The sequence below is a fragment of the Candidatus Nanopelagicales bacterium genome, from assembly GCA_030700225.1.
GTDB lineage: Bacteria > Actinomycetota > Actinomycetes > S36-B12.
In genome coordinates this window covers 1-41,235 of sequence record JAUYJT010000042.1, presented here as the reverse complement: position 1 = coordinate 41,235, position 41,235 = coordinate 1, and the positions used below count along the sequence as shown (strand labels likewise).

The following is a 41,235-nucleotide window of genomic DNA, read 5'->3' as shown; positions in this document are numbered from 1 at the left end:
GGCGAGATCGGACTCATCCCGCCCGCCGAGTTCGAGGCCAAACACTGGGCGTCACAACCCGTCGAGCACTACCGTCAGAACCCGGTCCTCACTGAGGCTGGATCCAACTAACCGAGCCTCCACGAAACCCGGGGCGATTCATCACCGGGTGGGTTGATGGGGTTGGACAGTAGTGCGTCTAGGGCTTCGGCGGGGGTGTCCCAGCCGAGTCTCTTGCGGGGTCGGTTGTTCATCTCGTGGGCGACTTGGTCGAGGAAGCCGGGGCCCCAGAAGGACAGGTTGGTGCCTTTGGGGAAGTACTGGCGTAGGAGTCCGTTGGTGTTCTCGTTGGAGCCGCGTTGCCACGGTGAGGCGGGGTCGGCGAAGTAGATGTCCAGGCCGGTCGCGGCGGCGATCTGGACGTGGTTGGCCATCTCGCTGCCGCGGTCCCAGGTCAGGGTCTGGCGCAGGGTTTCGGGCAGCTTGGCCATCTCGCGACACATGGCTTCTTGGACGGTTTCGGCGGTGTGGTCGCCGTCGAGGTGGAGCAGGATCAGGTAGCCGGTGGCGCGTTCGACCAGGGTTCCGATCGCGGAGGTGTTGCCGGCGCCGAGGATGAGGTCGCCTTCCCAGTGGCCGGGCACGGCACGGTCCTCGACCTCGGGTGGGCGTTGGCTGATGGAGACGATGTCGCGCAGGTTCCCGGTCCGGGCGTTGCGGGCGGCGCGTTGGGCACGGGGTTTGCGCATCGCGCGTCCGGTGCGCAGACAGTTCGCTAGCTCGCGGCGCAGCGCGCCGCGTCCTTGGACGTAGAGGGCCTGGTAGATCGTCTCGTGGGACACGTGCATCTCCGGGTCGTCGGGGAAGTCGCGGCGGAGCCGATGCGCGATCTGTTCGGGGCTCTGATTCTTGCTCAGCCGTGCCTGGACCTCGTCGTGGAGTGGGGTGCCTTCGGCGAGCTTGACCGGCCCGGGCGGGTGCGCGTCGCGGTGACGGGCATCGGCGGCCGCTTGCGCTGTCGTGGCTCGGTACCGGCCACCGGTGGTGTTGCGTCGACGTTCGCGCCAGATCGTGGTCCGGTCGAAGCCCAGCACCGTGGCGATCTCGGCATCGCTGCGCCTCTGGTGCAGCAACAAGGCGATCTCTTCGCGATCAGCCAGGCTCAACCGACGCCCCCGGGGACGCGGTGGGTCGGCCGGGTTCTCACGATCGGTCCGTCGCGGCATCACACCACCCGATGCTGCGAACCAGCGGTAGCCCACGGCCCGCGACACGCCAGCAGCTACCGCAGCATCCTCAGTCGTGAGCCCAGCAGCGACGTGCCGCCAGAACGCCTTTCGGACCTCACAAGCAATGGCAGGACGAGCCATCGAAGAACACCTCGATCAGATCAAGGGTGTTGCACTCAGGCTTGAACCCGCGCCGCAATCCTAGTCCGAATGACCTCAGCCGGGCGGGTGACAGCATCCGGCGGAGCCTAGGTTGGCGTGCTGCCGGAGTCTCAGGCGGCAAGTTAGAGGGTGACGCGGTAGCCGAGGACTCGAGCTGTGGCCGAGTCGGTCGCGGAGAAGGTCCCCACGACCCTTCGGAAGATCAGCACGAAGCGGCTACTGCCGGCCGCAGCGGGCGGCGGGCGATGAAGGCTCGGACCGCAACTTCCGGCGACTGGTCGCGGATGCGAAGCGCTCGTGGCGTCAGGGCCAGGCCCGCGCGAGTGGCCGTCGTCCCGCGGTGTGGTCGCCGGCCGAGGTGCTGGCGATCGACTGGGCCGAGCAGTTTATCGCGGGTCGGAAGGTCCAAGTGTTCTACGTGGTGCTGGCGTGGTCGCGGTGCAGGTTCGCCCAGGCGGCAGCATCGAGGCTCACCCCCGACGTCATTCGCGCGGGTGAGCCGCTGGGACTCGTGACGCACCTAGCGTCTGATGATCCCATCCCAACCGAGGAGCGAAAGTCGTGCTTCCACCGTCCGAGGGCTTTCAGACCGATCGTTCGACCGGCTCCCTAGTCGCCGAGTACGACGGGGTGATCTGCGATCTCGACGGCGTCGTCTACCGAGGAGACGCTGCCGTGCCCGGTGCGGTCGCGACCCTGCGCGACGTCCTTGCCAGCGGCGTTGGGGTCGTCTTCGCGACGAACAACGCGTCGCGTTCGCCGGAGGAGGTCTCCAGGCACTTGCGCGAAATAGGCGTGGAAGATCCCGGCTGGTCGGTGGTGACCAGCTCCCAGTCTGCTGCGGCGTATTTGGCGAAGCGGCTTCCGCCTGGCGCGTCCGTGCTGGCTGTTGGCGGACCTGGAGTCTCGGAGGCGCTCGCAGAGGCGGGGCTGGGCCCGGTCCGCGTCCCGGACGTGGCCGACACCACGGTTGTGGCGATCGTCCAGGGTCTGGGGATGGAGGTCACCTGGCGCGAGCTAGCCGCGGTCGGCAACCTTGTCCGGCGCGGTGTGCCTTGGGTAGCCACCAACCGCGACCTGACCTTCCCGACTGCGGACGGCCCGGCGCCCGGCAATGGCGCTCTTGTGGCCGCGGTCCGGACCGCCACGACAGTGGACCCACACGTCACCGGCAAGCCGGGTCCAGCGTTGTTCGACCTGGCTCGTGCCAGGCTCGATACGAGGCACGACGCCACCCTCGTGTGCGGAGACCGCCTCGATACCGACATCGCAGGGGCCAACGCTGCACGCCTCGACTCGCTGTTCGTTCTGTCCGGAGCCTCACGCCTGCAGGAACTCGCGTTCGCTCCTGACTGCCAGCGGCCGACGTACGTCGCACGCGACCTTACCGGACTGCTCAAGTCTCCCCTGCGCCTGCGCCAGACGCCGGGCGACTTGGTCGAAATCTCGCCTGACGGTTTCGTGTACGTTCGAGAAGGCGACAGCGGACGCGACCTGTTGCAGGCCGTGGTCACGACGGCCTGGGCGGCACTCGACGACGGCCACACGATCTCTTCCAACGCTGCGATGTGGCGAGGACTGGAGCGTCAGCTCGGCGTCGACAGCGCCCCCATCACTCTTGCGTGAGGCTTGGCATGTCGAAGCCTGTGCCAGGCCGGCGAGTCGCACCCGTAACCTCGTACTCCACGAATCTCGTGCGGAGAGCCGTCGACGACTGGCCGTGGAGCCACCCGCGGACCGCCTGCGCAGCCGGCCCCGTGCCTGGAGGTCGTCCAGGTCACGGAAAGTCGGGGGGAAATCGTCCGCACTCTGCCCGGACTTCCGAAGATGATGGGCACACGATCGGCTGAATTGGGGCGCTGACCTGCGCAAACGCGGTTCAGGCGTGGCGGGGTCGTGTTACTACAACAAGCCGCTTGTGTGGCGGCGCTGGGTTCAGCGCGCTCAGCCGGGTGCGGGCACGGTGAAGTCGAAGAACCGGGGCGGTTCGGGTAGGTCGAGGGCCTCGAGGATCTGCTTCTGCCTGGGCGTGGTGGTCGAGCGTTGCGCGACCTGGCCGTCGGGGGTGGCCAGGGTGACCAGGTGCATTCGGTCGAGCTCGTGGGCGATGTTGCGCCAGGTGTCGCCGGTGGTGTTCTCGACGACCCGGATCAGCAGCAGCGCGAGCCAGCACAGTTGCACGTGGGCGCGGATGCGGTCCTCGCGGTAGTGGAAGACTGGACGCAGTCCCAGGCTGGACTTCATGTCGAGCCAACCGCGCTCGACAGCAAGGAGTGATGGCAGGTCTGTTTGGACGTTCGCCTTCTCCACCGCCCAGTTAACCGAGTTCGCGAGGCGCGGGCCAGAGAGGGCCGAGCCAAGCTGGGGCCCCTAGGCTGTAGCCATGATGACCTCGCGCGGCCCGTTGCGCTTGGTCCTTGTCGACGACCACGAGATGGTCCTGCAGGGTCTCGCTGCGATGCTGACCCACTTCGAGGAGCAGGTCTTCGTTGTCGGCAGCGTGCGAACGGCGGGCGACGCTATGCGGGTGATCGCCACGGAGCGGCCCGACATCGCCGTGTGTGATGTCCGGATCGGCCGGGAGAGCGGACTCGACCTCTGCCGGCGCATCGCCGCCGAGCACCCGGGGGTCCGGGTCGTGATGCTGACCGTCTACGACGACGAGCACTATCTCTTCAAGGCCCTGCGGGCGGGGGCGTCCGGTTACCTCCTCAAGCGGATCGGCGGCCGAGAACTGGTCGACCATTTGGTTCGAGTGGCGGCGGGGGCGACAGCCATCGACGCCGCTCTCGCGGGCCGGGTCGCGCTCTCGGCGGCCAGGCTGAGCTCAGGCGAGTTCTGGCCGGGTGCCCACCTCGGGCTCACGCAGCGCGAGTCGGAGGTCCTGGAGCTCCTGGTGGCAGGCCACTCCAACCGCGGCGTGGCGAGCACCCTCGTCGTAAGCGAGGACACCGTCAAAACGCACATCCGCGGCCTCTACCGCAAGCTTGGTGTGTCCGATCGAAGCGACGCGACGGCCGTGGCCCTGCGTGAGGGGCTGTTCCGGTGACCATCAAGCAGCTGGGCCTCAGCGCCGCCGCTGTGGCCGGACAAGTCCGGATCACGCGATACTGCGGCAGCCCGGGCGCAGTTGGACAACAAGGACCTCTGGGCGAGGGTGACGTTGGCGTGTGAGCCACCCCAGATCGCGAGGACCTCGCTGACCAGTGCATGGCCGAAGGAGAACGTAACATCCCATGGCCGGCCGTTCACGGCGCGCAACGCGGCGAGGTAGGCGCAGGCGGCATCGGCCGGATGGCCGCCGGACAGGAAGGCGATGCCGGGCACCTCGCTCGGCACGGTCTCACGCAGCACGTCGAACGTCTCGGTGGCCACGGTCGTGGCCGACAACGGCTGGCTGGCGAGGCCGGGCGTGACGAAGTTGGGCTTGAGCACCACGCCCGCGAGGTCCACGCCCTGCACGGCCAGGGCATCGAAGAGTGTCGTGAGTGCCAGCCGCGTCAGCTGTCTGCACGCGTCCAGGTTGTGCGCGCCCGCGGCCAGCACCTCGGGCTCCACGATCGGCACGATGTCGGCGTCCTGGCACCATCGTGCGTACACCGCCATGCGATGTGCGTTCTCGCGGATAACCGCCCTGTCCGGGGTGGCGACATCGAAGACCGCTCGCCATTGGGCGAAGGCGGCCCCGCGGGTGGCGTAGGACTCGAGCCGAGCCTGGAGACCCTCGAGCCCCTCGGTCACCAGTGCGCCCTGGGGCACCACTGGGCTCGGAAGTGGCCCCGTGTCCATCTTGATCCCGACGAGGATGCCGCGGGCGGCAGCCGCCTCCGGGAATTGTTCGCCGGTGGTGAGCGCCTGGCCGAACGTCTCGTCGCACACGATGATGCCGCTGACCGTCGTCCGGAGACCGGGAGCTGTCAGAAGAAGTTGGCGGTAGTCGCGTCGTACGCGCGTGCTGGGCTCGATGCTCTCGTCGACGAACCGCCCGGACACGGTTGAGATCGACTCGTCGGCCGACAGGATCCCGCGGCCATCGCCCATCAGGCGTCGGGCGATGTGGGCGGTCCGGGCTGGCGCATACAGAGCGCGCGGGCGCTTCGTGCTCATGGAGATCGGCGGCTCCCTCCTTCTTCGGGCGATACCTGTTAGAGCGTGCCAATTCCCGCCATGTGCGGACTCACCCCCGTGGGCGATCAGGGGTGTGAAGTGCCGCAGCCTCCTCGACGCGCTCGTCGGCGAGGTGTCGGAGCGCCGTCAGGCCAGTGTCCCAACCAGCGCCGGGTCGAAGCGGGCGCGGATCCGGGCGGAAGCGGCCGTGGCGGCGACGATCATGTCGGCGTCGGCCACGTTGCCGGAGCGAATCTGGACCGCCCCGGAGTCGGGGCCGTCACGGTGAGCCATGATCCAGTCGAACAGCAACCAGTCGAGCGCGCCACTCGCCCGCATAGGCTCTGCCGCCGGGTCGGTCTCGGCCTCCGTGACCCGAGCAAGCGCCTCTCGGTGCTCGGTCAGGGTCGCGTCTTTGTCGACACCTGAGGCGTCGAACATCAGCATCGACAGCGTCGCGGGGAGCCGCAGACCGCCGTCGGTGACGACCAGCCAGCGGGCTCCCGGCCACGCCGCCTCGGGGGTGACCCAGTGCAGGCCCGCCCGCCCTCCTATCACGCCCAGACCGGGCTCGTCGAGCTCACCCTCGAAGGGTGGCGCGCCCATCATCGAGACGGCCTCGCGGGTCCGGATGCTCATCAACGCAGCCGTGCCGATGATCTGCCCCGCGCGCACCGATCCCGGGCGTTCGGTTGCTGCGAGGGCATCGGCGTACTCCCAGCACAGCCGGTCCAGGGTTGCGTAGACACCGACCAGGTCCTCGCGTTCGGAGGCAGTCGGGCGCCGACCGCCGCCGAGGACCTCGCCGTACGTTCCGGCGACCTCGATCAGCACGTCGTCGAGAGCCTCGAGATGGGTCGGCAGCCAGCGTTCCGGCTCGGCTCCCGGCAGGGCGATGACCTGGCGCAGCCGCAGCGCTCGTCCTTCGGGCGAGAGCCAGGTGAAACCGATGTGGTCGTCGGTGGCGTCGATCCGGGGCAGCATCAGGCCGGGACCAACGCATCCTGGAGCTGCTCATGCCAGGCCTGAAGCCCTTCGCCCGTGCGGGCACTGAGTTCGAAGACCACCGCCTTGGGGTTGACCTGGGCGAGGTTTCGCCTGAACAGGTCAAGGTCGAAGTCGAGGTGCGGGAGTAGATCGAGCTTGTTGACCAACACGATGTCGCAGGCGCGGAACATGACGGGATACTTCAGTGGCTTCTCCTCTCCCTCGGTGATGGAATAGACCATTGCGGAGGTGTGTGCGCCGACATCGAACTCGGCCGGGCAGACGAGGTTGCCGACGTTCTCGACGATGACGACGTCGAGCGCGGCCAGGTCGAGTCCGCCCACGGCCTTACGTACCATGGGTGCGTCGAGGTGGCACTCGCCGCCGAAGCCGTCCCCGGTGTTGAGGAGGACGACCTGGGCGCCGTATCCCGCCAACCGGTCGGCGTCGATCGAGGTCTCGATGTCGCCTTCGATGACCCCGGCCCGTATCCCACGCTCCTGGAGGTGGGCCAGGGTGCGCTCGAGCAGCGTGGTCTTGCCCGCGCCCGGTGATGACATCAGGTTGAGGCAGTGCACACCGTGCTCGGCGAAGGCCGCACGGTTGGCGTCGGCGGCGGCGTCGTTCTCGCTGAAGATCCGCTCCAGGACATTGATACGCTCGGCGCCGGTCTCGTAGCCGGAGTGGTCGCCGACGTCCTCGTGGGGTTGGCCCCGCGGATGCTCCTCGTGCCTATGGTCGTGCTCGGTGCCGTCGTCATGCCGGTGGAATCGGCCCATGGTCGTTCTCCTCGCTGGGTGGGCTGGTGACTCGTGCGGGCGCCAGGTCGAGGGACGTCACCATGAACTCCTCGCCGCTGATTGGGTGCGTGTCGGCCCCGCCGCAGGCGCCACAGATGAGGACCAGGGCGTGCTGCACCGTGGTCTCCACTCCGCACCTGTGGCAGGAGAGCACCACCGGGATTTGGTCGATCTGAAGTTTGGCGCCCGCCAGCGGGCCGTCGGCGGTGACCAGGTCCCAACAGTAGACGAGGGTTTCCGGGATGACCTGGCGCAACTGCCCGACCTGGAGGTGCACGGCGAGGACCTGCCGCTCCTGACGGGAGCGGTCCACGATCAGGTGGATGCTGCGGCACAGAGAGAGCTCATGCACTGCGCGCCCTCCGAAGTGTCGTCGAGGGCGATTCGCCGAACCGGTTGCGATAGAAGCCGGAGAAGCTACCCAGGTGCTGGAATCCCCATCGGGTGGCGGCATCAGTCACCGTGAGGCCCTCTCGCGGCGTCGCCGCGAGCAGGTCTCGCCGTACGGCGTCGAGTCGGCGATCGCGGATGAACGTGATCGGAGTGGTGCCGAGATCCTCACGAAACCCGGCCTGGATCGAGCGGGGGCTCATCTGGGCATAGCGGGCAATGTCGCTGAGCGAGATGGGCTCGGCTAGGTGCAGTTCGATGAACTCGATGGAGCGCGTCACGGCCGGCTTCCCCGACGCGCCTGGCCTTGCCCTGAGTGCGTGGCTGTAGTTGTTCTCATGCACAAGGAGCAGGGTGGAGATCACCAACTCCTCGAGCTGCGCGGCGCCGATGCCCTGCTGGATCAACGAGGAGGGGGACATCACCTCGTTGGAGAATATTTGCAGGGAGCCGTGCCAGCGAGCGGCCTCGTCGGTGGTCAGGTCGCCGACCGGCGTGAACGACAGTGGTTCACGGAGCTGGCGACCGAGCAGTCGGGACAGTTGCCGCTCGACGGCCTCGCGCTCGATGCGGACGATGTTCTGTGGCGAGTCCCGGTCCATGCTCAACGTATAGGTAGTGCGGGGTGAGATCGCCAGGGCAAAGAACGGCGTGAGGTGGTGATCGGTGCCGTTGATGTGGGCGGTGCCGTGCCCCGCGCTTGTCATGTGCACCGTGTAGCAGTCGCCCGACGAGGCGACCTGGACCGTGGTCGCAGCGGAGTAGTCCAAGTAGGCCATCGACACATCGAGCAACTGCACAGCATGCAGTCGGCAGTGGAAGTCAGCCAGCTGGGCCTTCACAGGGATGACCTGGCACTGTCCGAGCAGCTGGCTCGTCACGTCCTGGGCCAGGTCCCGGTCGTCGCTGTCGATGACCGGATGCTCCTGCAAAGCATTGGGCACACCCCGCGGCCGGATGCGACGGCGCACGGGTTCGCGCGTGCGGTCCACATTCATGAACCTCAGGCGTGACAGGCGCTCCATGGGATCCCTTCCGATGTGCCTACTATCGGGTGATTGCGTCATTCCATCAAGAATCATTCGCAATCCTGATAGTCCCTGCGCCTCCACGATAGTCACTCCATGTGACGGTAGTTACATTCACAGTTCCCAGAGCGCGATCGCCAGGAGGTCCTGAATGACGTTGTCACCACCACGAGAACGCGCCACGGACGCAGTCCTGGACAAGCTCCAGGAGCCACGGATCGCCGCCGCCGTGGCCAATCTGCTCGACCACGCAGACCTGGTCGCCGTGCTACTGGAGGGCCTCGACCAGTTCGTCGCACGCAGCGACACGGTCGGCGAGAGCCTCTTCGCGAGCGTCGCTGAGCTCCGCAATACCGTCAACGGCAACACCACGCTCTCGTCGACGCTGGGCGCGATCGACGTGCAGGGCATGGTCGACAGCGCCAAGCGCCTTGCAGCCTCCGACGTGGTCAGTCCGCAGGCGTTGGACTCGGTGGCCACGGTGGCGCGCGGCCTCGTGGCCGGCGGCCAGCAGTTCAAGGAATCGCCGGTCGAGGTCACCGGTCTGTTGAGCCTCGCGCGGCTGCTGAAGGATCCCGACATCCGACGCGCCCTCAGCTACGGCGCCACCGTCGCGAGGTCTATCGGCCAGGAGCTTCAGGTAGCGCCCTCGGCCCCAACCCACCGTTCAGAGGATTAGGAAGGTCATCAGATGTCGTCAGTGCTGTGGTTTCAGGCGGGCGCGTGTTCGGGCAACACGATGTCGTTTCTCAATGCCGAGGAGCCCAATGTCGTCGACCTGATCGTCGACTTCGGCCTCGAACTCTTGTGGCACCCCAGCCTCGGGATGGAGCTGGGCGAGAACGCCACGAAGATCTTCAATGACTGTGCTTCCGGTGCGCGGCCCCTCGACATCTTCGTGCTCGAGGGCACCGTCATCCAGGGCCCGGACGGTTCCGGGCGGATGGACATGTTCGCGGACCGACCCATGATCGAGTGGGTCACCGAACTGTGTGAAGCCGCCAGCATCGTCGTCGCGATCGGCGACTGCGCCTGCTGGGGTGGCGTCCCGGCGATGGAGCCCAACCCGAGCGACTCGACTGGGCTGCAGTTCCACAAGCGCGAGCGAGGCGGTTTCCTCGGGCCCGACTGGCGCAGCAAGTCCGGTCTTCCCGTGATCAACATCCCTGGTTGCCCGGCCCACCCCGACTGGATCACCCAGATCCTGGTCGCACTCGCCACTGGTCGCGCCGGCGACATCGCGCTGGACGACCTGCACCGCCCGCAGACGTTCTTCAAGACCTTCACTCAGACGGGATGCACGCGCGTCCAGTTCTTCGAGTACAAGCAGTCCACGACGAGCTTCGGGGAAGGCACCCGCACGGGCTGTCTATTCTATGAGTTCGGTTGCCGCGGCCCGATGACACACAGCCCCTGCAATCGCATCCTGTGGAATCGACAGAGCTCCAAGACACGCGCCGGCATGCCATGCCTGGGCTGTACCGAACCGGAGTTCCCCTTCTTCGACCTCGCCAAGGGAACCGTCTTCAAGACCCAGAAGGTCTCCGGCACGATTCCCAAGGAAGTCCCCGAAGGCGCCGACCACATCACCTACATGGCACACGCCGCCGCCGCCAGGATCGCCGCTCCGCAGTGGTCCAAGGAGGACATGTTCGTCGTCTGACGAACATGTCGGAACAGGAACGAGGAACCCATGACTGCAGTTGAAGTTGACAACCCGGGCGCCGGCGCCGACTCCATTGACCTCTTCGTGAGCCCGATGGGCCGTGTTGAGGGCGACCTGGACGTTCGCGTCACGATCGAGGACGGCGTGGTTACCTCCGCGTGGACCGAGGCCGCGATGTTTCGCGGCTTCGAGATCATCCTGCGCGGCAAGGACCCACAGGCCGGACTGATCGTGACGCCGCGCATCTGCGGCATCTGTGGCGGCTCCCACCTCTACAAGGCCTGCTACGCGCTTGACACGGCATGGGCAACCCACGTTCCGCAGAACGCGACGTTGATCCGCAATATCGCGCAGGCCTGCGAGACCCTCCAATCGATCCCGCGCTACTTCTACGCGCTTTTCGCGGTCGACCTGGTCAACAAGAACTACGCCAACTCGCCGCTCTACGATGAAGCCGTACGTCGCTTCGCACCTTACGTCGGGACGTCCTACCAGAAGGGTGTCGTCCTTTCCGGCAAGCCGGTCGAGGTCTATGCAATCTTCGGTGGTCAATGGCCGCACAGCTCGTTCATGGTCCCGGGCGGCGTGATGAGTGCGCCCAACCTTTCCGATGTCACGCGCGCCACCGCGATCCTCCACCACTGGAAAGACAACTGGCTTGAGAAGGAGTGGCTCGGCTGCTCGGTCGAACGCTGGATGGAGGTCAAGACCTGGGAGGACATGCAGGCCTGGGTCGAGGAGAACGAGTCGCAGTACAACTCCGATTGCGGCTTCTTCATCCGCTTTGCCCTTGACGTGGGCCTGGACAAGTACGGCGCCGGTGTCGGCAACTACATCTCCACCGGGACCTACCTCGAGCCGTCGATGTATGAGAACCCCACGATTGACGCCCGCAATGATGCCCTGAAAGGCCGTTCGGGCATCTACGCGGACGGCCGGTGGCATGACTTCGACCACCTGCGGGTCTCCGAGGACGTCACCCACGCCTTCTTCACCGGCGACCGCCCCTTGCACCCGTGGGAGGGCGAGACCAATCCCATCGACCCTCTTCAGGGCCGCAAGGACGGCAAGTACTCCTGGGCCAAGTCGCCGCGCTACGACGTTCCGGACCTCGGCCGGATCCCGCTCGAGGCCGGTCCGCTGGCTCGGAGGATCGCGGCCGGTGCCCCGAACGCGGCCGCACACCAAGATGACGACCCGTTGTTCGTGGACATGATGGAGAAGCTCGGTCCGTCGGTGTTCACCCGCCAGATGGCGCGCATGCACGAGGCCCCGAAGTACCTCAGTTGGGTGATGGAGTGGCTCAGCGAGATCGACCTGCACGGCTCATTCTACACCAAGCCCGAGGAGCGTTCCTCGGGCAAGGGCTTCGGCGCCACCGAGGCGGCTCGCGGCGCGCTGGCGGACTGGATCGTGATCGAGGACGGCAAGATCGCGAACTACCAGGTCGTCACCCCGACGGCTTGGAACATCGGGCCACGAGACTCCGAGGGGACGCTTGGACCGATCGAGGCCGCTCTGGTCGGCACGCCGGTCAAGGACATGACAGACCCCGTGGAGCTGGGTCACGTCGCCCGTTCCTTCGATTCCTGCTTGGTTTGCACTGTGCACGCCTATGACGGCAAGACCGGCAAGGAACTGAACCGGTTCGTGATCAATGGCATGGTCTGAGACGGGTCCCGGCGCCGGGAGGACCCACTCGGCGCCGGCTCCCCACACCCTCCTCGACGACGGGTTTCCGCCCGAGGCCTGCGAGCTGCTCGTCATCGGCTGCGGAAATATTCTGCGCGGGGACGATGCCGTCGGTCCGGTGCTGATTCGTACCCTCTTCACTCGGGGCGTGCCGGACGGCGTGCGTCTCGTCGACGGTGGGACGTCGGGCATGGATGTAGCGTTCGGCATGCGTGGCGCTAAGCGTGTCGTGATCGTGGACGCCGCGGCGACCGGCTCCGAGCCCGGTACCGTTTTTAAGGTGCCGGCGGCCGAGATTGAGGAGCTGCCACCGATTGACGGTCTGCACACGCACAACTTCCGGTGGGACCATGCGCTGTCGTTCTCCGAGTGGTTGCTTGGTCCTGAGCGTCCTACCGACATCACCGTCTTCCTCGTCGAGGTGGCAGAGATCGAGTTCGGCGCCACGATGACCTCGCAGGTCGAGGCGTCGATGCAGCATGTGGCGGATCTCATCGAGAGCGACTTCTACCCTGTGTCCCCGGAATCGAGCGTGGAAATCACCGAGGCGGGCTATCTGCACCTGGGGGCCGAGCTCGCCAGCCTTCGCTTCCCGGCCGACGTGTGTGTCGCGCGTTGCAGCGACGGTAGCCTCGAACTGCTGCCCCTTAACGATGCAGCCAATGGCGGGTTGGTGCTGCGCCAGCGCAACGCGGCCGGCGAGCGGACGGTGCTGATCCACGAAGTGCTCGGCTTCGAGCCGGTTGCCGGTCGTTTCCCGGCCAGTTGGGACGAGGAGGAGGGCACCTTGAAGGTCAGGTTGGTGGGTGAGTGCCCGGGCAGGGGGGGAGTTCATCATGGCAGTCGAGGTGACGGCCGAGGTCGTCGAGGAGCGGGGCCAGTGGACGGTCTACCTGCTGGTGCTCACCGACCAGGGACTCGAGCGACGAGCCGTCTCGACCCACAGATCGCCGGCCCTCGCGAAACTGGCGGCCGACGTGATTCGCCGAACAACAGCGCGGCGCCGGGCGCCGGTGGAGGACAACGATGACAGGCACGGCTGACACGGCGACGGTCTGGGGTCTGGGCGCCTTTGCCTTTCCCCAGGGCCTGCTGCTGGTCGAGGGGTACGCCGACGTGCGGGCGGACCTCGCGGCGGGAGTCCTGCCCACAGTCTGGCCCAAGGAGCTCCGAACCCACGAACTGGCACATACCGGGGAGCCGGTCGCCGCCTCGGACGTCTGTTGGGGCGACGACCCCATCAGCGCCTACAACCGCTGGGTGCTCGATCCCGAGTCGGCCGACCCGGCCGTTATCCGCGCCGGTCTTCCCCCCGAGCTGGCCCCCTTGGTCGACGTGGTCGCTTACACGACCGGTCAAGGTGAGCTGCCGGCCTTTCCGCCTGCGGTGGCCGCCGATGAGGTCAAGGCGCTCGTGTGGGCAGCTCTGGCCACTGAGCATTTGGAGGCCGGCAACGGCCGTACCGCCCTCGACCTGCTCGACCGGGCCGCACAGGCTGCTGCTCCGGCTGCGGCACTCGCGGGAGTCCTGCGCGGGCACCACGGCACGCTGCTGCGCGAGGCCGGGCACCGTGAGGAGGCCCGAGCCGCACTGACCGAGGCGACCGCGCTCCTCGACGGCAGCAGCGACCTACGCGAGTCGCGCGCCGAGCTCCTGCACCACCTCGGCAGCCTGTCCCACGAGGACGCCGCCAGCGGCCGGGGCGACCCGCGGACCCTGCTCCACGAGGCGATGCGCTGCTACTACGACGCGCTCCAGCTCGTGACCGAGGAGTCCTCCCCCCAATTGTGGGCCGGCCTGCAGCTCGACCTGGCCACCGCCCACCTGGCGACCCCGATGACCACGGCTTCGGACCAGCTGCGACTCGGTGTCGCGACCCAGGCACTGCGCGCGTGTCGTCGGGTGTTCACCTCCGATGCAGCGCCAGAGTTGTGGTCGACGGCGACCCTCAACCTCGCCAACGCGCTGGTCTACACCCCGTCCACCCACCAAGGCGACAACCTCGTCGAGGCGGTCGAGCTCTACGAGGAGATCCTGGCGAGCGGCATCCGCCAGTCGGACCCCTCGGCCCTTGCCCGGCTGCTCGCCAACCAGGGAAACGTGCTGGCTCACTTGGGCATCTTCGACCAGGCCAAGGCGAAACTGGTCGAAGCTCGCTACCTCTTTGAGACCCAGCTCGACCACGCTTCGGCGCTGGCCGTCCGCGGTGTGCTCGACGAAATCGCGAGGTCTGGGGTCGAGGACCCCGACGATTCTCTCACGGACATGGCCCGGCGGGCCGAGCAGCTCGGCCGGATGCCGCAGCCGGAGACGTTCACCTCGGGCATGGGGGTCCGCGCGCAGGCCGCGGCGCTGGGCGTCGACGCGGTGACACCGCCGAAGCCCAAGGTCACCGTGCTTCGCCCTGGTCAGGACCGGCCATGAGCACCCAGGCACAGCCGGTCCACGATGTCGCCGATCGATCGATCGAGCAGCTTGCGGCCGCGCTCGACGAGGCGATGGGCGGGCTGTCCGGCCTCGAGCCGGACTCGCGCGCCGTCATCACAGACGCCCTGGACGCGCTCAACGCCCTGCACAAGCAGGCGTTGACCACGGTCGTACGTCGGCTGCGGGACGACCCGCGCGGCAAGGAGCTGCTCTTCGAGCTGGTGGACGAGCCTGACGTCTTGATGGCCCTCACCATGCACGGGATCGTCCGACCTGACGCGATGACCCAGGCTCGCCGGGTGCTCGACTCGGTCCGCCCCGGCCTGGCGTCCCACGGGGGAGGCGTCGAGCTCGACCGGATCGAGGGGAGCACGGCGTTCGTGAAGCTCCAGGGTGCCTGCAACGGCTGCTCGATGGCATCGGTCACGATGCGCAACGGGGTCGAGGCCGCACTGGTCGAGGGCGTACCCGGTCTCACCTCGGTCGAGGTGCTGCCGAACGACCCGTCGCCGACCTTGATCCCCTTGAGTTCGATCACGGTGGGCTCACCCGACCAAGCTGCCGAGGACCTCGCCCGGGCCGAGCGTGCGCTCGAGGAAGCTGGCTGGTCATCAGCGGTTGCCGTCGGGACCGTCGGTGTCGGCGAGGTCTGTGCGGTGACCCTGACTCCGCGCGACGCACCCTCACTCGAGGTGATCGTGGTCAACGCCGCCGGGCAGATGTCGGCCTTCGTCAACGAGTGCGCCCACCTGGGGCGCCGTCTCGACGACGCGATGGTCGATGCACAACAGGGCACGATCACGTGCGCGGGTCACGGTTTCTGTTACGACTCCACGAATGGCGAGTGCATGTCGATGCCCGGCGCGCAGCTCCAGCAACTGCCCCTGCGTCTCGAGCACGGCCGGATCTGGGTCCGCGCTAGTGGCGACCTCGGGGACTGACGCGTGAGGGTTCAGGTGATCGCCACCGGCTCGGTTCACACCGGAGTGCTGCCGGGGCACGGGCTGCCCGGTCTTGACGCCGCCGCGCCCGCCTCGTACGGCGGATGGCGGCCGCGCGCAATCCTGGGCGCCGACTCCCCGGGCGGTCTGCAACTACCGGCTGCGGCACCGGTGGCTGGCCAGCTCTACGCACCCCGAGCGGCGTGGACCGACGGGCAGATCGTGGTCGCTGCTGACACCGGCAACCATCGTGTGATGATCTGGCACGGCGTTCCCACCACCGACGGGCTACCGGCAGATGTCGTTCTGGGCCAACCCGACGAGCACACCGAGGGCCCGGCCGCGAGCGGCCTCGGCCCAGCCGTCGGGATGCATCTGCCCACTGGGGTGCTGGTCCACGGGGGCCGCCTGGTCGTCGCGGACGCGTGGCACCACCGCATCCTGGTGTGGGACACGGTCCCGACCGTGACCGGGACGCCGCCCGACCGCGTGCTCGGACAGGTTGACGCCCACCACGTCGAAGCCAACCGTGGTGGCGAGGCGGACGCAGCGTCGTTCTACTGGCCGTTCGGGATCGCGGTCATCGACGGCCGCTTCTACGTCGCCGACACCGGCAACCGCCGAGTCCTGGTGTGGCGCGATGGCATCCCCACCACGGACCGGCCCGCGGACGTGGTCCTGGGACAGCCCGGACCCGCCGACCGCGAGGAGAACCGTGGCGGTGAAGCACGCGCAGACTCCTTCCGCTGGCCCCACGACGTCGCCGGCGCGAAGGGCGGGATCGTCGTCGCCGACGCCGGCAACCACCGCCTGCTGCGCTGGGCTCGGCACCCGGAGACTGACTGCCCCGCCGATGCCGTCCTCGGCCAGCCCAACATGACCGCCTCCATGGAGTTCCCGTACATCTCGCAGGCGGGGCGCTTCCGATTCCCCTACGCCGTCTCCACGGTCCCGGGTGGCGCGATGGCGGTCGCGGACACGGCCAACAACCGGGTGCTGATCTACGCCTCGGTCGAGGCCAGCCACGACGACGCGCCTGATGCCGTGCTGGGGCAACCGACCTTCGCCGCCAACGGGGAGAACCGCTGGGCGCAGGTCGCTACCGACACGCTGTGCTGGCCGTACGGCGTGCACTGGCACCCGGGCGGCGGGGATGCTCCAGACCTGCTGCTGGTCGCCGACAGCGGCAACAACCGCATCGCCATCTGGGAGCGGCCATGACGTCTCTGAGCAGCTGGACCGAGACGAATGTTAGGCAACGGGTGGTGGTCCGCGGCGTCGTCCAGGGCGTCGGCTTCCGCCCGCACGTCGCCCGGCTCGCCGAGCAGCTCGGCCTAGTCGGACACTGCCGCAACGACGCGACCAGCGTCAGCATCGAGGTCGAGGGACCCCGCGAGCGGGTCGAGGACTTCCTGATCCAGCTCATCGGCCAGGCGCCGCCGATGGCGCGCATCGCCTCGGTCGACGCAGCACCCGTGAGTCCCACCGGCGAGGTCGGCTTCACCATCGAGACCTCCTCGGCCTCGGTCGGCGCCCGCACACTGGTCGCGCCGGACGCGGCGGTCTGCGACGACTGCCTGAGCGAGCTGGTCGACCCCGGGGATCGCCGGCACCGGCACCCCTTCATCACCTGCACCAACTGTGGTCCGCGCTTCACGATCACCCGCGACCTGCCCTACGACCGGCCACAGACCTCGATGGCACCGTTCCCGCTGTGCGCACAGTGCGCTGGGGAGTACGCCGATCCGCGGGACCGCCGCCACCATGCCCAGCCCATCGGCTGCCACGACTGCGGCCCGCGGCTCGTCCTGCGCTCGCCCGACGGCACAGAGCTGGCCACCGACACCGAAGGAGCGCTGCGCGCCGCCGTGGCGGCCCTTCGCGGCGGGGCGATCGTGGCCATCAAGGGGATCGGCGGCTATCACCTCGCCTGCGACGCCACCTCCTGCACCGCCGTCGAGGTGCTCCGGGGCCGCAAGCACCGCCCCGACCAGCCCTTCGCGCTGATGGCCCGCGACCTCGAGACCGCGGCCACCCTGGTCGACGTCCGTGGCGGCGAGGCTCTCCTGACGTCAGCGGCACGCCCAATCGTCCTGCTGCCCGCCCATCCCGCAGCGCCGGTGGCCGACTGTGTGGCGCCCGGATACGACGAGCTCGGCGTGATGCTGCCCTACACCCCGTTGCACCACCTGCTCTTCGCCGATCTGCCTGAGGGAGCGCCCGGCGCGCCGAGCGTGCTGGTCATGACGTCGGGCAACGCCTCCGGCGAGCCGATCGCCTTCACCGATGCCGACGCGCTCGATCGCCTCGCCGGGATCGCCGACCTGTTCCTCACCCACAACCGGGAGATCGTGGTGCCCTGCGAGGACTCCGTCGTCGCGGTGGGCCCTCGCGGCCCGGTGCCGGTTCGACGTTCGCGCGGCTACGCTCCCTTGCCGGTGGCACTGCCCGGCGATGCGGTCGTGCTGGCCGCCGGGGCCGAGATCAAGAACACGTTCGCCCTGACGCGCGACGGCCAGGCCTTCCTCTCCGCACACGTGGGCGACCTCGGCTCGCTCGAGGCCCAACGCGTCCATGACGCGGCGACGGCAACGATGCTGCGCTTCCACCGGGCCACCCCCGAGGCCGTCGCCGTCGACCCGCACCCGGCCTACGCCTCGTCGGCCTGGGGACGACGCCGGGCCGAGGAGCTCGACGTTCCGGTTGTCGAGGTCCAGCACCACCACGCGCACCTCGCCGCGCTGGCGGCCGAACACGGCCGTCTGGACCACACGATTCTTGGCGTCGTCTTTGACGGCACCGGCTACGGCTGCGACCACACTGTGTGGGGTGGTGAGTTCCTCGTCCTCGGTCATTCCGGCGCGTCCGCTGAGCGGGTCGGCCACCTCGGCGCCGTACGCCTCCCCGGCGGGGACGCTGGCGTCCGCAACCCCCTCCGCACGGCCGCTCTTGCAGTCCTCGCCGCAGGCGGGTCGCTCGACGACCTCCCCCTCGAGCTCACCCCGGAGGAGCGACAGGTCCTGCCCGGCCTCCTTGAGCACGGCACCGGTTGGGTTACCACCAGCTCGGTAGGCCGGCTCTTCGACGTTGCGGCGGCGCTGCTGGGCATCCGCGGCCGAGTCACCTATGAGGCACAGGCCGCGATCGAGCTCGAAATGGCCGCCCGCGTCACTCAGCGGAACTCCGCGGGTGACGAGCCGGTGGCCCCGGCGTGGCTGCCAGTGCGTAACCCGGCCGGCGGGATCCCCTTCCTCGATCCCGAACCGCTGGTACGGGCGTTGTGTCGGCCCGATGCTCGCGTCGACGTCGGCCGCTCGGCGCTGCTGTTCCACCACGCGCTCGCCGACGCGACCGTCACTCTCGCCAGCGTCCAGGCGGCCGCCGCCGGGACCGAGACGATCGGACTCACCGGAGGCGTGTTCTGCAACCGACTGCTCGCCGACGCCGTCACGCGACGCCTCGAGGCCTCCGGCTTCGAGGTCCTCACGCACCGCGAAGTGCCACCCAACGACGGTGGCCTGGCGCTCGGCCAGGCCGCGGTGGCCACCGCGATGCTGGCCGGGACACCGACGACCAGGCCGATCTTGAAGACCTCGACTATCGCGATGAAGGAGCAGATCTGATGTGCCTCGGAGTGCCCGGCCAGATCCGGGAACGGTGGACCGACCCACAGGGCGCGTTGCTCGCCCGTGCCGACTTCGTCGGAGAGGAGCGAGTGATCCGGCTCAACTACCTGCCTGAGCTCGCCGTCGGCGACTGGACCATCGTGCATGCTGGCTTCGCGCTCACCCGGCTCGACGAGGCAGAGGCCCGCAAGACTGTCGCGGTGATGCGCGAGGTCGGACTGCTGGAGGGAACGGCATGACTGTGCAGACCGTGCGTGACCAGATCGCCGACGAGCTGATCGGCGCCGACCTCTCCCAGGACCTCGCCCAGGCCTCGTTGTCGCTGGCCCGGGCCTTCCACCGTGGCGCCACCTTGTGGGTGGTCAGCCCGCAGTGGGAGCCACACGCCCACCACGTCGCCGTGGAGTTCGTGCACCCGGTGATCATGGGCAAGCGTGCGCTGCCGTCGGTGGCCCTCGTGGGCGCTGACCCGGTGGCGCAGACCCGAGTCGCCGTGCGGGCCGGCGACGTCGTGATCGCGGTGGCGGCCGCCGATGACCCCACCGCACTTAGCCTTATGCAGCGGGCGCCCGCGTGGGGGGTCTCCACGATCTGGGTCGGCTTCGGCCAGCGACCACCGGACGGCGCCGCAGACCACGTGCTCTGGGTTGCCTCCGACGATCCGATGGTCCCGGCGACGGGCCGCTTCGTGCTGATGTACCACCTGCTCTGGGAACTCACCCACGTCTGCTTCGAGCACCCGGGACTGCTCACCGCCGAGGACGAGGAGTGCACCGAGGAGGTCTGCGTGACCTGCTCGGACGAGGGCCGGCTCGCCGAGGTCCTCGAGGCGCCCTCCGAGCCGACAGAGCCCGCCGCCGTACGTACTGCCACCGGTGAGGAGGACGTCGACGTGAGCCTGGTTGGCGACGTCGCTCCGGGCGATCTGATCCTCATCCATGCCGGCATGGCCCTGACCAAGGTGGAGCCTTCATGACGGACGACAGCACCGGCTTCCTCTATCCCTTCATCGAGGCCGACGAGAATGATCCGCAGGCCCTGCTCGCCGACCTCGCTTCCTCGGCGCGCGACAAGGCGGCGATCTCCCGTGACTTGCAACGATCCTCCCTCGCGCGGATGGAGCCCGACATCGTGGCCGCGGGTCGGGCGATGGGAGAGCGGTTCATCGCCGGCGGTCGGCTCTACACGTTCGGCAACGGCGGTTCCTCGACTGATGCCGCGACCCTAGCGGGTCTCTTCTGCAACCCGCCTGCCGGGCGACCGGTGGCGGCGTGGTCGCTCACAGACGATCAGGCGGTCGTCACCGCCCTGGGCAACGACGTCGGCTTCGAGCTGATCTTCAGCCGGCAGATCATCGCCCATTCCACCCCCGGCGACGTCGCGATCGCCCTGTCCACGAGCGGCAACTCCGACGACCTGCTCCGCGGTCTGGCAGAGGCCCGCAAACTCGGCCTGCTGACGATCGGCTTCGCCGGGTACGACGGCGGGCAGATGCAGGCCAGTGACGAACTCGACTACTGCTTCACCGTCGACTCCCAATCCATCCACCGGATCCAGGAGTCGCACGCGATGATCGGCCACCGGCTGTGGTCCGTTGCGCAGGAGACCATGCGGGAGTGGCGCGCCGTGCGCCGTTCGGCGCCAGCCGCTGCCGCGGAACCGCCTACTCGAGAAGAGGTCAGCCGATGACGGTCACACCACGCGCCCAGACGCCGCGTGAGCTGCAGGTGCTCTCCCGGATCGAGGCCTTCCGGCAACGTCGGCCCCGGTTGCTCGAGGACGTCATCACGCTGGCCCACGGCGCCGGCGGCAAGTCGTCGGCGGCGCTGACCGACGCCGTCTTCCTGGAAGCCTTCGGCAACCCCACCCTCGCCGCCCTCGGCGACTCGGCCGGACTAACCCTGCCGAGTGGTGAACGTCTCGCCTTCTCCACCGACTCCTACGTGGTCCAGCCGATCCAGTTCCCCGGCGGGTCCATCGGCCACCTCGCCGTGCACGGCACGGTCAACGATCTGGCAGTCTCGGGCGCGAATCCGAAGTGGCTCTCGGCCGGCTTCGTGATCGAGGAGGGACTGTCCATCGAGGTGCTGCGCGAGATCGTCGCCGACATGACCGAGGCAGCGGCACTTGCCGGCGTCGAGATCGTGACTGGTGACACCAAGGTGGTACCCAGGGGCGCCGCCGACCGCCTCTTCATCAACACCGCCGGCATCGGCATCGTCCCGGCCGATCGAGTGCTCGGACCCGAGCGCGTCGCGCCCACCGACCGAGTCCTGGTCTCCGGCACGATGGGCGACCACGGGATGGCGGTGATGCTCGCGCGCGGCGAGCTCAACATCGAGGCCGACATCTCCTCCGACACCGCGGCCCTCGGCGGCATCGTGAGCGAACTGCTCGCGGCCGCACCGGGCACTCGCTGGATGCGCGACGCCACCCGCGGTGGGGTCGGCACAGTGCTCAACGAGTTGGCGAAGTCCGCCAACGTCGGGGTGATCATCGAAGAGGCGCGGCTCCCGGTCCGACCAATCGTCAACGGCGCGTGTGACCTGCTCGGCATCGATCCGCTCTATGTCGCCAACGAAGGAAAGTTCGTCGCGGTGGTGCCAGTCGAGGAGTCGGCGGCCGCGCTGGCGGCCCTTCGTGCGCACCCGCTGGGTCATGACGCCGACATCATCGCGGAGGTGGTGGCCGATCCCCCGGGGATCGTGGCGCTGCGCACCCCGTTCGGCGGAAGCCGAATCGTCGACATGCTCGTCGGCGACCCGTTGCCCCGAATCTGTTGACCCCTAGCTGATGCCCCCCATTGTTGATCGAGAGGAAGAGCCATGTGTCTGGGAATCCCGGGACAGGTCGTCGAGACGGTCGACGCGGAGAACTACCTGGCAAAGGTCGACGTGTCGGGAGTACGGCGAACCATCAGCGTCCGACTGCTGGCCGACACCGGCCTCAAGGACGGCGACTGGGTGCTGGTGCACGTCGGGTTCGCCATGGCCAGGATCGACGAGGAAGAAGCGGCGATCACCCTCGCGCAGCTCCAGAAGATGGGCAGCGAGTACGACAACGAACTGGAGCAGTTCAGCTCCACGAGCCTGTAGGAGACGCGAGATGAAGTTCGTCGACGAGTTCCGAGACCCGGCCGCTGCGCGCGCTCTGGTCAAAAAGATCACCCAGCTGGCCACCGAGGACGAATACAAGTTCATGGAGGTGTGTGGCGGACACACCCACACCATCTATCGACACGGCCTCGAGCACATCCTTCCGGACAACATCGAACTGGTGCACGGGCCCGGCTGCCCGGTCTGTGTCATCCCGATGGGACGCATCGACGATGCGATCTGGCTCGCCCAGCAAGAAGGTGTCATCTTCACGACCTTCGGCGACATGATGCGTGTGCCCGGGTCGACGGGCTCCTTGCTCGACGCCAAGGCGCGCGGCGCGGACTGTCGCTTCGTCTATTCCCCGCTCGACGCGCTGAAGATCGCGATGGAGAACCCGACCAAGCACGTCGTGTTCTTCGCCGTCGGGTTCGAGACGACGGCGCCCTCCACCGCGGTCACCCTGGTGCGCGCGAAGCAGTTGGGAGTCACCAACTTCTCCGTGTTCGCCAACCACGTCACGATCGTCCCGCCGATCAAGGCCATCCTCGATTCGCCCGACCTGCGGCTCTCCGGCTTCCTCGGGCCCGGTCACGTCTCCACCGTGGTCGGCACCAGGCCCTACCGGTTCGTCAACGAGGTCTACGGCAAGCCGATGGTGGTAGCCGGCTTCGAACCACTCGACATCCTTCAGTCGGTCCACATGTTGCTCAAGCAGATGGACGAGGGCCGATGCGAGGTCGAGAACCAGTACTCCCGCATCGTCCGAGCCGAGGGCAATCCGCAGGCACTCAAGCTGCTCGGCGAGACCATGGAGCTGCGTCCCCACTTCGAGTGGCGTGGTCTCGGCTTCATCTCGCAAAGCGCCCTCAAGGTCCACCGCGACTACGCCGACTGGGACGCCGAGGAGCGATTCTCGATGCCGGGCATCCGAGTCGCGGACCCCAAGGCCTGCCAGTGCGGGGAAGTCCTCAAGGGCGTCATCAAGCCATGGGAGTGCAAGGTCTTCGGCACCGCGTGCACCCCCGAGACCCCGATCGGGACCTGCATGGTCTCGCCGGAGGGCGCCTGCGCGGCGTACTACAACTTCGGCCGACTGCACCGCGACACGGCCATCATGGTGGGTGAGCGCGCCGAGCTGTGAGCGAGACCTCCGACCACGACGTCGAAGGCGAGCGGCTGTTCGCCCGCTACGCGCACGCGCCCAACGCCCTGGGCTACTGCGGTCCCTCGGCCGCGGCCGTCCTCCAGCGCTCGGCCTGCGGCCGGCCGGTCGAGCCAGGTGGGGTACGGCGCGCGGCCAAGCAGTTCTCGGGGGTCTGGCCCTACCAGGTGCTGATCGGCGAGTTCGTGGGTCTCGACCCGCTCTCCGAGGCGGTCGGCCGGGCCTACTGGACCGGGTCGGACCTCACCGACCAGGTGGACGACCAGCGTCTCGGTGAGCTGTTGATCGACCGGTTCGCCGCACAGGCGGGGCACTACTGGTCCCATCTGCGTGCCGAGCTGTTGCCGGAAGTGCGGCCCACTCACGCCTTCCACGTCCTCGGCGTATATCCGTGGACGCGGCTGCTCTCAACCGGACTGCCTGAGCCGCTGCACATCCTGGACTCATGCCGGATCCGCGCCGGTCGCGTGCTGGACGTCGACCACGACTCGATGCTGGTGGAGGTCGACACCTTGCACCACGACGGGCTGCTGCGGATCGGCGAGCCGCGTCACGAACGCGTGGCGCGGCGTACCGCAGACGGCGCGATGGCCGAGTTCACCGAGGACGACTGGGCGGCGATCCACTGGTCGTTCGCGTGCGACCGGCTGACGTCGGCGCAGGCCGAAACCCTGCTGGCCAGGTCGGCGGAGCAGGTGGTCCTCACCAACACGCGGCTGGCGCAACAGGGGGGCTGACGGGCCGTCGGCAGTCGGTGTCCTAGCGGCCCTCGACGGTGTCCCAGATGGCGTCGGTGCGGGACGTCACCGCGCGCGCCAGGGCGCCGAGTCGCCCCTGGTGGGGCAGGTGGGGGTGCGGGCGGGTGGGTGAGTGGGCCTCGACCCGGAGGAGTCGCTGGCCGATGCGCACCAGGCCGGCGTGGTCGTGGTGTTTACGCAGCTGGGTCAGGGCCTGCTGCTCGAGGTCGAGGAGGGTGGCGACCTGTTCCTCGACCTCGGCCACCAGGGCAGGGAACGAACACTTGCTCATGCTGGAATTGCCGTAGAGCCGGGCCTTGATCCACCACGTGCTCTGCTCGACGTCGCGGCACAGGGTGCGCAGCGCTTGGGCCAGGTCGGCCTCGCCGACGGAACGGACCTCGTCGACGGCCACGGCGCGCACGGCGTTGACGTGGCGCGTGAGTTCGATGAGCATCGCGTCGGCGCGGTGTTGGACGTCGCGGGCCTGACGCGGCCAGGTCATGACATGGACGTCCTCGAAACGCTGCGCCAGGCGCTCATGGGCGACCCGGATGATCTCCTGGATCGGTTGCTCGTGGGTCGCCAGGTCGGGGTCGAGGCCGCTGGGTGTCGTGGTGCTCGGGGCCATGGTTGTTCGTCTCCTTCGACGAGGGAACAAGTGCCTGGCTCCACCATCGACCGGCCCGCGCCGGAGTGGATCACCCTGCCGGGGGAGCGGGTGGGTGAGGTCTCCAGACTTCGGGGCCCACGACATGTCAGGTACGAGGTCACCCCGACCTCACCCCCGACCTCACCCCCGACCTCACCCTGGGGGTGGTGGACGCGCGGTTCCGCCGGTCGGACGGTGGAGATCCACCGATTCCAGGGAGATCGCCATGACCAACGGCCGCATCCGCACCCTCCTGATCAGCACCGTTCGGCACGTCCTCGAAGCGCAGCCGGCCTCATGACTCCCGAACGCATCGCCGCGCGCCTGTTCACTCCGGGGAAGGGTCTGCTCGCGGTCGACGAGCACCTCGATCGCATCTCGACCGACACCGATGGGAGAGCCGAGTTCGAGGCCCAGGGCCACCGAGCGATGCTGCTCGAGACCCCCGAACTCGATCAGTGGATCTCGGGCGTGCTGGTCGCGCCCGAGGGGCTGACCCAGTGCCGCGGGGCCGCGCCCACGGGAATCGTGGTCGGGGTGCGCCTCGACGCGCATCGGGCAGAACGCGACCTGGGCGACCTTGTTCGAGATGGTGCCAGCTTCGTGAAGTGGAGGGCAGATCTCGACCCCTTCACGACGACCGGACCGGCGGCGTACGTCGACACGACCCTGCTCGCTGAACGGGCCGCGGCCAGCCTTGAGGTGGGCCTGCTGCCGATGCTGGACATTGCGATGCCCAACCAGTGCTCGCACAGTCATGCGGTGGCGATGGCGGTCACCGGCAACGCCATCCGGGCGCTGGACAGAGCGCTGGCCGCTGCGTCCGTCCCCGCGAGCCAGGTGGTGATCAGGATGAACTTCGTGCGGCCGGGCGTGTGGCACGACGATCCGGCCGACCCGGAGCTCGTGGCCCAAACCACCATTCAGCTGCTCAGGGAGCATGTTCCCCCCACCCTCGCGGGGGTGATGTTCATGTCGACAGGGCTGGACAACGACGTTGCCTGTGCCTCCCTGGGTGCCGTGAGCGGCCAAGCGGCGGAGGCAGGACTGCGTCTGCCGATCACGTTCGCGTTCGGGCGCGCACTGGTCGCCCCGGCCACCCTTGCCTGGACGAGCCAGGATGGGGGCATCATTTCCGGCCAGGCTGCCCTCAGTGCGTCGTGCCGCGCCGCTGCCCAGGCACTCCACCCCGCCGCCAAGGGGGGATGAGCCCGCGCCACGACGCGAACCTAGGTAGGTCCCAGACCTGTCGGCCTCCCACAGGCGCTGTCCAGGCCGATCCACCCCTCCGGCCACCCCTCGGATGGATGCCGGGCCACCGGCCCCGCTGGTTTGCTCGGTCCAAGTCGCACGCACCCGTCGTCCCCGCCACCTTCCTTTGAGGAGTTCATGATGCTGATCGAACGGACCACGCTCGCGCAGTTCCTCATCGAGGAGCGCCGCCGTCACCTCGAGTCGAGCGGCGAACTCAACTCGCTCATCCTCGACGTCGCCCTGGCCTGCAAGGCGATCTCGAAGCGGATGGCCACGGGCGCCCTCACCGACGTGATCGGCAAGGCGGGGGCCGTCAACGTCCAGGGTGAGCAGCAGCAGAAGCTGGACATCGTCGCCAACGACATCTTCCTGTCCGTCAACGAAGGCACCGGAAATGTGGCCGGGATGGCATCCGAAGAGCTGGATGACCCCTACCTGATCCCGGCCGCCTATCCACGCGGCAAGTACCTCCTTGCCTTCGATCCGCTCGACGGCTCCTCCAACATCGACGTCAACGTCTCGGTGGGCAGCATCTTCTCGATCCTGCGCGCGACCACCGCGGGGGAGGACCCCGAGGTCGAGGACTTCCTCCAACCGGGGACCCAGCAGGTCGCAGCCGGGTACGCCGTCTACGGTCCGGCCACCGTCCTTGTGATCACCGTCGGGAGGGGCGTGCACGTCTTCACCCTGGACCCGAGTCTTGGCGAGTTCTTTCTCACCGAGGTAGACCTCACCCTCCCCGAGTCCACCTCGGAGTACGCCGTCAACAGCTCCAATCAGCGCTTCTGGGAGCCGGCGGTTCTGCGCTACGTGAGCGAGTGCCTACAGGGGGTCAACGGCCCGCGCGAACGGGACTTCAACATGCGCTGGGTCGCGTCCCTGGTTGCCGAAACGCATCGGATCCTCACCCGCGGCGGAGTCTTCCTGTATCCGCGCGACACCAAGGATTCCGACAAGGCAGGCCGGCTGCGCCTCCTGTATGAGGCGAACCCGATCGCGATGCTGATCGAGCAGGCAGGTGGCCGCGCCACGACCGGCTACGAACGCGTCCTGGACGTCAAGCCGAAGGACCTGCACCAGCGCATCGGCTTCATCTTCGGCAGCCGCGAGGAAGTGGAGCGCATCGAGCGCTATCACGCCGAGCCGGCCGAGGCGGCGGCCGACAACCACCCGCTCTACGGCTTGCGCGGTCTGTTCCGCGTCAACACCTGAGGAGGCCCCCATGTCCGTCAAGCACCCAGTCGTTGCCATCACCGGTTCGTCCGGCGCCGGAACCACCTCGGTGATGCGCACGTTCGAGCAGATCTTCCGTCGCGAGCACGTCAATGCGGCCTTCGTCGAGGGCGACAGCTTCCACAGGTTCGACCGCGTGGAGATGAAGGCGGAGATGGCGCGTGCGCTGGCCGAGGGTGACCACACCTTCAGCCACTTCGGGCCCGAGGCTAACCTCTTCGGGGAACTTGAGGAGCTGTTCCGGGTGTACGGCGAAACGGGCACCGGCAAGCTGCGCAAGTATCTCCACAGCGACGAGGAAGCGGCGCCGTACAACCAGGAGCCGGGCGCGTTCACGCCTTGGGAGGAGATCCCTGCTGGCACCGATCTGCTCTTCTACGAGGGTCTGCACGGCGCGGTGGCCACCGAGACGGTCAATGTCGCGCAATTCACCGATCTGCTGATCGGTGTAGTGCCGGTCATCAACCTCGAGTGGACGCAGAAAGTACAACGCGACAAGTCCCAGCGCGGCTACTCCGCGGAGGCGGTCACCGAGACCATCCTGCGCCGGATGGACGACTATGTGAACTACATGTGCCCACAGTTCTCCCGCACGCACGTGAACTTCCAGCGGGTCCCAATCGTGGACACGTCCAACCCCTTCATCGCGCGGACCATCCCAAGCCAAGACGAGTCGATGCTCGTGATCAGATTTGCCAACCCGCGCGGGATCGACTTCCCCTACCTGCTCTCGATGCTGCATGACTCGTTCATGTCGCGGCCGAACACCATCGTGTGCCCCGGCGGGAAGATGGACCTGGCCATGCAGCTGATCTTCACGCCGATGCTGTGGCGGCTGCTCGAGCACCGCGACAAGGCCCGCTGAGCCCATCAACGCCATCGTCCCCGCGCTAGGAGGATCCCGTGGCCATTCAACAGCCTTGAACGGCTTGGGCAGCGGGCGGAACCCGACCAGGCCGACCGACGCTAACTAGCGTCCCAGCACTTCCGCCAGGGCGCCGAGCACCATGGTGACCGCGTCCGCTCGCGCGTTGGGACCCATCAGACCGATGCGCCACACCGAGCTGGCGAACTCGCCGACCCCGGCGCCGATCTCTATGTCGTAGCGGTTCAGCAGGGTGCGCCGGACCGCGGCCGAGTCGACATCGGCCGGCACTTTGACCGCGGTGAGGTCGGGCAGCCGTGAACCCTTTTCTGCGAACAACTCGAGGCCCATGGCCTCGAGCCCGTCCTGAAGAGCCTGGCCCGCCGCCGCATGCCTGGCCCACACGTTCGGCAATCCCTCGTGGAGGATCCTGCCGAGGCCGGCGTGGAGCGACGTGACCATCGCGACGGGCGCCGTGTGGTGGTACGTGCGGCCACCTCCTTTCGACACCGCCTCGCCGGCGTAGCCGCCGATGAGACCGAGGTCGAGGTACCAGGACTGCGGGCGTTCGACGCGACGCGCGAACGCGCGATCGTTGATGGTGAACGGAGCAAGTCCCGGTGCGACGCCCAGGCACTTCTGAGTGCCGGCGTAGCCCACGTCAATGCCCCAGTCGTCGGCCCGTAGCTTGAGGCCGCCGATGGAGGTCACCGCGTCGACGACCAGGAGTGCGTCCCCGGCCGCGTGCACGGCTTCACCCAGCGCCGCGATGTCGGATTGGACCCCCGTCGACGTCTCGGCGTGCACGGCGGCCACGAGTGTGGGCGAAGGGTGGGCGGCCAGCACTCGCTCGGGATCGACGGGGGTGCCCCACGTGTGCTCAACAGGGACCACGTGGGCGCCGCATCGCCTCGCCACTTCGCACATCCGCTGCCCGAACAGGCCGTTGACCGCGACGACCACGACGTCGTCGGGCCGTACGGTGTTGACGAAGGCCGCCTCCATGCCCGCCGACCCTGTTGCCGAGAGCGGAAGCGTGCGTACGTTGGCGGTGCCCCACGCCTCCCGGAGGCGATCACAGGTCTCGTCCATGATCGCGATGAAGGCCGGATCGAGGTGACCGAGCAACGGCCGGGCCAGACCCTCCGTCGCCTCCGGGTAGGGGTTGGTCGGGCCGGGACCGAACAGGTGGCGTCTGACGATGGGTGTCATCTCTCTCCTCGTTGGCACTACAGGACTGCGCCGGGGTTTAGGATGCCGTCGGGGTCGAGAGCATCCTTGATGCGTTTCGTCAGTGTCATCACGTCGGCACCGAGCTGGTCGGGCAGTGCGGCCTTCTTCGCGCGTCCCACTCCGTGCTCCCCGGTGATGGTCCCGCCGAGCGCGATCGCGATCGTCATCACCTCGTCGAACGCCTGACGCGCCCGGACCGCGGCACCGGGATCCGCGGCGTCGTACACGATGATCGGGTGGGTGTTTCCGTCGCCGGCATGGGCCACGACGGCGATCTCCACGGCGCAGCGCTTCGCGATGCCGCCCACTCCGTCGACGAGGTCGGGCAGCAGCGGCACCGGGACGCCGACGTCCTCAAACAGCACGCTCCCGCGCTGCTCGAGAGCGAGGAACGCGTTGCGGCGGGCTGCGACGAACATCTGGGCCTCGTCGGCGTTGGTAGTCGTGAAGACGTCCGTCGCGCCTTCCTGCTCGCAGTGCTCGCGGATCAGGTCAATCTCGGTCTTGCACGACGGGCCGGACGCATCCGACTGCGCGATCAGCAGTGCGCCGGTCGAACGGTCGAGTCCGTGGGAGCGCCAGTCCTCGACGGCGTTGATGGTGGTGTTGTCCATCAGCTCCAGCATCGAGCAACGCACGCGGCTGCGGATCGCCACCACGGCCCGCGCTGCGGCGGCCATGGTCGGGAAAGCACTGACCAGAGCCGCGCCTGCGGTCTGGGCAGGGATCAACCGCAGAGTCGCCCGGGTGATCACGCCGAGGGTGCCCTCGCTGCCGACGAACAGCTTCAGCAGCGACAGCCCGGCGACGTCCTTGATCTGCTTGCCGCCCAGCGTGACGAGCGTGCCGTCGGCCAGGACGACGTCCATGCCGAGGACGTAGTCGGTCGTCACGCCGTACTTCACGCAGCACAGGCCGCCGGCGTTGGTGGCGAGGTTGCCACCGATCGAGCAGATCTCATACGACGAGGGATCGGGCGGGTACCACAGGCCGTGCTCGGCAGCTGCTCGCTTGACGTCCGCATTCAGCGCCCCCGGGTCTACGATCGCGACCTGGCAGGCGGGGTCGATTTCGATGTGTCGCATCCGGTCCAACGAGATCGTGATCCCGCCGTCGACGGCCGAGGACCCGCCCGATAGGCCTGTGCCGGCGCCACGCGGGACCACGGGCACCCGGTGCGCGGCCGCCCAGCGCACTGCCTGTTGCACGTGGCTGGCGTTGCCGGCGCGTACGACGGCGATCGGCATCCCGGCCGACCCGTCCCGCGCGAAGTCCTCGCGGTACTTGTCCATCTCGTCGGCGCCCGTCACCACCACCCCGTCGGGGAGCTGGCTGACGAGCTCGGCGACGGCCTCGGCGACGGCATTGTCGATCTGCATGGTCCTGAGTGTGCAAGCGATCAGGCCGGGCGGGCCGTCGCTCGAAGCCGGTCCCGGAACCAGGCCGTGAACGCGGGGTCCCCGGCGTCAGTGGCCACCAGCGTCGCTGCGGACAGGTCGTCGTCACGGGTGTAGGTGTTGTAGGTGGCCACGCAGACCAGGCCTGCGGCCACGGCCGCGCGTACGCCGTTCGCCGAGTCCTCGACCGCCACGACCCCCTCCGGTGCGGTGCCGTGCTGGCGCAGCACCTCAAGGTAGACGGCGGGGCTGGGCTTGAGGTCTGGCACCTCGGTCCCGGTCACGATGAGTCGGAAGCGGTCGCCGAAGATGCGGTCGAGCAAGGGCTCCACCCAGGCACGGGTGCCGGTGGTGGCGACGTGCATCGGCACCCCGTGGATCGCGAGCTCGTCGATGAGTCGAGGGATGCCCGGCCGGGCCTGGATGCGCCCCTCCTCGACGAGGTCGCGCATGATTGCGGTCTTGCGCTTGTGCAATGCGGCGGCCAGCTCGCGCGCCTCACCGGAGGGTCGGCCGGTGTGCTCGAACCAGTGCACCATCCTCTGGACGCCGCCGGGGATGCGGAGCAGGTCGCCATAGGTCGTGATGTCCCACCGGTCGGGCAACCCCGCCTCCTCGAACGCCGCGTTGAACGCCACCCGGTGGCCGTCACGCTCGCTGTCGACGAGGGTGCCGTCAACATCGAAGATGACCGCCGACAGGTCACTCATCGCGCAGCGAGGTGCGCGCGGATCCGCTCCGCGACTGTGTCGACGGTGAAGCCATGGTGAGCCATCACCTCATCGCCGGGACCGCTGTCGCCGAATCCGTCGAGGCCGATGGCGAGGTCGACCAGGCCGGCCCAGCCGGCGGTTGCGCCGGCCTCGAGGCTCACCGTCGTGACCCCGGGGTCGGGCGCGTAGTGGGTTCGGTCCAGGACCGAGACGACGCGGGCGCCGTACCCCTCCTCGCGCAGGCGCTCGGCGACCGCCACGGCCAGGGACACCTCCGACCCGGTGGCCACGATCTGGACATCGGGCTGGCCGTCCCCCTCGAAGCTGGACGGATCGAGCTGCGGCAGGCCCTGACGGGAGAGGATCAGCGCGGTCGGGCCGTCGGTGCGCTCCAGCGCCAGCCGCCAGGCCGCCGCGGTCTCCGCGTCGTCGGCAGGGCGCAAGACCTGCAGGCCGGGAATGATCCGCAGTGACTCCACGTGCTCGACGGGCTGGTGCGTGGGCCCGTCCTCGCCGACAGCGATCGAGTCGTGGGTGAGCACGTGGATCACGGGCTGATGCATCAGCGCGGCCAGGCGCAGGGCCGGACGCAGGTAGTCCGCGAAGACGAGGAAGGTGCTGCCGAAGACCCGGAACCCGCCGTGCAGGCTGATCCCGTTCATGATCGCGGCCATCCCGAACTCACGGATACCGAACGCGATCGCGCGCCCCGCGTAATCGTCACGGGTGACCAGCTCGCCGAACGCCGTGCCGGTCGAGCCGGACAGATCGGCGGAACCGCCCACGAGCTCCGGCATGACCTCGCGCAGGGCATCCAGACAGGCCTGCGAGGACTGCCGGGTGGCCCGGGGCTTCTCGCCGACGGTCACGACGAGTGCCTCGGCGACACCAGGAGGCAGCACCAGGTCGCGCGTACGGCGGAACTGCGCGGCCAGGTCAGGGTCGTCCTCCTCCAGTGCGGCGAACGCGGCATCCCACGCTCCGTGCGCGTTGGCTCCTCCGGCGGCCACGGCGGCGCAGGTTTGCTGCACCTCGGCCGGCACCTCGAACGGGGCGTAGCCCCAGCCCGCGAGCCGCTTCGTCTCGGCCAGGACGTTCTCGCCGAGCGGGGAGCCGTGCGCCTTCGCCGTACCTTCGATCCCTGGTGCGCCGTGGCCGATGATGGTGCGGACGGCGATGAAACTGGGTCGCGGGTCGGCCTTGGCGCGGGTGATCGCCGCGTCGATCGCGGCCAGGTCGGTGCCGTCGACCGCGGCTTCGGTGTGCCAGCCGTAGGCCGCGAAGCGGGCGAGCTGGTCATCACCGGTGGAGCGCTCGACTCCCCCGTCGATGGTGATGGCGTTGTCGTCCCAGAGCACGATGAGTCGCCCCAGCCCGAGATGGCCGGCGAGAGACGCCGACTCGTGGCTGATGCCCTCCATCAGGCAGCCGTCGCCGACGATCGCGTAGGTGCGGTGGTCCGTCACCTCGGGGTACCGGGTGTGGGTCATCCGCTCGGCGAGAGCCAGGCCCACGGCCATGGCCAGCCCCTGGCCGAGCGGTCCGGTGGTGCACTCGACGCCGGCGGTGTGCCCGAACTCCGGGTGTCCCGGTGTGCGCGAGCCGAGCTGGCGGAAAGTCCGCAGCTCCTCGGTCGGCAGGTCGTAGCCGAAGATGTGCAGGAGGCCGTAGAGCAGCGCCGAGCCGTGGCCGGCCGACAGCACGAAGCGGTCACGGTCGGCCCAGGTCGGGTCGGCGGGGTCGTGGCGCAGGTGCCGACTCCACAGCGTCCATGCCATCGGCGCAGCACCCATGGGCATGCCGGGATGCCCCGAGTTGGCGGCCTGGACCATGTCGGCGGCCAGGAAGCGGAGGGTATCAATGGCCAGCTGGTCGGTCGAGACCGTCGTGGGCTCGGACTGCAGGACGTCGGTCATGGGGCACCTCGGAATGTCGTGGTTAGGGGACTGGTCATGTTGGCGGCGGCGATCTCTCGGAGCCGGCTGACGGCGGCTGTCTTGCCGTCGGGGTAGGCGTACATCCACGAGCCTGAGATGAAGACGTCTGCGCCGGCGGCCGCCGCCCCGCGAACGGTCGAGTCGGTGATGCCGCCGTCAACCTCAAGCTCGATGTCGAGGCCGGACTCATCGATCATCCGGCGCAGGCTTGCGACCTTGGGCTCGACCGCAGAGATGTAAGCTTGGCCCCCGAAGCCCGGGTTGACCGTCATCGCAAGGACCAGGTCGGTCTCCTCCATGACATGCTGGAAAACTTCGGCCGGAGTGTGCGGGTTCAACGCGACCCCGCTGCGGGCGCCGAGTTCACGAATGCGGTGAAGCGTGCGGTGCAGGTGGGTGCACGCCTCGGAGTGCACGATGACGAGGTCACAGCCCGCGTCGACATACTTCCCCAGCAACTCGTCGGGATTGACGACCATGAGGTGCGCCTCGAAGCCGACCGAGCTGTGCGGGCGCGCTGCCGCGATCAGGTCGGGACCGAAGGTGAGGTTGGGGACGAACACGCCGTCCATCACGTCCCACTGGATGCGGTCGACGCCGGACTCGCAGAGCGCGCGGACCTCGTCACCGATGCGGGCAAAGTCAGCGGGCAGCACGGAAGGCACGATGAGCGGACTATGGGTTCGGGTGTCGTTCGCGGCGGGCTGGGCCATCGGGATCGCTTCCCTTCTGGTCTGGTGCTTCCATTCGACCGCGCGCGGCGGTGTAGGGAACTCACCCACCTGGGTGGAGGTGCGGGTGAAATGCTCGACGGACATCCCCGTGGACCCGCTACGATGACTAACCTTGTGCCATGCCGGAGATCGCCCCGAGCCCCCTGCGCCTCGTCCTCGTCGACGACCACGAGATGGTGCTGCAAGGTCTGTGCGCAATCTTCGGCCACTTCGCGGGCGATGTGCAGATTCTGGGCCAGTCGACCAACGCAACGGCTGCCGTCGCGCTTGTCGCGGATCTAAGCCCCGACGTGCTCTTGTGCGACGTGCGCATCGGCCAGGACAGCGGCCTCGACCTGTGCCGGCAGGTCACTACCCAGTACCCCAGCACCAAGGTCGTCCTGCTGACGGCGTACGACGACGACCACTACCTTTACCAGGCGCTCCGGGTCGGCGCCTCGGGATACATCCTCAAGCGCATTGACGGACAGGACCTTGTAACAGATCTACTGTTGGTCCGTGAGGGGGAGACGGTCGTGGATCGCGCGTTGGCGGGTCGGGTGGCGTTCTCTGCCGCCAGGCTGAGTGCCGGGGAGTTCTGGTCGGGGGCGCATCTCGGGCTCACCCACCGCGAGTCCGAGGTTCTCGAGCTTATCGTCTCAGGTCATTCGAACAAGGGCGTGGCCAACAAGCTGGTGGTGAGCGAGGACACCGTGAAGAGCCACATTCGCGGCCTCTACCGAAAGCTCGGGGTCTCCGACCGCAGCGGTGCGACCGCGGTGGCGCTCCGGGAGGGCCTGTTCCGGTGAGGCCCGCCGGCGACGGTGTGCCCGACGCCCGACAGCTCGCGGAGCTGTTGGATGCGGACGGCGCGCTCCTATACGAGATCGACGACCAGAATCTCACCATCGCCGATATGTTCCCCCCGCATCCCTCCGCCGCATCCCTGGTGTTGCAGGTCGGTTTTGGCGTCACCGGCCGGGTGGCTCGCACGCAGCAGCCGGTGCTACTGGAGGCGGACTCTCCGCGCAACGCGCTCCATCGGCAGTTGCTCGGGCTCACGCCCGACAAGACGGTGGCGCGGATGTGCTTGCCGCTCCCGGGGGTCGACGGTCGGGTGATCGGCGTGCTTGCCGTGCACCGAAACTCGCGCCGCCCGTTCGGTGAGCCGGATCTGGTGGCCGCGGAGTCCGTGGTTGCCATGATCGGTCTGCGCGTTCACGCGCAACAGCTCTTCCGGGCTGTCAGCCGGCACCGCACCGAGCGCGACCGGCTGATCCAGCAGGCAGTCCATGCCCAGGAGGCAGAGCGCCGCCGACTGGCGTTCGACCTGCACGACGGGGTCACCACGGCGTTGGCATCGATGTCGTTCCACCTCTCAGCTGCGGACCTCACCGTCTCCGAGCTCGCCTGCAGCGACGAGCCCGATCTGGCTGCTTGGGTCAGGGAACTGTACCGCGCGCGAGACGAGCTCTCCAATGCCCGGGCGCTCGCGGACCTGGCCTACAACCAGACCCGCGCGGCGATCGCCGGACTGCACAGCCTAGTCCTGGACGACCTCGGGCTGGTCGCGGCGATCGAATCGCTCGTGCAGACAGCGCAACGAGACGACGGGCCGGACATCCGGCTCGTCGTGGACCCCGAGGCGGACCTAGCCACGATCCCGGACCACGCGGCTGCGTCGCTCTACCGGGTTGCCCAGGAGACGCTCGCCAACGCGATCAAGCACGCCGTAGCTGAGAAGATCACTCTTTCGCTACGACGCGTGAGCGACTCAATGATTCTAGGATGTACCGACAACGGCCTGGGCTTCGACGTGGCGGACGCGCGTGCCTCCCGAGTGGGGAATTTGGACGGGGACCAGCACTTCGGCCTGAGCTCGGTCGCGGAGCGGTGTGCGGTGATCGGGGCCTCGTTGCGAATCGAGTCGGCGCCCGGTCGCGGGACCACCGTGTTGGTCGAGCTACCCCTGTCGTAGAAACAGGCTTCTGGTCCGTCGTTGTGTGTCCGACTCAGGCGGTGGCATCGGCGGCCCGACGACAGTTGTCGAGAAGTCGCTCCTGCGCAGCGTCGACGTTGGCCGGGTCTCCACCCCATCTGTTCAGTGCCGCACTCACCAGGGCCCGCCCGAACGAGAACGTCACGTCCCAGGGTCGGTTCGGAATCGCGCTGAGCTCCTTGAGGAAAGCGCACACGTCCTCCGTCGGGTGCCCCCCGGACAGGAATGCGATCCCGGGGACGGCCGATGGCACCGTCTCGCGAAGGATCTCGAAGGTTGCGGCGGCAACGACAGCCGCGCTGACCTTCGCCGCATCCAGGCCAGGCGTGACGAAGTTCGGCTTGAGCACGATGCCCTTCAGGTCGACGCTTGCGTCATCGAGCTCGCTGAAGACGACAGCGAGCGCCAGGCGGGTTGTGTCGGCGCATGCCACGATGTCGTGGTCGCCGGCGCAGAGCACCTCCGGTTCGACGATCGGAACGATGCCGTGCTCCTGGCACAGGGCCGCATAGCGAGCCAGCGCGTGCGCGTTGGCTCGAGCCGTGTGCTCGGTGGTCGTGGTGATTTCGATGACGGCTCGCCATTTGGCGAATGCGGCTCCACGTTCGGCGTATGACGACAGGCGAGCGCCGAGTCCGTCGAGCCCTTCCGTGATGAGGGCGCCGCCACCACCGGGCAACGGGGTGGTGCCGGTGTCGACCTTGATGCCGGGCAGGACTCCCAGTTCGCGGGCCGCGACCGGGAACGGGCGCCCATCGCTGAGCTCCTGACCAAACGTCTCGTCGGCAAGGATGATGCCACTGACCGCCGTCGAGAGTCCGGGAGCGGTGAGCAGGAGCTCGCGGTAGTCCCGGCGCGCGGCCTCACTGGCCGTGATGCCTCGCCCCTCGAGGCGGGCAGACATCGTCTTGATGGACTCGTCGGCGGCGAGGATGCCGCGGCCACCGTGGGTCAGTTCGCGGGCTGTGCTGTGGAGGATGCTCATGCCCGCAGCATGCGCAGGGCGCGGCGACGGCGATTCACCCCTTCGGGCGATCCCTGGTGTGAAACCTCGCTTCCCCCACGGCCTCCTCGTTGCTGACATGCCGCACGAACAACCGCGTCGCCGAATTCGGCTCGGCGCTGGTGCACAGGTGCCAGGGGCGGTCAAGGGGGGTGCCGGCCAGAGGATAGGTGGTGAGCTCCCCGCTTGAGACCTGGCCGCGCACGGCCTCTTCGTGCACGAGGGTCACGCCAAGCCCCTGCCGCGCAGCGGCCACGGCGGCCCCGGACGTGCCTAGGGTGAGGAGGGGAGGCCTGGCCTGGAGCCGGTTGAGGAGCGACAGCGCGGTGTCCCGCGTGCCTGAGCCGACGGCGGTGAGCAACCACGGCGTGCTCAACGGGTCACCGTCGAGGCCGGGGCGTCCGACCAGCAGCAGCCTGTTGGGGCGGCGGGCGCGGGTGATCAGGCCCGCGCCGCGCGGGGGCCGGCCGGCCAGCACCACGTCTACGTGGTGATCGGCGGCCAGCGCGAAGAGCTCGTCTCGTGGCAGCACCGACAGCGACAGCGCGACCTGGGGGTGCTCCCGGGCGAAGGACGCGACCAGGGCAGGCAGGACGTATTCGCTCGCCGTCGCGACGGCTCCGATCCGCACGCGGCCGCGGTCCGCCTCGTGCACGGCTCCGGCCGCCTCGGCCAGCAGACCCAGCAGCTTGCGGACATAGGAGGCGAAGATGACTCCGGCGTCGGTGGGCACGATGCCGCGACCAGCCTTGGTGAAGAGGGGTACGCCGAGCACCGATTCCAGCGCGGTGATGGCGGCCGACACGGCAGGCGGCGTCACGTGGAGGGATTCGGCGGCCACCCGGACACTACCGCCGTCGTACACCGCAATGAACGTTTGCAGACGAGCCCAGGTGGCAGCTGCCGGGAGGTCCGTGGCTCTGGTCATAGCTAATCTATCTCTTAACTCTTGGCAGTGAAGAGTCAATTGTAGTTGACCAGTTGCGCCCACAGACTGGTCTCCCGCAGGCAACCGGAAAGGAAACTGCGATGACAACCATCGAAACGAGCACGGAGATCAAGGAACGCTGGGACCCAGGCGTCCAGAGCTATGCAGGCATGGGCTATTGGAACCCCGACTACGAGCCGAAGGAAACCGACATCCTCGCGGTCTTCCGGATGACGCCACAGGACGGCGTGGACAAGGTCGAGGCCGCCGCGGCGGTGGCGGGAGAGTCCTCGACCGCGACCTGGACCGTGGTCTGGACAGACCGGCTGACCGCCAACTCGCACTACCAGGCCAAGGCCTACAAGGTCGAGGACGTCCCGGGTCGTCCGGGCGAGTACTTCGCCTACATCGCCTACGACATCGACCTTTTCGAGGAGGGCTCGATCGCCAACCTTACCTCCTCGATCATCGGCAACGTGTTCGGGTTCAAACCCCTGAAGGCACTGCGGCTGGAGGACATGCGGATCCCGGTCGCTTACAAGAAGACCTTCCAAGGGCCTGCGCACGGCATCGTCATGGAGCGGGAGTTCCTCAACAAGTACGGACGCCCGCTGCTCGGCGCCACAATCAAGCCCAAGCTCGGCCTGTCGGCCCGGAACTACGGCCGTGTCGTCTACGAGGCCTGCAAGGGTGGCCTCGACTTCACCAAGGACGACGAGAACATCAACTCCCAGCCGTTCATGCGGTGGCGCGACCGGTTCCTCTTTGGCATGGAGGGCCTCAACAAGGCGATGGCCGAGACTGGTGAGCTGAAGGGTCACTACTTCAACATCACCGCGGGCACGATGGAGGAGATGTATCGCCGGGCGGAGTTCGCCAAGGAGATCGGCAGCATCATTGTGATGATCGACCTGACGATCGGCTACACCGCGATCCAGTCGATGGCGAACTGGTGCCGTCAGAACGGGCTGCTGCTTCACCTGCATCGGGCCGGACACTCGACCTACACCCGTCAGAAGACGCATGGTGTGAGCTTCCGAGTGATCTCGCAGTGGTGTCGACTGATGGGTGTCGACCACGTGCACGCCGGCACGGTCGTCGGCAAGCTAGAGGGGGATCCGGCCACCACGCGTGGCTTCTACGACACGCTGCGCGAGGACAAGGTCCCGACCAACTTGCAGAACGGCATCTTCTTCGACCAGGAGTGGGCATCGATACCGGGCGTCATGCCCGTCGCCTCGGGAGGCATCCACGCCGGGCAGATGCACCAACTGCTCGACCTCTTCCAGGACGACGTCATCCTGCAGTTCGGCGGCGGCACAATCGGACACCCCTACGGCATCGCCGCGGGCGCCGAGGCCAACCGGGTCGCGCTCGAAGCAATGGTCAAGGCCCGCAATGAGGGCAGGGACCTTCTGCGAGAAGGCCCCGACTTGCTCCGCAAGGCGGCCAAGACCTGCCAGCCGCTGGAGGCCGCTCTCACCACCTGGGGTGAGGTCACCTTCGACTACACCAGCACCGACGCCCCCGACTTCGTCCCGACCGCGACCCCGTCCTGACCACAACTCATCGAGAGGAGCACACCATGAGCAAGATCCACTACGGTACCTTCTCCTACCTGCCAGATCTCACCGACGAGGAGATCGCGGCCCAGGTGAAGTACGCGCTCGACCACGAGTGGCCCGTGTCTATCGAGTACACCGACGACCCCCACCCCCGCAACATTTACTGGGAGATGTGGGGCCTGCCGATGTTCGACCTGATCGAGCCCGACGGCGTCCTCACGCAGATCAACGAGTGCCGGACCGCCAAGCCGGAGCACTACATCCGCGTGCTCGCCTACGACGCCAGGCTCGGCAAGCAGACGACCGCCATGTCGTTCCTAGTCCAGACCCCCACGAACGAGCCGGGCCTGCTGCTCGTGCGCCAGGACGCCCACGACCGAGTCCAGCATTATTCAGTGAAGTCTTACGCCACCGACCGGCCTACCGGAACGCGCTACGCGGGAGAGTGAAGTCATGGCATCCCAGGGGTTCGGATATCCACCAACGGCCGTTACTGGTGGCGGACCGGCCGCCACCCCCGATGAGCAGACGGCCGAGGCCGTGATCCTCGCAGACGACGCCCAGCTGGATCTTGCCGCGGACGAGGCTGCAGCCAGGGTCGAGGAGACCCTGGCTGCCCTCGACGCGGAGCTGGTCGGGCTGGCATCGGTCAAGCGCAGGGTTCGGGAGATCGCCTCACTGCTCCAGGTCGACCGGGCGCGCGGCCAGTTCGGCCTATCGTCGTCGAAGCCCACCCTGCATATGAGCTTCACCGGTGGGCCGGGAACCGGCAAGACCACCGTGGCCATGCGGATGGCGGCGATTCTGCACGCGCTCGGCTACATCCGTGCGCCGCGGGTGCACGTTGTCACCCGCGACGATCTCGTCGGCCAATTTATCGGTCACACCGCGCCGAAGACAAAAGAGGCGATCGCCAAGGCAGCAGGGGGGATCCTCTTCATCGACGAAGCCTACTACCTCTTCCGTCCGGAAAACGAACGGGACTACGGACAGGAAGTCATCGAAATCTTGCTCACCGAGATGGAGAACGACCGTGGGAACCTCGTGGTCATCTTCGCCGGCTATCCCGACCGGATGGCGACGTTCTTCTCGGCGAACCCCGGCCTCAGCTCCCGTGTCCCCCACCACATCGAGTTCGAGGACTACAACCACGACGAGTTGATGCAGATCGCTGAACTGATGGTCGCGGGGGAGAACTTCCGATTCGACGAGGAGGCACGCGAGGTCTTCTCGGAGTACCTCACCCTTCGGCGAGCTCGACCGAACTTCTCCAACGCACGCAGCGTCCGCAACGCGATCGAGCGGTGCCGGCTCCGTCAAGCGCGGCGACTTGTCGGGCTCGACCGTCCGCTGGGGAAGCAGGACCTGATCTTGCTGACCGCCGAGGACGTCCGCGGTAGCACCCTCTTCACCGATCGGGCCGAGGAGAGAGAAAGCTCCGCGGACTGAATCGGCAACGGCGCCGGTCCGGCTGCTCACCAAGGTCGAGGGGTCGACCGCGAGCTGGGGCCTCGGCGCGGCGCCTGGAGGTGCGCTCGGCGGCTGTGCCCGGGCCTGTGGTCCGCGGCCACTGGCAGTCGCCAGCCCCTCCAAGAAGTGGTGCTCATGGCGTCCGAGCACCGGATACCCGCGCAGCCGTGTGCACGAGCGTTTCGGTGCGCACCATATGTAGAAGCGTCGGCGGCGTTCCTTCGAGCCCCGGGGATCCTTCG

At 68.0% G+C, this 41,235-nt stretch carries 40 protein-coding genes; 25 read left to right on the top strand and 15 right to left on the bottom strand.

Annotation, left to right across the window (positions count from 1 at the left end; genetic code table 11):
- Nucleotides 1-107: 107 nt before the first annotated feature.
- Nucleotides 108-1,205: an IS30 family transposase gene (locus Q8P38_05780; GenBank protein MDP4014109.1), complete on the bottom strand. Its 1,098-nt coding sequence runs from the start codon at nucleotides 1,203-1,205 to the stop codon at nucleotides 108-110.
- Between the two features lie 726 nt (nucleotides 1,206-1,931).
- Between Q8P38_05780 and Q8P38_05775 the strand changes: the two genes are divergently transcribed.
- Nucleotides 1,932-2,996, top strand: coding sequence for an HAD-IIA family hydrolase (locus Q8P38_05775; GenBank protein MDP4014108.1), 1,065 nt, complete (start codon nucleotides 1,932-1,934; stop codon nucleotides 2,994-2,996).
- Between the two features lie 318 nt (nucleotides 2,997-3,314).
- Here Q8P38_05775 and Q8P38_05770 read toward each other — a convergent pair whose 3' ends face one another.
- Nucleotides 3,315-3,614, bottom strand: a complete 300-nt coding sequence (locus tag Q8P38_05770; protein ID MDP4014107.1) for a hypothetical protein — start codon at nucleotides 3,612-3,614, stop codon at nucleotides 3,315-3,317.
- Between the two features lie 139 nt (nucleotides 3,615-3,753).
- Between Q8P38_05770 and Q8P38_05765 the strand changes: the two genes are divergently transcribed.
- On the top strand, nucleotides 3,754-4,419 hold the full coding sequence (locus Q8P38_05765; GenBank protein MDP4014106.1) for a response regulator transcription factor: 666 nt from the start codon (nucleotides 3,754-3,756) through the stop codon (nucleotides 4,417-4,419).
- Here Q8P38_05765 and Q8P38_05760 read toward each other — a convergent pair.
- The 5 genes from Q8P38_05760 to Q8P38_05740 all read right to left on the bottom strand — a co-directional run bounded on the left by Q8P38_05760 (nucleotide 4,347) and on the right by Q8P38_05740 (nucleotide 8,736).
- Nucleotides 4,347-5,477 carry a class I fructose-bisphosphate aldolase gene (locus Q8P38_05760; GenBank protein ID MDP4014105.1) on the bottom strand — a complete coding sequence of 377 codons (1,131 nt, stop codon included), beginning with the start codon at nucleotides 5,475-5,477 and terminating at the stop codon, nucleotides 4,347-4,349. The genes Q8P38_05765 and Q8P38_05760 overlap by 73 nt on opposite strands.
- A gap of 147 nt (nucleotides 5,478-5,624) precedes the next feature.
- The gene (locus tag Q8P38_05755) at nucleotides 5,625-6,461 is read right to left on the bottom strand and encodes a hypothetical protein (protein MDP4014104.1); all 837 of its coding nucleotides are present in this window, start codon (nucleotides 6,459-6,461) and stop codon (nucleotides 5,625-5,627) included.
- Nucleotides 6,461-7,243: a hydrogenase nickel incorporation protein HypB gene (hypB, locus tag Q8P38_05750; GenBank protein ID MDP4014103.1), complete on the bottom strand. Its 783-nt coding sequence runs from the start codon at nucleotides 7,241-7,243 to the stop codon at nucleotides 6,461-6,463. Before hypB ends, Q8P38_05755 begins: the two co-directional genes overlap by 1 nt.
- Nucleotides 7,221-7,616, bottom strand: a complete 396-nt coding sequence (locus Q8P38_05745) for a hydrogenase maturation nickel metallochaperone HypA (GenBank protein ID MDP4014102.1) — start codon at nucleotides 7,614-7,616, stop codon at nucleotides 7,221-7,223. The genes hypB and Q8P38_05745 overlap by 23 nt, the downstream gene beginning before the upstream one ends.
- Nucleotides 7,609-8,736: an AraC family transcriptional regulator gene (locus tag Q8P38_05740; protein ID MDP4014101.1), complete on the bottom strand. Its 1,128-nt coding sequence runs from the start codon at nucleotides 8,734-8,736 to the stop codon at nucleotides 7,609-7,611. The genes Q8P38_05745 and Q8P38_05740 overlap by 8 nt, the downstream gene beginning before the upstream one ends.
- Nucleotides 8,737-8,833: 97 nt before the next feature.
- On the opposite strand from Q8P38_05740, the gene Q8P38_05735 reads away from it, so the two are divergent.
- From Q8P38_05735 to Q8P38_05665, 15 genes are read left to right on the top strand one after another with little or no spacing between them, the layout of a single operon-like run.
- A complete protein-coding gene (locus Q8P38_05735; GenBank protein MDP4014100.1) occupies nucleotides 8,834-9,361 on the top strand; it encodes a DUF1641 domain-containing protein in 528 nt (175 codons plus the stop codon).
- A 12-nt stretch (nucleotides 9,362-9,373) separates the two neighbouring features.
- Nucleotides 9,374-10,345 carry a hypothetical protein gene (locus Q8P38_05730; protein ID MDP4014099.1) on the top strand — a complete coding sequence of 324 codons (972 nt, stop codon included), beginning with the start codon at nucleotides 9,374-9,376 and terminating at the stop codon, nucleotides 10,343-10,345.
- 30 nt (nucleotides 10,346-10,375) lie between these two features.
- Entirely contained in the window at nucleotides 10,376-12,019 is a 1,644-nt protein-coding gene (locus tag Q8P38_05725) for a nickel-dependent hydrogenase large subunit (GenBank protein ID MDP4014098.1), read from the top strand.
- Nucleotides 12,006-13,070 (top strand): hydrogenase maturation protease, encoded by a 1,065-nt coding sequence (locus tag Q8P38_05720; protein ID MDP4014097.1) that lies wholly within the window; start codon nucleotides 12,006-12,008, stop codon nucleotides 13,068-13,070. Before Q8P38_05725 ends, Q8P38_05720 begins: the two co-directional genes overlap by 14 nt.
- Nucleotides 13,067-14,464, top strand: a complete 1,398-nt coding sequence (locus tag Q8P38_05715; protein ID MDP4014096.1) for a hypothetical protein — start codon at nucleotides 13,067-13,069, stop codon at nucleotides 14,462-14,464. Before Q8P38_05720 ends, Q8P38_05715 begins: the two co-directional genes overlap by 4 nt.
- On the top strand, nucleotides 14,461-15,408 hold the full coding sequence (locus Q8P38_05710; protein ID MDP4014095.1) for a NifU family protein: 948 nt from the start codon (nucleotides 14,461-14,463) through the stop codon (nucleotides 15,406-15,408). The genes Q8P38_05715 and Q8P38_05710 overlap by 4 nt, the downstream gene beginning before the upstream one ends.
- Before the next feature lie 3 nt (nucleotides 15,409-15,411).
- Complete coding sequence (locus tag Q8P38_05705) at nucleotides 15,412-16,629, top strand: NHL repeat-containing protein (GenBank protein MDP4014094.1); 1,218 nt, start codon at nucleotides 15,412-15,414, stop codon at nucleotides 16,627-16,629.
- A complete protein-coding gene (gene hypF / locus Q8P38_05700; GenBank protein MDP4014093.1) occupies nucleotides 16,626-19,031 on the top strand; it encodes a carbamoyltransferase HypF in 2,406 nt (801 codons plus the stop codon). The genes Q8P38_05705 and hypF overlap by 4 nt, the downstream gene beginning before the upstream one ends.
- Complete coding sequence (locus Q8P38_05695; GenBank protein MDP4014092.1) at nucleotides 19,031-19,273, top strand: HypC/HybG/HupF family hydrogenase formation chaperone; 243 nt, start codon at nucleotides 19,031-19,033, stop codon at nucleotides 19,271-19,273. The genes hypF and Q8P38_05695 overlap by 1 nt, the downstream gene beginning before the upstream one ends.
- Entirely contained in the window at nucleotides 19,270-20,010 is a 741-nt protein-coding gene (locus Q8P38_05690; GenBank protein ID MDP4014091.1) for a HypC/HybG/HupF family hydrogenase formation chaperone, read from the top strand. The genes Q8P38_05695 and Q8P38_05690 overlap by 4 nt, the downstream gene beginning before the upstream one ends.
- Nucleotides 20,007-20,723, top strand: coding sequence for an SIS domain-containing protein (locus Q8P38_05685; GenBank protein MDP4014090.1), 717 nt, complete (start codon nucleotides 20,007-20,009; stop codon nucleotides 20,721-20,723). The genes Q8P38_05690 and Q8P38_05685 overlap by 4 nt, the downstream gene beginning before the upstream one ends.
- Complete coding sequence (gene hypE / locus Q8P38_05680) at nucleotides 20,720-21,817, top strand: hydrogenase expression/formation protein HypE (protein MDP4014089.1); 1,098 nt, start codon at nucleotides 20,720-20,722, stop codon at nucleotides 21,815-21,817. Before Q8P38_05685 ends, hypE begins: the two co-directional genes overlap by 4 nt.
- A gap of 42 nt (nucleotides 21,818-21,859) precedes the next feature.
- A complete protein-coding gene (locus Q8P38_05675) occupies nucleotides 21,860-22,129 on the top strand; it encodes a HypC/HybG/HupF family hydrogenase formation chaperone (GenBank protein MDP4014088.1) in 270 nt (89 codons plus the stop codon).
- A 10-nt stretch (nucleotides 22,130-22,139) separates the two neighbouring features.
- Complete coding sequence (gene hypD / locus Q8P38_05670) at nucleotides 22,140-23,273, top strand: hydrogenase formation protein HypD (GenBank protein ID MDP4014087.1); 1,134 nt, start codon at nucleotides 22,140-22,142, stop codon at nucleotides 23,271-23,273.
- Nucleotides 23,270-24,031 (top strand): DUF6390 family protein, encoded by a 762-nt coding sequence (locus Q8P38_05665; GenBank protein ID MDP4014086.1) that lies wholly within the window; start codon nucleotides 23,270-23,272, stop codon nucleotides 24,029-24,031. Before hypD ends, Q8P38_05665 begins: the two co-directional genes overlap by 4 nt.
- A 22-nt stretch (nucleotides 24,032-24,053) precedes the next feature.
- Here the strand turns inward: Q8P38_05665 and Q8P38_05660 are convergent, their stop codons facing one another.
- Nucleotides 24,054-24,662, bottom strand: a complete 609-nt coding sequence (locus Q8P38_05660; protein MDP4014085.1) for a hypothetical protein — start codon at nucleotides 24,660-24,662, stop codon at nucleotides 24,054-24,056.
- Between the two features lie 318 nt (nucleotides 24,663-24,980).
- Here Q8P38_05660 and Q8P38_05655 point away from each other — a divergent pair, with 318 nt between their 5' ends.
- The 3 genes from Q8P38_05655 (at nucleotide 24,981) to Q8P38_05645 (ending at nucleotide 28,035) form a co-directional block, all read left to right on the top strand.
- Nucleotides 24,981-25,892 (top strand): class I fructose-bisphosphate aldolase, encoded by a 912-nt coding sequence (locus Q8P38_05655; GenBank protein ID MDP4014084.1) that lies wholly within the window; start codon nucleotides 24,981-24,983, stop codon nucleotides 25,890-25,892.
- A gap of 180 nt (nucleotides 25,893-26,072) precedes the next feature.
- Complete coding sequence (locus Q8P38_05650; protein MDP4014083.1) at nucleotides 26,073-27,149, top strand: class 1 fructose-bisphosphatase; 1,077 nt, start codon at nucleotides 26,073-26,075, stop codon at nucleotides 27,147-27,149.
- A gap of 10 nt (nucleotides 27,150-27,159) precedes the next feature.
- Entirely contained in the window at nucleotides 27,160-28,035 is an 876-nt protein-coding gene (locus tag Q8P38_05645) for a phosphoribulokinase (GenBank protein ID MDP4014082.1), read from the top strand.
- Between the two features lie 105 nt (nucleotides 28,036-28,140).
- On the opposite strand, the gene Q8P38_05640 is transcribed toward Q8P38_05645, so the two are convergent.
- From Q8P38_05640 to rpe, 5 genes are read right to left on the bottom strand one after another with little or no spacing between them, the layout of a single operon-like run.
- On the bottom strand, nucleotides 28,141-29,247 hold the full coding sequence (locus Q8P38_05640) for an alanine--glyoxylate aminotransferase family protein (protein ID MDP4014081.1): 1,107 nt from the start codon (nucleotides 29,245-29,247) through the stop codon (nucleotides 28,141-28,143).
- Between the two features lie 17 nt (nucleotides 29,248-29,264).
- The gene (locus Q8P38_05635; protein MDP4014080.1) at nucleotides 29,265-30,647 is read right to left on the bottom strand and encodes an FAD-linked oxidase C-terminal domain-containing protein; all 1,383 of its coding nucleotides are present in this window, start codon (nucleotides 30,645-30,647) and stop codon (nucleotides 29,265-29,267) included.
- A 20-nt stretch (nucleotides 30,648-30,667) separates the two neighbouring features.
- Complete coding sequence (locus Q8P38_05630) at nucleotides 30,668-31,375, bottom strand: HAD-IA family hydrolase (GenBank protein MDP4014079.1); 708 nt, start codon at nucleotides 31,373-31,375, stop codon at nucleotides 30,668-30,670.
- Nucleotides 31,372-33,294, bottom strand: coding sequence for a transketolase (gene tkt / locus Q8P38_05625; GenBank protein ID MDP4014078.1), 1,923 nt, complete (start codon nucleotides 33,292-33,294; stop codon nucleotides 31,372-31,374). The genes Q8P38_05630 and tkt overlap by 4 nt, the downstream gene beginning before the upstream one ends.
- A complete protein-coding gene (rpe, locus tag Q8P38_05620) occupies nucleotides 33,291-34,028 on the bottom strand; it encodes a ribulose-phosphate 3-epimerase (protein MDP4014077.1) in 738 nt (245 codons plus the stop codon). Before rpe ends, tkt begins: the two co-directional genes overlap by 4 nt.
- A gap of 140 nt (nucleotides 34,029-34,168) precedes the next feature.
- Between rpe and Q8P38_05615 the strand changes: the two genes are divergently transcribed.
- Entirely contained in the window at nucleotides 34,169-34,837 is a 669-nt protein-coding gene (locus Q8P38_05615) for a response regulator transcription factor (GenBank protein ID MDP4014076.1), read from the top strand.
- Entirely contained in the window at nucleotides 34,834-36,006 is a 1,173-nt protein-coding gene (locus Q8P38_05610; GenBank protein MDP4014075.1) for a GAF domain-containing protein, read from the top strand. Before Q8P38_05615 ends, Q8P38_05610 begins: the two co-directional genes overlap by 4 nt.
- A 34-nt stretch (nucleotides 36,007-36,040) precedes the next feature.
- Here the strand turns inward: Q8P38_05610 and Q8P38_05605 are convergent, their stop codons facing one another.
- A complete protein-coding gene (locus tag Q8P38_05605; GenBank protein MDP4014074.1) occupies nucleotides 36,041-37,012 on the bottom strand; it encodes a class I fructose-bisphosphate aldolase in 972 nt (323 codons plus the stop codon).
- 34 nt (nucleotides 37,013-37,046) lie between these two features.
- Nucleotides 37,047-37,958, bottom strand: a complete 912-nt coding sequence (locus tag Q8P38_05600; GenBank protein MDP4014073.1) for a LysR family transcriptional regulator — start codon at nucleotides 37,956-37,958, stop codon at nucleotides 37,047-37,049.
- A gap of 101 nt (nucleotides 37,959-38,059) precedes the next feature.
- On the opposite strand from Q8P38_05600, the gene Q8P38_05595 reads away from it, so the two are divergent.
- The 3 genes from Q8P38_05595 to Q8P38_05585 are packed head-to-tail and all read left to right on the top strand — an operon-like array spanning nucleotide 38,060 to nucleotide 40,972.
- Nucleotides 38,060-39,517 carry a form I ribulose bisphosphate carboxylase large subunit gene (locus Q8P38_05595; protein MDP4014072.1) on the top strand — a complete coding sequence of 486 codons (1,458 nt, stop codon included), beginning with the start codon at nucleotides 38,060-38,062 and terminating at the stop codon, nucleotides 39,515-39,517.
- 26 nt (nucleotides 39,518-39,543) lie between these two features.
- A complete protein-coding gene (locus Q8P38_05590) occupies nucleotides 39,544-39,972 on the top strand; it encodes a ribulose bisphosphate carboxylase small subunit (protein MDP4014071.1) in 429 nt (142 codons plus the stop codon).
- A gap of 4 nt (nucleotides 39,973-39,976) precedes the next feature.
- Nucleotides 39,977-40,972 carry an AAA family ATPase gene (locus Q8P38_05585; protein MDP4014070.1) on the top strand — a complete coding sequence of 332 codons (996 nt, stop codon included), beginning with the start codon at nucleotides 39,977-39,979 and terminating at the stop codon, nucleotides 40,970-40,972.
- Nucleotides 40,973-41,235: the final 263 nt, after the last annotated feature.

Excerpts from the sequence above, each read along its gene's own strand:
- Q8P38_05780 (MDP4014109.1), bottom strand. The coding sequence starts at position 1,205 with ATGCCGCGACGGACCGATCGTGAGAACCCGGCCGACCCACCGCGTCCC.
- Q8P38_05770 (MDP4014107.1), bottom strand. The coding sequence starts at position 3,614 with ATGAAGTCCAGCCTGGGACTGCGTCCAGTCTTCCACTACCGCGAGGAC.
- Q8P38_05765 (MDP4014106.1), top strand. The coding sequence starts at position 3,754 with ATGATGACCTCGCGCGGCCCGTTGCGCTTGGTCCTTGTCGACGACCAC.
- Q8P38_05760 (MDP4014105.1), bottom strand. The coding sequence starts at position 5,477 with ATGAGCACGAAGCGCCCGCGCGCTCTGTATGCGCCAGCCCGGACCGCC.
- Q8P38_05755 (MDP4014104.1), bottom strand. The coding sequence starts at position 6,461 with ATGCTGCCCCGGATCGACGCCACCGACGACCACATCGGTTTCACCTGG.
- hypB (MDP4014103.1), bottom strand. The coding sequence starts at position 7,243 with ATGGGCCGATTCCACCGGCATGACGACGGCACCGAGCACGACCATAGG.
- Q8P38_05740 (MDP4014101.1), bottom strand. The coding sequence starts at position 8,736 with ATGATTCTTGATGGAATGACGCAATCACCCGATAGTAGGCACATCGGA.
- Q8P38_05735 (MDP4014100.1), top strand. The coding sequence starts at position 8,834 with ATGACGTTGTCACCACCACGAGAACGCGCCACGGACGCAGTCCTGGAC.
- Q8P38_05730 (MDP4014099.1), top strand. The coding sequence starts at position 9,374 with ATGTCGTCAGTGCTGTGGTTTCAGGCGGGCGCGTGTTCGGGCAACACG.
- Q8P38_05725 (MDP4014098.1), top strand. The coding sequence starts at position 10,376 with ATGACTGCAGTTGAAGTTGACAACCCGGGCGCCGGCGCCGACTCCATT.
- Q8P38_05720 (MDP4014097.1), top strand. The coding sequence starts at position 12,006 with ATGGCATGGTCTGAGACGGGTCCCGGCGCCGGGAGGACCCACTCGGCG.
- Q8P38_05715 (MDP4014096.1), top strand. The coding sequence starts at position 13,067 with ATGACAGGCACGGCTGACACGGCGACGGTCTGGGGTCTGGGCGCCTTT.
- Q8P38_05710 (MDP4014095.1), top strand. The coding sequence starts at position 14,461 with ATGAGCACCCAGGCACAGCCGGTCCACGATGTCGCCGATCGATCGATC.
- hypF (MDP4014093.1), top strand. The coding sequence starts at position 16,626 with ATGACGTCTCTGAGCAGCTGGACCGAGACGAATGTTAGGCAACGGGTG.
- Q8P38_05695 (MDP4014092.1), top strand. The coding sequence starts at position 19,031 with ATGTGCCTCGGAGTGCCCGGCCAGATCCGGGAACGGTGGACCGACCCA.
- Q8P38_05690 (MDP4014091.1), top strand. The coding sequence starts at position 19,270 with ATGACTGTGCAGACCGTGCGTGACCAGATCGCCGACGAGCTGATCGGC.
- Q8P38_05685 (MDP4014090.1), top strand. The coding sequence starts at position 20,007 with ATGACGGACGACAGCACCGGCTTCCTCTATCCCTTCATCGAGGCCGAC.
- hypE (MDP4014089.1), top strand. The coding sequence starts at position 20,720 with ATGACGGTCACACCACGCGCCCAGACGCCGCGTGAGCTGCAGGTGCTC.
- Q8P38_05675 (MDP4014088.1), top strand. The coding sequence starts at position 21,860 with ATGTGTCTGGGAATCCCGGGACAGGTCGTCGAGACGGTCGACGCGGAG.
- hypD (MDP4014087.1), top strand. The coding sequence starts at position 22,140 with ATGAAGTTCGTCGACGAGTTCCGAGACCCGGCCGCTGCGCGCGCTCTG.
- Q8P38_05660 (MDP4014085.1), bottom strand. The coding sequence starts at position 24,662 with ATGGCCCCGAGCACCACGACACCCAGCGGCCTCGACCCCGACCTGGCG.
- Q8P38_05655 (MDP4014084.1), top strand. The coding sequence starts at position 24,981 with ATGACTCCCGAACGCATCGCCGCGCGCCTGTTCACTCCGGGGAAGGGT.
- Q8P38_05650 (MDP4014083.1), top strand. The coding sequence starts at position 26,073 with ATGATGCTGATCGAACGGACCACGCTCGCGCAGTTCCTCATCGAGGAG.
- Q8P38_05645 (MDP4014082.1), top strand. The coding sequence starts at position 27,160 with ATGTCCGTCAAGCACCCAGTCGTTGCCATCACCGGTTCGTCCGGCGCC.
- Q8P38_05640 (MDP4014081.1), bottom strand. The coding sequence starts at position 29,247 with ATGACACCCATCGTCAGACGCCACCTGTTCGGTCCCGGCCCGACCAAC.
- Q8P38_05635 (MDP4014080.1), bottom strand. The coding sequence starts at position 30,647 with ATGCAGATCGACAATGCCGTCGCCGAGGCCGTCGCCGAGCTCGTCAGC.
- Q8P38_05630 (MDP4014079.1), bottom strand. The coding sequence starts at position 31,375 with ATGAGTGACCTGTCGGCGGTCATCTTCGATGTTGACGGCACCCTCGTC.
- tkt (MDP4014078.1), bottom strand. The coding sequence starts at position 33,294 with ATGACCGACGTCCTGCAGTCCGAGCCCACGACGGTCTCGACCGACCAG.
- rpe (MDP4014077.1), bottom strand. The coding sequence starts at position 34,028 with ATGGCCCAGCCCGCCGCGAACGACACCCGAACCCATAGTCCGCTCATC.
- Q8P38_05615 (MDP4014076.1), top strand. The coding sequence starts at position 34,169 with ATGCCGGAGATCGCCCCGAGCCCCCTGCGCCTCGTCCTCGTCGACGAC.
- Q8P38_05605 (MDP4014074.1), bottom strand. The coding sequence starts at position 37,012 with ATGAGCATCCTCCACAGCACAGCCCGCGAACTGACCCACGGTGGCCGC.
- Q8P38_05600 (MDP4014073.1), bottom strand. The coding sequence starts at position 37,958 with ATGACCAGAGCCACGGACCTCCCGGCAGCTGCCACCTGGGCTCGTCTG.
- Q8P38_05595 (MDP4014072.1), top strand. The coding sequence starts at position 38,060 with ATGACAACCATCGAAACGAGCACGGAGATCAAGGAACGCTGGGACCCA.
- Q8P38_05590 (MDP4014071.1), top strand. The coding sequence starts at position 39,544 with ATGAGCAAGATCCACTACGGTACCTTCTCCTACCTGCCAGATCTCACC.
- Q8P38_05585 (MDP4014070.1), top strand. The coding sequence starts at position 39,977 with ATGGCATCCCAGGGGTTCGGATATCCACCAACGGCCGTTACTGGTGGC.